The 57,671-nt window shown below is 40.4% G+C and carries 57 protein-coding genes, 3 tRNA genes and 1 pseudogene (1 of these 61 only partly in view); 31 read left to right on the top strand and 30 right to left on the bottom strand.

Going from position 1 to position 57,671, the window contains the following annotated elements:
* The 4 genes from C0033_RS07410 to C0033_RS07395 form a co-directional block, all read right to left on the bottom strand.
* On the bottom strand, positions 1–1,862 hold the start of the coding sequence (locus tag C0033_RS07410; protein WP_103227231.1) for a DUF6273 domain-containing protein. It extends 5,119 nt beyond the left edge of the window; only the first 1,862 of its 6,981 coding nucleotides appear in the window; its start codon is at positions 1,860–1,862; its stop codon lies off the left edge, out of view.
* Between the two features lie 13 nt (positions 1,863–1,875).
* Positions 1,876–2,571, bottom strand: coding sequence for a hypothetical protein (locus C0033_RS07405; protein ID WP_103227230.1), 696 nt, complete (start codon positions 2,569–2,571; stop codon positions 1,876–1,878).
* A gap of 233 nt (positions 2,572–2,804) precedes the next feature.
* Complete coding sequence (locus C0033_RS07400) at positions 2,805–3,002, bottom strand: hypothetical protein (protein WP_103227229.1); 198 nt, start codon at positions 3,000–3,002, stop codon at positions 2,805–2,807.
* Positions 3,003–3,064: 62 nt separating this feature from the next.
* Positions 3,065–3,838 (bottom strand): hypothetical protein, encoded by a 774-nt coding sequence (locus C0033_RS07395; protein ID WP_103227228.1) that lies wholly within the window; start codon positions 3,836–3,838, stop codon positions 3,065–3,067.
* A 391-nt stretch (positions 3,839–4,229) separates the two neighbouring features.
* On the opposite strand from C0033_RS07395, the gene C0033_RS07390 reads away from it, so the two are divergent.
* Positions 4,230–4,694: a TspO/MBR family protein gene (locus C0033_RS07390; protein ID WP_103227227.1), complete on the top strand. Its 465-nt coding sequence runs from the start codon at positions 4,230–4,232 to the stop codon at positions 4,692–4,694.
* Between the two features lie 615 nt (positions 4,695–5,309).
* On the opposite strand, the gene C0033_RS07385 is transcribed toward C0033_RS07390, so the two are convergent.
* From C0033_RS07385 to C0033_RS07375, 3 genes are all read right to left on the bottom strand, one after another.
* Entirely contained in the window at positions 5,310–5,804 is a 495-nt protein-coding gene (locus C0033_RS07385; protein WP_103227226.1) for a hypothetical protein, read from the bottom strand.
* Between the two features lie 14 nt (positions 5,805–5,818).
* Positions 5,819–6,868, bottom strand: coding sequence for a hypothetical protein (locus tag C0033_RS07380; protein WP_103227225.1), 1,050 nt, complete (start codon positions 6,866–6,868; stop codon positions 5,819–5,821).
* 74 nt (positions 6,869–6,942) lie between these two features.
* Positions 6,943–12,312, bottom strand: coding sequence for a hypothetical protein (locus C0033_RS07375; protein ID WP_103227224.1), 5,370 nt, complete (start codon positions 12,310–12,312; stop codon positions 6,943–6,945).
* Positions 12,313–12,383: 71 nt separating this feature from the next.
* On the opposite strand from C0033_RS07375, the gene C0033_RS07370 reads away from it, so the two are divergent.
* Positions 12,384–12,818 (top strand): hypothetical protein, encoded by a 435-nt coding sequence (locus C0033_RS07370; protein WP_103227223.1) that lies wholly within the window; start codon positions 12,384–12,386, stop codon positions 12,816–12,818.
* A 1,503-nt stretch (positions 12,819–14,321) separates the two neighbouring features.
* Here C0033_RS07370 and C0033_RS07365 read toward each other — a convergent pair.
* The 3 genes from C0033_RS07365 to C0033_RS07360 form a co-directional block, all read right to left on the bottom strand.
* Entirely contained in the window at positions 14,322–16,532 is a 2,211-nt protein-coding gene (locus C0033_RS07365; RefSeq protein WP_103227222.1) for a phage tail tape measure protein, read from the bottom strand.
* 180 nt (positions 16,533–16,712) lie between these two features.
* Positions 16,713–16,859, bottom strand: coding sequence for a hypothetical protein (locus C0033_RS26905; RefSeq protein WP_180994610.1), 147 nt, complete (start codon positions 16,857–16,859; stop codon positions 16,713–16,715).
* Between the two features lie 11 nt (positions 16,860–16,870).
* On the bottom strand, positions 16,871–17,578 hold the full coding sequence (locus C0033_RS07360) for a hypothetical protein (RefSeq protein ID WP_103227221.1): 708 nt from the start codon (positions 17,576–17,578) through the stop codon (positions 16,871–16,873).
* Between the two features lie 253 nt (positions 17,579–17,831).
* Here C0033_RS07360 and C0033_RS07355 point away from each other — a divergent pair, with 253 nt between their 5' ends.
* A complete protein-coding gene (locus tag C0033_RS07355) occupies positions 17,832–18,428 on the top strand; it encodes a helix-turn-helix transcriptional regulator (RefSeq protein ID WP_180994609.1) in 597 nt (198 codons plus the stop codon).
* Positions 18,429–18,518: 90 nt separating this feature from the next.
* Here the strand turns inward: C0033_RS07355 and C0033_RS07350 are convergent, their stop codons facing one another.
* The 13 genes from C0033_RS07350 to C0033_RS07290 form a co-directional block, all read right to left on the bottom strand.
* Positions 18,519–18,827: a hypothetical protein gene (locus C0033_RS07350; RefSeq protein WP_103227219.1), complete on the bottom strand. Its 309-nt coding sequence runs from the start codon at positions 18,825–18,827 to the stop codon at positions 18,519–18,521.
* Positions 18,828–18,841: 14 nt separating this feature from the next.
* Positions 18,842–19,075 (bottom strand): hypothetical protein, encoded by a 234-nt coding sequence (locus C0033_RS07345; RefSeq protein WP_103227218.1) that lies wholly within the window; start codon positions 19,073–19,075, stop codon positions 18,842–18,844.
* Between the two features lie 72 nt (positions 19,076–19,147).
* Complete coding sequence (locus C0033_RS07340) at positions 19,148–19,648, bottom strand: hypothetical protein (protein ID WP_180994608.1); 501 nt, start codon at positions 19,646–19,648, stop codon at positions 19,148–19,150.
* A gap of 58 nt (positions 19,649–19,706) precedes the next feature.
* Entirely contained in the window at positions 19,707–19,943 is a 237-nt protein-coding gene (locus C0033_RS07335; RefSeq protein ID WP_103227216.1) for a hypothetical protein, read from the bottom strand.
* A gap of 136 nt (positions 19,944–20,079) precedes the next feature.
* On the bottom strand, positions 20,080–20,817 hold the full coding sequence (locus C0033_RS07330) for a hypothetical protein (protein WP_103227215.1): 738 nt from the start codon (positions 20,815–20,817) through the stop codon (positions 20,080–20,082).
* Positions 20,818–20,858: 41 nt separating this feature from the next.
* The gene (locus C0033_RS07325) at positions 20,859–21,581 is read right to left on the bottom strand and encodes a hypothetical protein (protein WP_180994607.1); all 723 of its coding nucleotides are present in this window, start codon (positions 21,579–21,581) and stop codon (positions 20,859–20,861) included.
* Between the two features lie 114 nt (positions 21,582–21,695).
* Entirely contained in the window at positions 21,696–22,175 is a 480-nt protein-coding gene (locus C0033_RS07320; RefSeq protein WP_103227213.1) for a hypothetical protein, read from the bottom strand.
* Between the two features lie 9 nt (positions 22,176–22,184).
* Complete coding sequence (locus tag C0033_RS07315) at positions 22,185–23,177, bottom strand: hypothetical protein (RefSeq protein ID WP_103227212.1); 993 nt, start codon at positions 23,175–23,177, stop codon at positions 22,185–22,187.
* A gap of 9 nt (positions 23,178–23,186) precedes the next feature.
* On the bottom strand, positions 23,187–23,579 hold the full coding sequence (locus tag C0033_RS07310; RefSeq protein ID WP_103227211.1) for a hypothetical protein: 393 nt from the start codon (positions 23,577–23,579) through the stop codon (positions 23,187–23,189).
* A gap of 46 nt (positions 23,580–23,625) precedes the next feature.
* Positions 23,626–23,889, bottom strand: coding sequence for a phage holin family protein (locus C0033_RS07305; RefSeq protein WP_103227210.1), 264 nt, complete (start codon positions 23,887–23,889; stop codon positions 23,626–23,628).
* A 121-nt stretch (positions 23,890–24,010) separates the two neighbouring features.
* Entirely contained in the window at positions 24,011–24,880 is an 870-nt protein-coding gene (locus C0033_RS07300) for a hypothetical protein (protein WP_103227209.1), read from the bottom strand.
* Positions 24,867–27,506 carry a hypothetical protein gene (locus tag C0033_RS07295; protein WP_103227208.1) on the bottom strand — a complete coding sequence of 880 codons (2,640 nt, stop codon included), beginning with the start codon at positions 27,504–27,506 and terminating at the stop codon, positions 24,867–24,869. The genes C0033_RS07300 and C0033_RS07295 overlap by 14 nt, the downstream gene beginning before the upstream one ends.
* A 74-nt stretch (positions 27,507–27,580) precedes the next feature.
* Positions 27,581–27,838 carry a hypothetical protein gene (locus C0033_RS07290; RefSeq protein WP_103227207.1) on the bottom strand — a complete coding sequence of 86 codons (258 nt, stop codon included), beginning with the start codon at positions 27,836–27,838 and terminating at the stop codon, positions 27,581–27,583.
* 788 nt (positions 27,839–28,626) lie between these two features.
* On the opposite strand from C0033_RS07290, the gene C0033_RS07285 reads away from it, so the two are divergent.
* The 4 genes from C0033_RS07285 (at position 28,627) to C0033_RS07270 (ending at position 31,548) form a co-directional block, all read left to right on the top strand.
* Positions 28,627–28,698: transfer RNA gene (locus C0033_RS07285), tRNA-Gln, on the top strand.
* A 50-nt stretch (positions 28,699–28,748) separates the two neighbouring features.
* Complete coding sequence (locus C0033_RS07280; RefSeq protein WP_103227206.1) at positions 28,749–29,306, top strand: sigma factor; 558 nt, start codon at positions 28,749–28,751, stop codon at positions 29,304–29,306.
* 15 nt (positions 29,307–29,321) lie between these two features.
* Positions 29,322–30,770, top strand: a complete 1,449-nt coding sequence (locus C0033_RS07275) for a hypothetical protein (protein ID WP_103227205.1) — start codon at positions 29,322–29,324, stop codon at positions 30,768–30,770.
* A gap of 106 nt (positions 30,771–30,876) precedes the next feature.
* The gene (locus C0033_RS07270; protein ID WP_103227204.1) at positions 30,877–31,548 is read left to right on the top strand and encodes a cell wall hydrolase; all 672 of its coding nucleotides are present in this window, start codon (positions 30,877–30,879) and stop codon (positions 31,546–31,548) included.
* A 259-nt stretch (positions 31,549–31,807) separates the two neighbouring features.
* On the opposite strand, the gene C0033_RS07265 is transcribed toward C0033_RS07270, so the two are convergent.
* A tRNA-Ala gene (locus C0033_RS07265) sits at positions 31,808–31,880 on the bottom strand.
* A gap of 57 nt (positions 31,881–31,937) precedes the next feature.
* On the opposite strand from C0033_RS07265, the gene C0033_RS07260 reads away from it, so the two are divergent.
* Positions 31,938–32,417, top strand: coding sequence for a hypothetical protein (locus C0033_RS07260; RefSeq protein ID WP_103227203.1), 480 nt, complete (start codon positions 31,938–31,940; stop codon positions 32,415–32,417).
* 124 nt (positions 32,418–32,541) lie between these two features.
* Here C0033_RS07260 and C0033_RS07255 read toward each other — a convergent pair whose 3' ends face one another.
* On the bottom strand, positions 32,542–33,324 hold the full coding sequence (locus C0033_RS07255; protein ID WP_180994606.1) for an HAD family hydrolase: 783 nt from the start codon (positions 33,322–33,324) through the stop codon (positions 32,542–32,544).
* A 493-nt stretch (positions 33,325–33,817) separates the two neighbouring features.
* Between C0033_RS07255 and C0033_RS27615 the strand changes: the two genes are divergently transcribed.
* The gene (locus tag C0033_RS27615; protein WP_278320743.1) at positions 33,818–33,940 is read left to right on the top strand and encodes a hypothetical protein; all 123 of its coding nucleotides are present in this window, start codon (positions 33,818–33,820) and stop codon (positions 33,938–33,940) included.
* A 67-nt stretch (positions 33,941–34,007) separates the two neighbouring features.
* Here the strand turns inward: C0033_RS27615 and C0033_RS07250 are convergent, their stop codons facing one another.
* From C0033_RS07250 to C0033_RS07235, 4 genes are all read right to left on the bottom strand, one after another.
* Positions 34,008–34,271 (bottom strand): DUF4241 domain-containing protein, encoded by a 264-nt coding sequence (locus tag C0033_RS07250; protein ID WP_103227202.1) that lies wholly within the window; start codon positions 34,269–34,271, stop codon positions 34,008–34,010.
* A 119-nt stretch (positions 34,272–34,390) separates the two neighbouring features.
* Entirely contained in the window at positions 34,391–34,903 is a 513-nt protein-coding gene (locus tag C0033_RS07245; RefSeq protein ID WP_103227201.1) for a hypothetical protein, read from the bottom strand.
* A gap of 25 nt (positions 34,904–34,928) precedes the next feature.
* Complete coding sequence (locus C0033_RS07240) at positions 34,929–35,315, bottom strand: SMI1/KNR4 family protein (protein WP_103227200.1); 387 nt, start codon at positions 35,313–35,315, stop codon at positions 34,929–34,931.
* Between the two features lie 208 nt (positions 35,316–35,523).
* Positions 35,524–35,597 (bottom strand) — tRNA-Pro (locus C0033_RS07235).
* A 304-nt stretch (positions 35,598–35,901) separates the two neighbouring features.
* Here C0033_RS07235 and C0033_RS07230 point away from each other — a divergent pair.
* The 22 genes and pseudogenes from C0033_RS07230 to C0033_RS07125 all read left to right on the top strand — a co-directional run bounded on the left by C0033_RS07230 (position 35,902) and on the right by C0033_RS07125 (position 56,726).
* Positions 35,902–37,203 (top strand): DUF1576 domain-containing protein, encoded by a 1,302-nt coding sequence (locus C0033_RS07230; protein ID WP_103227199.1) that lies wholly within the window; start codon positions 35,902–35,904, stop codon positions 37,201–37,203.
* A gap of 147 nt (positions 37,204–37,350) precedes the next feature.
* Positions 37,351–38,775, top strand: a complete 1,425-nt coding sequence (gene lpdA, locus C0033_RS07225) for a dihydrolipoyl dehydrogenase (RefSeq protein ID WP_103227198.1) — start codon at positions 37,351–37,353, stop codon at positions 38,773–38,775.
* Positions 38,772–39,752: a D-isomer specific 2-hydroxyacid dehydrogenase family protein gene (locus C0033_RS07220; RefSeq protein WP_103227197.1), complete on the top strand. Its 981-nt coding sequence runs from the start codon at positions 38,772–38,774 to the stop codon at positions 39,750–39,752. The genes lpdA and C0033_RS07220 overlap by 4 nt, the downstream gene beginning before the upstream one ends.
* Positions 39,753–41,540 carry an aminopeptidase P family protein gene (locus C0033_RS07215; protein WP_103227196.1) on the top strand — a complete coding sequence of 596 codons (1,788 nt, stop codon included), beginning with the start codon at positions 39,753–39,755 and terminating at the stop codon, positions 41,538–41,540.
* Positions 41,510–41,653, top strand: coding sequence for a hypothetical protein (locus C0033_RS26900; protein ID WP_180994605.1), 144 nt, complete (start codon positions 41,510–41,512; stop codon positions 41,651–41,653). The genes C0033_RS07215 and C0033_RS26900 overlap by 31 nt, the downstream gene beginning before the upstream one ends.
* Before the next feature lie 318 nt (positions 41,654–41,971).
* A complete protein-coding gene (rlmD, locus tag C0033_RS07210) occupies positions 41,972–43,132 on the top strand; it encodes a 23S rRNA (uracil(1939)-C(5))-methyltransferase RlmD (protein ID WP_347501055.1) in 1,161 nt (386 codons plus the stop codon).
* A gap of 65 nt (positions 43,133–43,197) precedes the next feature.
* Positions 43,198–44,022, top strand: coding sequence for a serine protease (locus tag C0033_RS07205; protein WP_103227195.1), 825 nt, complete (start codon positions 43,198–43,200; stop codon positions 44,020–44,022).
* Positions 44,023–44,397: 375 nt separating this feature from the next.
* The gene (locus C0033_RS07200; RefSeq protein WP_347501054.1) at positions 44,398–44,646 is read left to right on the top strand and encodes a GNAT family N-acetyltransferase; all 249 of its coding nucleotides are present in this window, start codon (positions 44,398–44,400) and stop codon (positions 44,644–44,646) included.
* Positions 44,647–44,754: 108 nt separating this feature from the next.
* A complete protein-coding gene (locus C0033_RS07195; RefSeq protein WP_347501053.1) occupies positions 44,755–45,291 on the top strand; it encodes a DUF5131 family protein in 537 nt (178 codons plus the stop codon).
* A gap of 248 nt (positions 45,292–45,539) precedes the next feature.
* The gene (locus tag C0033_RS07190; RefSeq protein ID WP_103227194.1) at positions 45,540–46,043 is read left to right on the top strand and encodes a zeta toxin family protein; all 504 of its coding nucleotides are present in this window, start codon (positions 45,540–45,542) and stop codon (positions 46,041–46,043) included.
* Between the two features lie 59 nt (positions 46,044–46,102).
* Entirely contained in the window at positions 46,103–46,363 is a 261-nt protein-coding gene (locus tag C0033_RS07185) for a CPCC family cysteine-rich protein (protein WP_103227193.1), read from the top strand.
* A 293-nt stretch (positions 46,364–46,656) separates the two neighbouring features.
* Positions 46,657–46,965 (top strand): annotated as a pseudogene (locus C0033_RS27765) (CPBP family intramembrane glutamate endopeptidase); the annotation flags it as partial.
* 40 nt (positions 46,966–47,005) lie between these two features.
* On the top strand, positions 47,006–47,407 hold the full coding sequence (locus C0033_RS07175; RefSeq protein ID WP_103227192.1) for a hypothetical protein: 402 nt from the start codon (positions 47,006–47,008) through the stop codon (positions 47,405–47,407).
* Positions 47,408–47,543: 136 nt separating this feature from the next.
* Positions 47,544–47,732 (top strand): hypothetical protein, encoded by a 189-nt coding sequence (locus C0033_RS07170; protein ID WP_146043746.1) that lies wholly within the window; start codon positions 47,544–47,546, stop codon positions 47,730–47,732.
* A 175-nt stretch (positions 47,733–47,907) separates the two neighbouring features.
* Entirely contained in the window at positions 47,908–48,189 is a 282-nt protein-coding gene (locus tag C0033_RS07165) for a hypothetical protein (RefSeq protein ID WP_103227190.1), read from the top strand.
* A 73-nt stretch (positions 48,190–48,262) separates the two neighbouring features.
* The gene (locus tag C0033_RS07160; protein ID WP_103227189.1) at positions 48,263–48,781 is read left to right on the top strand and encodes a DUF2716 domain-containing protein; all 519 of its coding nucleotides are present in this window, start codon (positions 48,263–48,265) and stop codon (positions 48,779–48,781) included.
* Between the two features lie 188 nt (positions 48,782–48,969).
* Complete coding sequence (locus C0033_RS07155) at positions 48,970–49,266, top strand: hypothetical protein (RefSeq protein WP_103227188.1); 297 nt, start codon at positions 48,970–48,972, stop codon at positions 49,264–49,266.
* A 1,164-nt stretch (positions 49,267–50,430) separates the two neighbouring features.
* A complete protein-coding gene (locus C0033_RS07140; protein WP_103227186.1) occupies positions 50,431–51,345 on the top strand; it encodes a DNA-binding protein in 915 nt (304 codons plus the stop codon).
* Between the two features lie 150 nt (positions 51,346–51,495).
* On the top strand, positions 51,496–51,717 hold the full coding sequence (locus tag C0033_RS26720) for a hypothetical protein (RefSeq protein WP_146043745.1): 222 nt from the start codon (positions 51,496–51,498) through the stop codon (positions 51,715–51,717).
* On the top strand, positions 51,666–52,241 hold the full coding sequence (locus C0033_RS07135; protein WP_103227185.1) for a hypothetical protein: 576 nt from the start codon (positions 51,666–51,668) through the stop codon (positions 52,239–52,241). Before C0033_RS26720 ends, C0033_RS07135 begins: the two co-directional genes overlap by 52 nt.
* A 635-nt stretch (positions 52,242–52,876) precedes the next feature.
* The gene (locus C0033_RS07130) at positions 52,877–55,615 is read left to right on the top strand and encodes an EAL domain-containing protein (protein ID WP_103227184.1); all 2,739 of its coding nucleotides are present in this window, start codon (positions 52,877–52,879) and stop codon (positions 55,613–55,615) included.
* 436 nt (positions 55,616–56,051) lie between these two features.
* Positions 56,052–56,726: a cyclophilin-like fold protein gene (locus C0033_RS07125; protein WP_180994604.1), complete on the top strand. Its 675-nt coding sequence runs from the start codon at positions 56,052–56,054 to the stop codon at positions 56,724–56,726.
* 49 nt (positions 56,727–56,775) lie between these two features.
* Here the strand turns inward: C0033_RS07125 and C0033_RS07120 are convergent, their stop codons facing one another.
* Complete coding sequence (locus C0033_RS07120; protein WP_103227183.1) at positions 56,776–57,663, bottom strand: LysR family transcriptional regulator; 888 nt, start codon at positions 57,661–57,663, stop codon at positions 56,776–56,778.
* Positions 57,664–57,671: the final 8 nt, after the last annotated feature.

Raw genomic sequence — 57,671 nt, 5'->3', positions numbered from 1 at the left:
GAATAGAAGAGTGAGTCATCGAAAATGCTGTCGATTTTGAATTCCACAACAGTTACAGTCCATGTTTTTGTCGCGATCGTTCCAAAACTGTCGGTAATTGTTAAACGGATATTATTGGAACCTGTTTTTAAGTACTGGGTAATATCAAACGAGTTTTTGCCCTGAAGAGCAGTGGAAGAGGCGACTGCCGTATTGCCCACTTTCCAGCTTGCGGTACCATTTCCTGTGCTGTCTCCCACATTATCGATGGATGAGAAGCTGTATTCAATAAGAGCTGTTTTATCGGATAAGATTACCAGGCTTGCCGGGGTAATGCGTTCGATTGACGCCGTTGAGCTGTCTGAGCCGCCGCCGCTGCCTCCTGTGATGGTGAACTTCTGCTTTACCTCTTCATTTTCATATAAGGTAAAAGTATTGTCAGAATAGCTGACATCATAAACATTTGGTTTTACAGAGGTTATATTGTTCACTTTTTCTTCCAGTGAAGTTAAATTTTCATTGACGCTGATAACGTCTTGATTAAACCCGCCAACTTCGTTTTTGAGTGTGGAAACCGTGTTGGCTAGAGACGTGTTAGCCGTTGTATTGGCGGTAACCTCTTTTTGAAGCTCACTTTGGAGTGTCTTAACTGTTTCAAGCTCTTTTTGTGCCGATTCAGAAGCGGAAGTGAGTGAAATGGTTTTTTCCTCTAAAGAGGTGAGCTCCGCTGCTGTCTGTTCCACGGTGCCTGTGAGTTCGGTGACTGCGGCGCTTATTTCTCCTATGGAGCTGCTTATTGTATTGTTAACTTCATTTATAATACCGGTCTTAAAAGTACCGGCCCATTCGGCGGATGGATCGATGGAACCGATTTCTGCGGAAGAGATTTCCGTTTCTCCGTTATAAAAATGTAGTATCCCTTTACCTTCCGTAATCGTGTAGGTGACTTTTAAATTGGACAGGCTGTTGATTTTTATGGAAGTGATTTCTTTTTCTCCATCCCTAAAAGTCAAGTCTCCCGTTTCCTGGACATATCCGACCTTTAAATTGGATAGGCTGTCAATTTTACTGATGGATTCTTCCAATTCTACAATGATTTGGTCAATTTCGGATTTTACATAATGATTCTTTAATTTTTCATCCGTAGCGGCATTTACGTCATCAATGATAGAACCTTTAATTTCTTCCTTGATGGCGTCTTTGTTGATGTTTTCAGCGGATGCGGCCGCTTCGTTGGCTGCGCTTTCAGCCCGGTCGGCCGCTGTTCTTGCGGATGCCAATGTTTGGCTTGCTGAGAAGAGAAAGGTCTCATACCAGGATAAATCAGGCTCTATAACGCCGCTTCCCGAGTGGGCTAAGGCTTCTAAGACGTTGAGTCTGCCGTTGGGCTGGGTTTTCCATACGTAGGATTCTCCGCGTTCGTTTACTCCGGAAGCGGTGATTTCAAATTTTACCTCCCCTTTTCCGGAAGTGACGCTGCTGTCGATCAGCCATCCAAAGATAATGAAATTCCGGCTGCTGGATACATTAACCACGGCCGCAATGCCATCGTGATTAGAGGCATTTTGATAATGGATCTGAATTATCATATCCATTAAATCCATACCGTCATAATATCTCGGTATTTTAAACGGTATAAACTGGCTGCGGGTTTCCTGAGTGATATTGACCTGACTGGCATCCATGGAAATGCCTTTTTGTGCGTCAATTGTAGAATAGTTAGTATCGTGATACTTGGTATACCATTTATATCTGCCGTCGCTGCAGGGGGTATATTCCTCTGTATCAGTAATTTCTTCGGAATTCATTGGATTGATTTCAGATGCCGCGGCGGAAGCGTCCTGATTCCGGTTTTGCAGTGATGTGCGGTAAGAAACTGCCATTCATAATACCTCCTTATTCTTCGACTAATGGGTCTAAATGGGTTACGCCGTCAATTGTACCGTCCAAATCGGCTCCAACCACATCATTTCCGATTATGGGGGTGAGATCATGAACGTCCAGCCCTTCGCCGAGGTGTTCTTTTTTATCGTTGATCAATTTAATCCGGTCATTATTCAAGATGACGTCGGCCGGCTGTTTTGTCTCCAATTTACCAGCCAGTCCAACCAACAGAGCCTGTTGTGCTTCCAGTTTCAGAATTCTCTGATCCAGCGGAAGAAGCAGATCGTCTGGAATATAGGTCTGCCATTTGCTGCCCTCTGTGACGGGGATGATGCCTTCTAAATGTTTATTGACGTATTCCTTTAACTGGGGCTCGCCATCCGTTTCCATTAATTTCATAAAAGTTACCACGAACCGGATATCTCCGGCTTCTTTGGTCATAGAGATGTCCATGGGAAGCAGATACTGCAGTTCATAGTTTGTTTTGTAATTGACAGAAGATGGCATTAAATATTTAACACCGTATTCTTTGCTGACCGGATAGATGTACTCTAACTGCATCACGGCGTCGGTGAGGTCATTTCCTTCATCATCTACAGCAGGTGACAGAAACTGAACCGTATTGGAGGCAGAATTTTGAATTATTTTTACGCCGGTTACATTTGTTGCTGTTACCGTATTGTTGGCATGTAATAATAGTGTATACATAACATCATACCTAACCTTTCTTTTTATTCTTTTAAAAGCAGCAAATTGGGGAGCATGGCTGTATGTGCGTTTGGATGCTGCATGGAGGGATAAAATATACCCTATTTGTTTTATTTTCAAACTACCGTATTTTTGTCCAGCCTTTTATCATAGCCACATAGCTTTTGTCAACTTTCACATATAAATATCCATCATCTCCCCAAATTAAAACAATGCCGTGATCGGAAGAAGACTTATCCGGTTTTTATCAGGGCTGTCAATGATGAGAGAATACGTTTGCTTGATATCTGATTGGCTATGGAGCTGAAGGACTCAACTTCATCTGCATTCCCTGAATCGTCAAAAATTATGGGATGATTGCCTAAATTGCCTCCAATATTTTCATATGTGATATTTCCGGCGGCTTTTTTTGTACCTTTATATAAAGACATGAGTGTTTCTCCTATCTTATTTGATGTATTATCTGATCAGTTGAAAAAGATGGAAAATGGGATCAGGCGGTTCTTTTCCACATGTAACAGGTGATATATGGCTGAACGATTTGCTGGGATGTGGAAAGCTGTAAGTTTGTACCGGGAGCTGAGCCACCGGTGCTTCCATGATTATGTGCCTGATTGCTGCCGGCATATTGGGTATCCCAGATAGTGCCCTTTTTCCATTCCATAAACCACCCGGAGTTTGGTATGGAGCTAAAGCCTGAGACACCTGCATCGAACTGAGCAGTTGCGCTGTTTCCATTATTAACAACGATGGCTGCATTCGCAAGCCAATGGTTGTGAGAAGGGATTTGATTGATATTCAATGCGCAGTCACCAGTGGAATGTATATGATTATTAACCGCATGGCTGTGGCTTAAATTGATTGTTTTTGCTCCGCCTTGCTTCTCTGGAATGGAAAAATCCGTATCTGCTTCATAAACGCCGATGGGTGTCCGGCCATTTCCCCACCGTTCCCAAGTGCCGCCAAAAAGTATATTGGGATTTGTATTATTAACACTGAGATAGATGGAACCTATGGGATAAAATTTTAAAATGTCGGTTTTTAAGGTGATTTTTCTATCGAGGTAGATTAAGCCGGTTTTGATGGAAGTTAGCAGGGAAGATAGAAGAGAAGTTGATTTTATTTGCATTATTATGGAATCGAAGGAAACGGAGTCTTCTATATCTTCGGAGTCGTTAAAAGAAACGGTGTTGTCTTTTAGATCTGTATGTAAAATTTCTGCTGTGCTATTTCCGGCGATTTTTTTGTAACCTTTGTGAAGAGACATTTATTCGCCTCCTTTCTGTTGGGATGGTGTGAGGGATTAAGCGTACAATCTTATGACGGCGGGCAGTTTGCCATATTGTTTTGCTATTGAAAAGAGGGACAGCAGGATTATATATTGATACTTAGGACACTTTAGAAGCGGCAGGGACTGCAGAAAAATACTTAGTGATGTTATTAGAAAAAGGGTCTGCAAATTCGTTACATTCGTTACATAATAGTCCACTTCCGAATATTACGAGTAACCTGTACCATTAGTCAAATTTTATTATTTAATAAAATTTAATAGAATGGAGAATCCGTTTTTATTGAAGGAATTACTATCTTCTGGAGGTCATAATTTGTAATTTTATTGCATATAATTAACTAAAAACTATAGATAGGAATACCAGGATATGAAAATACGAAATAAAAGTGCTCTTATTATATCAATACTCATTCCTTTAGCAATTGGTTCAATATCTGCATTATTAAGTGGAAATATGTCGTCATACTCTATGCTTGTTAAACCAACTTTAAGCCCGCCAGGATTCGTCTTTCCAATTGTATGGACAATACTTTATATATTGATGGGAATATCCTCATATATAGTTTACTCATCAAACAGCCCTAATAAATCAAAAGCCTTGCTGCTATATAGTGTTCAGCTATTCTTTAACTTTTGTTGGAGTATCATTTTTTTTAGAATAGAGCTTTACTTTTTTGCTTTAATCTGGATTATCGCATTAGTCCTTATAATAATTATCATGATAAAGCAGTTTCGCATTGTCAGCCCCCGGGCTGCTTATTTACAGATCCCCTATTTGATATGGTGTATCTTTGCTGTATATCTAAATTTTGCTATATTCATATTGAATTAGAATGTGTGAAGAACCGATTAAGTTTTATTCGGTTCTTTATATTTTTTGAATGTATAAACCTGTTTCATTATTTCTCTTCTAACATGCTTTTAAGAAATACTTCATATGTTGAAAAAATGATGTTTGAAACATATATTGCATATTTGTTGTGCTGCCTATAACATGGTTTTAAGCTTCGGTTGGCTTGTAAAATCTGTCTTTTATATTTCTCACAAATTCTAATGCTGTTTTAAATTTTCTCTATTGGTCATTTGTCTATTTTCTTAATTTCATATAAATGGTGATTTAACGGCTACTAAAACGGATTTAATGGCTACGGAAACTGTTATTAATAATCCATATATGAATATTAATTATCATCGAACTGGAAAGATCTATTCATTTTCATTTCAGGGGCCTACCAAAGCATCGATAACAGCTGGAACACGAGTAACTATTATTACGAACTTACCGGATGATTTTGGTTATCGGGCTTTCACCTTTTTCATGTCTGGTATACAAACATTAGTCGTAATAGATGGATCAACTTTACAATTCGAGCCAAGAGCAAATGTTGACATAAATACATATCCGTATGGATTATTTACAATAGTTTGCAAATAATCAGTAATATGATTATTTTGTCCAGACTATTTTATCACTTGTTATAGTACCTGTTGCTGGGTCTTTTTTACGGATAACTAGACTTATGTCTTGTTGAGTTAAATTAATTATCCAAGACCAAGTAGTATCAAAAATCAACTCTATACTCGAAGCTTGTAAGTCATTTGATGCCCAAAAGTTTACCCTAGCTACGTTGGCAAACGTTATCTTATTTTTTAAGTTATTCATATCATTCTTAGCGCCCATTAAATCACTATTCATTTTACTAACGTCCCCATTCAACCCCATTAACGCCGAAACAATATTCCCCAGAATAGATTTAAACTTCATCCCTTTTACAATATTTTGTATATTCGCAGCAGTATTGACGTCCACCGTATCATAATTTGTATTTACAACAGGCTCACCGCCAGTCCCTATTGTAATATCCTCCCCGCCTTTAATGATTCCCGCAGTTGCGTTAGTGGCTAATGGGGGACGTAATGTTCCTAATATAATTTTTGACATTTGCATAATCTCCTTTATTCATCCGGTATTTCATAATAAATGTTCCAACCTGCATCAGCTTCTTCGATTTTGATTGGCGGAGGTTCAGAACCATCTTCATAATAGGCAACCAGATCCCATCCGTCCATTGATAAAGTAAAGAGTCCGTTCATGTTTGCGATTGCACAGCCGGATTCGTCGTCTGTAGTAAGATAATAGGTATCTTCATCTAAAGTTCCGGATTCCAGCATATTTTGATACTCTGCCTTGGTTAGCTGAACGATTGGATCGGAAACCTTAATATCCGTTGTTCCGTCGAAGTCGATGCCGTTTATTTTACGGGGAATGGTTAATTTTGCAGCGCTTAATACTTGTTTATCTATATCGGCTGTATTATCTGCATTGCTGAGGCCGATGTCCGCTTTTGTATGGGTATGATCCGCTGATGCTTTACTGCTCACTGTGTTCCAAAGTGTACGTTCGTCGGATGTTATGTGTTTTACCGCATCGGAGATATGTGATACAGCGCTGTTCCAACTCCCGATTAAAGTTTGTGTAATCGAGTCGAGAAGTGATTTATTCTCATGAAAATGCTTTGAGGCGACGAGATTGCTGAATTCTTCGCCCGAGGCATTTAGCGGAGTATATCCAAGGGTATCTGTGATATTTTCAAAAGTTAATTCACTTCTGATGGCAGAAGAGGACTTATTTTCTACATTACCAAGCCCCAGGCTGCTGGGGGTGATATTGACTTCTCCGGTTCTATAACTTGTTTCCGCACTCCCTTTAATACCTGAGACGCCGGCAACAGAGCTGCCGTTTGATGCGGCGCCGGGGATCTGGATGAATAAATCGTCCCAATTATTTTGTGGGGCGCATACCTGAACGATCTGGTCGGTTGAGAGTGAGGCGCTGCATGATGCTGAAAAAGTTTTTCCTCTATAGAAAATTTCGTATTTTCCGTCTGAAATTTTGCCGATTACTCTAGCTTTAAATGACCGGTCAAATTTGGCTTTTTCTAATTTTTTATCAATTTCTGAGCGAAGTGAATTTGCAAATGCGTTCCATATATCCAAATAATTCATTTCTATCTCCTTATGTATAGCAAAGGAGTTTATGACTGAATCTCATCATAAACTCCCAAATGCTAAATGTTATGTTATAAACTTCTTGTTTTGCCAAACTGTTCTCTTAAAGCCTGCCCTGACAGAGTGGCCATGGAATTAATAAATTCTTCTACATTTTTTACACCATGGACATCCACATCGCCTATAGTCACTTCAATGTTCTGTGGTCCGTTTGCGTGTGAATTTTCGGTCAAAATGCTTCTGTAATTCGGCATAATGAAATTATCCAACGGCGTATAATATGCTGCTGCTGCAAAATTCCTCATAAGCATTTCTTGCTGTTCTGCGTTGAGTACGGCTTCTCCGGAATGTAAGATTGCGGGGATTTCATTTGAATCAAGTTTTGCTTCAGCAAGTAATTTCATGGCAGTTTCCCGGCTTTTAGATGGATTTTTACCTACTAAACCGCCTTTAATACCGTCTTTACGATATTCGAATTCCGAATCTTCATCGTTATTGTACCGGGAAATGTGTCTTTCTGAATCGTCATCGTCAAAATCATCATCATCTCGATCAGACGCATTTTCAAGAGCATCGCGTACTTCCTCCAAAATATCCTTCATACTGGCTACATTATCGGTTAACTGCTGCCAACTGGTCGTATATTCGGAGATCATTCCGGAGTTTTTATTGTATTGCTCCATAGATTTCAACAGTTCATCTGCCGTTCCGGTGAGGGCATTCTGGATACCGCTCAATATTGCATCTGCATTGGCTGCTGTTCCATTGGCTGTACCGAGATAGTCAAATATGTTTTGCAGGTTGTCTGTGGCGGACATTTTCTGATTCATTTGGGACAGAAGATCATTGATTCCGCTCATGGCCTGATCGTAGGAGAGAGTGCCATCCTTATAAGAGGCAATGTAATTCTCTAACAGAGCATAAATATTTTCAGTTGATTCAATCTGCTCTTCATACTGCGCTTTTTGCAAGGCCAGAGACTCATAAACGCTTTTGAATGTGTTGTAGAGATCGGCATCATTGCCGGAAAGTATTTTATCCTGCCATCCGGCACCCAAATATTCATTCGCAAGAGCAGCATTGCCGGCTTTTTCGATGTTATCTTTGATTTCAGACCATTTTTTACTTATGTTTTCAAGTTTTTCTGTCTGGTCGTCATAGGTTTTGTTGATTCCGTCTAATTCTTCCTGCAGGCCGTCCATCTGAGTCTGAAGATTGTATTTTTCCAGCTCATACTTGGCATCTGCCAGATTGTTTTCCGCATTCCTAATAGCATCGGAGTCAGATTCATATGTGATTTCACCGTTGCGGATGACTTTTGTTGATTTTTGGTTTCTGGCTTTATCCAGTTCGTATAGGGCTTGTTCTACTGAAAGTTGATGTTGTCTGGCTTCGTTGGCCTTATCTAAAAGATCCAGCTGCTCCTGAAGGGCGTTGATCTGATTCTGATATGTTTCATTGGTCAGGTCGTTTTCCTTTTGAAGGGCATCGATTTGATCCTGAATTGCGGTGGTGACAGCAGAGATGACAGACTCGTAATCGCTTTGAAGATCGGTCATGCCGTCTAAGGCCTGTTGGAGAGAAGAGGAGTAGTCTTTGATTGAGTCCAAAGGCATTTGGAGCAAGGCTTCGTTCCAGGCGTAGAGGTTTTGAACCATGGAGGATATTTCGCCGTTGATGGATTGTAATTTACTATATAATTCATTCCAATTATCGGAACCTTCATCATACTTGCGCATGATATCCTGAACAGTTTTAGCCTGTTCTTTGTATTGTTCTATGATGGTTGCGCCATTATCAATTAAGCTCTGATAGTAATCAGCACCTAATTTCTTCCCTGAAGCTTCTAATTCAGCACCCCAATTTTCAATAGTATTGGTGATATCACTGTACATACCAATAACTTTATCGAGATTATCGATTGGAATCTGTGCAACTTCGAATTCTTTCTTCTCAATGGCTTCAAGCGCCTGCAAACGTGCAGATTCATAATCGTTGACTTCTTCAAGCAACTTGCTGTATTCTTCGCTGTTTTCAACAGGATCTAATTCAGAGAGCTTATTTTTTGCGAGTTTAATCTCACGATTATAATTTTTTAACTGGCGTTCCATGTTGTTAATTTGTTGTTGATAGATATCCGTGTCAACAACACTGCCAGAAGCTTTTATGTAATTGATCTGATCATCTAGCAAGCTATTAGTCTTTTCTAACTTGTCATTTTCAGCATCCAAGCTATTAAGTTCTGTGGAAAGATACTCTTCCTGGTGGTCTCTTTTCTCCTTTTTTGCATCCTCAACAGCTTGCTCCGCGTCAGACAATTTACTATATGCATCCATTGTATTGGAGATCTGCGTTTTCAAATTGCTGGGAACCAGTTCAATATCGATATTGCCATGTTCTATTTTGTCTCTATATTCTGGGACAAGAGCGACTAAACTTTCATATGAATTCCTATAAGTATCAATAGAACTTTGTGCATTTTTAATGATCTCATCATCCACTTGCATAAGACGCTCGAGGATACTTTGCTTATTCTCAAGTCCAGATCCATTTTTAACTCGTTCCGTTAACTCGGTAACAGACATATCAGCCTTGTCAGCCAGTGCGATTAATTCATTCCATGCCTTATCAGTTAGGACTGTATCTGTGCTCATTAGCTCATTAACACGGTCGATTTCAGCTTTTGACAGTCCGGTATAGGCAGTGTAGGTGTCAGAAAGTTGGTTTTCTAATTTTGTTTGTTCTTTTTTTAGGAGTTCGGTACGTTGGGCAAACCAGTCAATGTCGGAGTTTTCTTCTTGGGATTTGGAACCGCTGCCATTATCTTTTGACTTTTGGTTTCCACCAGTTCCAGCCTTAAATTGATTGGCGTCAAGATTTTCCCATCCATAATCAAATGTTCCGTTTTTGACTTCAGATATGGTCAATTCAGCATATTCATTCCTCTTTAAATCGCCAATAGACCAGTTACTTTTATTTTTAGTGGATTCGAGGTCGTCTTTAGCACCTTTGAGCTTTAATATTGCCGATCTACTTGCTCCTGCCGTATTTGCTAAAGCGATGATGTTATCAATATCACCCGATGTATTAATTTCTGCATCATTACATGCTATTTTTGCAAGTTCAAGCCTTGCTAATGCTTGTTTGCATGTATTACTTGCGTTGGATGATGATAAAAATGCATTAACTTCTTCATAAGAAGCATTTGATAAATCATAGCCTTCATTTGCTGCTTTACTAAATGCTTTCGCTATATCTTCTGTAATTATTGCGGATGCATTCATAACTCCATTAGCCTCTAACTGTGATACGATCATATCACGGTTTTCAGTATTCAATCCGTTTAATACACCAGACCCCCATATCCATTCATTGACAAGGGTGTTAAAAGCCTTTTCGACATCCTGGGCAGTGGATGATGAAGATGTTAATGTCCTTTCGAATTCATCAAAAGATTTTGTTGATGAACCAAATTTTTCACGCAGAGCTTCTACATCTACAATATCAAAGGTAATATCTGCTTCTTCTTTGAGATTTTCCTTGAAATTATTATACAAGGATTGGAATTTAGATAAATCTTCAATTTTGGATGAAAATTCGGTTGATGAAAATAATTCTAGAGAATCTTTTGCAACAGATAAATATTTTTTCTCAGCCTCTGTTGCGCTATTAGCGGCATTGGCGCATTCTATCCAGTTATCTATTTTTTCCTGTGTATTTATATTGTTTGCGTTAAAAAAATTAGTTTCATCTACTCCAAACTTTTTCTTTGCCTCATCAAGAGTGTTGCGATACTTAGTAGAGAGATCATCAATATTCTCAAATTCGAACTGTATTTTTACATCAGCAGGATTCATGTTGAGGATAGCAGCGATTTTATCTATATATTTGTTGATTGTCCTTGCCGATACATCAGGTGTAACTGTATTAGTGTCAAAAGAAATTAATTCTTTATATGCGTTGGATAATTCGTCTGCATCCGCTTGTGGCAGGTGTTTTAGTGGAGAGATAATACTATCTCTGATATAGCTGTAAGGATCTTCGTTATTCATTTCCTTTGCTATGTTCATTTGTAATCCACTTACCATACGGACAGCGATGTCCTGCATAGATTTATCAAGTGATTTGAAACTTGACTGCGTTTTCATGCCTAAAGTCATATTTCCTAAGAAATCTGTCCAAGCTAATTGAGCAGAGTTATATGCATTGGACTGTTTCTGGGCTTCATCTCCAATGGAATCAAACAAAGCTTCTGCTATAGTTGTTGATTGCCCCACAATAATATTTTTTAATGAATCCTTTTCATCTTCTGTTAAAGCAAATGTACTTAAACAAAGGTCAAATGCAGAGCCTTCAGTCATATGAATTAGACTAGAAGTATCTAATACAGAAGATAATTCTAAACTTCTTTCATTACTTAATGATTTAGAAAACTCTCTAACTGCTGCATCAATTACGTTATAATAATCGACATCCGCTTCATTCTGTAAGTTACCAGAAAACTCAATAGAATCACCAATTACTATTTTTCCTTCTGTCATATCTCGAAGTATATTCATGGAGTTTTCGGCTTGCTTTATTTTTTCATCAAATTCTGTTTGTCCCTCAAGTGCCTCATTTATCTGTACTTGTACTCCACCGAATATATTAGCTAAATCTTGTGAAATTTTAAAATTCTGTAGATACTCTTCGACTTCTAATAGATCGTTTAAATTATCAGAGGCCGTTTTCCCATTATTTCCTAAGTTTAAAATTGCAATACCATTTTCATCAATAGTGGTAACTAGCTGGGGAAATGCCTCGGCAAGTTGAGTATTAATGTCTAGAAATTTATTATAATCATCTGTGCTTAAATTGATATTTTTATTTGTAGCTTTGTCTACACCTTCTGAAAGCTTATCATATAAAGCAGCAGTATCTTCAACTATTTTTTTATGGGAATTAAATGTGCCTTTTAAGTCATTTATGCGTGAGTTTGCTTTTTCAGTGGCCTCTATTGCCTTTTCGGCACGATGAACATAATTATCGATGGCTTTTGCAACAAGTTCAATGCCTTTTGATACTGCATACATAATGAACATATTACCAGCCATAGCAGCGAATGATTTCATAATCATTCCGGCCTTCTGCGTTGCTTGTGCGAAGAAGGTTGTAGCAGTTGCATTATCTTTGAGATAGGTTTGGTAAGAGTGTAAATCTTTTGAACCATAATTAGTATCTTTTAAGAAATTGATAAGTGACTTATCTGCAATTTCCATTTTTTTAATAAAGGATTCAAACTTTTTTTCATCAATAATATTTAAAGAAGAATTATTCCAATTTTTTACTTTATCAAAAAATGAAGTCGCTTCTTTACTTACTTCGGCAGTCCCCTTTCTAGCCTTATAAATACTTACTAACCAACTATTAAATCCATTATCAGAATCCCATTGTATTGCCAAACAAATTCTGATATACTTATCTCATATTATTACTACTTGCCATAACAAAGAATATGAGGGGGATAGTAGTTATGTTAAAACTATGTGAGAATTGCAAAAAAAATAATGAACCAACTTTCCATGGTTATATTGACTGGATAAAAGCGGATTGCTATAAATGTCCGATATGCGGAAACGAACTGATCGATACAATTATTACATCCGAAGAATATGAGATAATAGATAGTGTATCAGATGATAATTTTTTCCTTGATGCGATGGTGGCTCTTAAAGAAAAGGATCCAATTGAATTTCAATTAAAGATGAGCCAGTTTAAGAGCAATATTCACCAAACTCAATCTACCGAACAACAGGAGAGTCATCTCCCTAAATGTCCCACTTGTGGCTCAACAAATATTAAACCGATCTCTGGAACAGAACGAGCAACTTCAATTATTGGGCTAGGAATTTTCTCAAAGAAGATTAATAAATCCTATAAATGTTTAAATTGTAAGCATACGTGGTGATGTTTTGATAATAAGCCCAAGTAAAAGGAGATTGAAACCAATTAGTCTTTTTTATTGAAATATAAAAAGCATAGTTGGGACTATGCTTTTTATATTTCAAACACGGTATAAGCAAATATAAAGACTTTTGCAAATAACTTTAAAGCGATAACCCATAGGTAAAATTATTAGGATCGGCTATCTATAAAAGATTATTTTTTGCAATATATATGCTCCGTATTCTAAGAACAACATTTCTAGCAAAAATACGTGAACTACAGCGGAACTAAGGCTTGCGCTGCTTTCTAGTCTATATTTGCAATGTAATAATTAATAATGTTCTTCTATAAAATCTACTCAGCGGTAAAGTTAACGAACAGTAAATTAAGAGAAAATAGTCCAGCTTGAGAAGTAAGTATTGATACTATCGGTCTTGTATATGAAAACAATTATAAAGGAGCATTAGTATTCAAAAGCTTTGAAAAATCTTCGTTTGTTAGTTTCTTGGAAGAGTGAAAACAAGCGGAAACTTCAATAAACAAATAGAATGGTTTATTATCCGTTGCTTAATCTATCTTAGTTGTTAATGAAATATATGCATGTATATCATCAAGATTTAAATCTCTAATATTTATTGAAAATTCATTATTTATCAGGACTCTTTTTTCTTCAGGATGAAAAGTATTCGTTATAAGAACCCCCAAAAGGTCTATTATCATCAATTCCCCATTTTGCTACTTTATATACTATTTTTTCATAATTCCCCTTATCCTAATTTAATATTTCTCTATTTTCCGAATCAGGTATTTGAAAAGATAATTGTTTCTCCATATAGTATATCCTTTGTATAATTTACTTATGATAACGACATATAAAATCATTGTACTCTACATATATAATAAAACTCACAAATAAATATACATTAATTGGAATTATATTCTATTGCGTGAAGAAATATAATGGCAATCTATGTAAAATATTCAGATAGTTTTTGATTACTTATTCCAAGCCTTTCTATCATCCATCCGGCTTGTAGGATAGCTTCGTTTTCATTAACATTATTCCGTTTTAGCAAGTCGTCTATAATATTAATATGTAATGAACTTGGTTTCCCAAGGGTCAGACTGTATATCACAGCATACATATAATTTCGCCTATATGTAGCCAAACCTTGTCAGTCGTTGGGGGTTAAGGCTTCACGAGATTACATTCTCGCTTTCTATTCGTATTGAACTTAGCCTTTCCCTGCGTTCAGATCCCCAATTTAAGATCCTACCTATTGATTACCCATTCCCTTTTATGAACGTTAATAACGAATCACTAAGGCATAAATTGTTACTTAGCATATTTCAGCTTATAACATACTATTCTGTTTTTTTCTGCCTTTCGGCACCATTCTACTTCGTTTCCAAAATAGTGTGGAATTGAATAGCCTTTAGGGTTCCCCGCATATTCGGTTTTTTTGTTAAAAACAATGGTATCCATTCTATAAGAATGCTCTCCCTAGTTGATTACATGGCATTATTATGTAACTTTTAGAGAGTGGGCGCAGTACAATATTTTGAGATTGAATCCACCAATACCTAATTTACTGGTAATTAATCCGCCAATGGCTCCAAGTGATCCTACAGACCCAAGTGATGATGTAAGTTTATTTATGACTTCCAGCAGTGAATTTAAAGTATTAATACATGTAACTATTCCATCAGAAGCACCAAGGCTAGCAACAATACTAGTCCATGTATTGTTAAGACGATTTAGTGAAAGTTCCCAGGAATTAGCTACCTCCATTGCATCCTTTAAAGCGGAACCTTCGGCACTTCCTGTATCAGAAAGCATTTTTTCATAACTGTCCCAATTGCCCAGAATCGAGCTTAACACATCACCGCCGGGCCCTCCAATATCCTGGATAATACCAGCCCGTTCACCGCCTCCTTCCGGCAGAGAGTTATAAACATCTGCAAGCTCTTTAAGCACTTCTATGGGATCGCGCAGTTGGGTGATGCCATTTTTCATGTACTCCAGCTCTATGCCAACGCTGTGGCACCTTTCCTCGGCTTTTTTCAACGCTTCCTCATTGATAATTTCGCCGGAACCGGTTTGCCCTGAAACCTGCTGGAGATTCATCATAATGCCTGTGACTGCATTTCCTACGTCTTCCCCAGATTTATGAGAAGCGGATATACCAGTACCAAGCAATGCGGTTAATTCATTTTCGTCAATACCCATATTGGCTAATTGGCTGGCAGCTGCTTTTGTGGCGTTGGCTAATTCTGTAAAGCTGATGGCGTTTCGGTTGGTGACCTGATTTTGAGAATCTAATAGGGCATTTAGTTTTTGGGCATTGCCATGATATTTATAGGCAGCATCGGATGCAATTAAATAGCTGTTGGCCAGATCCGTGGTCATGTTACCAGCAGATTGAGCCAAAATTGATAATTCGGCAAGTTTTTCTGACTGGATATTATTAAATCCTGCTTGGGCCATTTCAAGTACAGTATTTAAATAGCTGGTAGATGATACCCCATATTTGCCTGCGATATTGATGGCAGATATACCAAGGGCTTCCAAGGAATTTTTCGTCCGGTTAGTTGAAATAGAGATTCTGGTTAAAGCTGCGTCGACTTCCTTTAATTCTAAAATTGACTTTTTGATTTGTTGGACAGCAAAACTTACAATGGAATTTATTCCCATCACATTGCTGATTTTAGAAACAGTATTTTTTAGGGCGCCGCCCCAATCTTTAGTTGCCAGGTTGGCTGCCTTAACTTTATCTTTAAAGGCATCGACTTGCTTATTAAAGCTGCTTAGATCTTCGGCTGTTGACAGTGAGCGGGACGCAGTGACCAGCTGTTCAAATTCTGCGGCTAGTTCCGGATTTTTTTTTAGTGAACTCCATTTTAGACCTAAATTTGTAATACCGGATTGTGCTGATTTAATCGCTGCATTTAAGTTATCCAGTTGTGACTGGGAATTAACCAAATCCTTTGTTGGTGAAGAATTTCTGTAGGTTGAATTATATTTTTTTTGTTCAGCTTCCAATTGATGATTGAGTGAAGAGACTACACTTGTATTTCCGGCAGCAGCGTTTTGAGCTAACTGCTTTCTTAATAATAAAATTCTGCTTAATAAATCGGCTTCTTTGTCGATCGCGTCTATTTCCGCTTGATTAGAGGCAGTATTTGATGGCGAGGCTTTTTTCGGGTTAGTAATTTCTTGTCTCTTTTTAATGAGAACATCTAATCGGCCGATTTCCCAGTCCAGTGTTTCGTCCTTTAGTCCTTTTTTACTTAATTGTTTGGAACTATAAGTATTCCGATCCTTCAGAAGATTAATTTGTCTTTCAATCTCTGATGTTTCAGTTTTACTGGCGGCAGGAAGCCTTTTTGATAATTCATAAATATTTTTTAAGTTCTCTTGAATACGGCTGTAATATTTTACCTGTTCACTTATCGCTGGAGTTCCCGGGTTTTTATTAAGCTTTTCCTGTTCCTTACAGATGTTTTTTACGGCGGTTAAAACTTCTTGAGAGTCAATATTCAGCTTTATTTTTTTACTAAAGCTTTTCGCCAGGCTGCCGGATATTTTTGTTATATCTTTCCGCAAATTTGCCTGGTCTATATTGACTTTCAAAGCGACCTTTTTAGAATTCACCAGCTTTTGTACATTCTGAATGTCCTTAGACAATTTTGCTTTATCCAGGACCGCCTCTATTAATACTTTAAAATCATTCACGATATTGAATCACGTTCCTTTCTTAGTTGTGGTAACGTAACTGTTCAGTAGGTCTGCGCATTTACTGCGCTGACCGTAATAAAACTTTAATTGTGAGGGTACTGAACAATTACGTGGCAACAAAAAAGAGACGCTGTGATACGTCTCTTAATTTAGATACCTGATAGAAGAGCCTATGTTTTAGATGGTGATAAACCGGAATCTCTTCATATCCGTATAGTTTAATATGTAATCGGCGGCATCTTCCACGGGTATGATCACCTCATCATATACTTCCGATCCAAGCACTTTAGTAATATCGATCACCACAATTCGAATCAGTCCCATAAAAGCCTCCTTTAAAGTATGATTGCTTTTTTGATATAAGTATTTGTATACATGCAGGTGCTTCCCACACAATAGGCGGGTTCCTCCTGATCGGATATTTCCACAACGTTTGTTAAGCCATTTGGCAAGATAGAAAAATTGTGATCGGATAAATATCTGTTAAACATGCGGTAAATAGCTTTTGAATCCGTATAGGGGTAAAAAGTCCAATCCGTTATTTGGATTTTATCAATACAGGAAGCAACTTTTAAAAATACATTCGAAAATGCCTGGTTTGGCTCATCTTTTTCCAATATTTTAATCATGCAATTTGACGAGCCCATGCTAAATGTCTCAATATATAAAGCTTTGGCAACCGGAAAATCGTAAGAGTACAGAAGTTCCAGGGCTTTTTTATAATGATGCTGTTTCAAATCAGGAAGGATAGAAGAAGCTACAATTGCCTTCTCATCCGAATTAAAAGGTAAAATGCTTATCTCATAAAGCAATTGAGAGGCGAAATTTGGGAATCGCCAAAAGGTTTGAAACAGAAATTTGTATCTAAGGTATTCCGTCATGAAACTGACCATGTCATTGGATTTATAAAAAGAGAGCATGGTGTGTTTCATTGTGGCAGCTTCAGCCGGCAGACCAATGTTATTGAAAAGGGATACGACTGTGGCAATTGCGTTTGTAATGGCGTTTGCTGAAGGCTCAGCATTTGTAATGTTTCCTTTCATCTTTTACCTCCTGATTGAACAATACTTTAAAATGTGATACAATATTACAAAGGAGAAAAGACCAAATATGATATGAAAAATCAATGATTCCATATATGGAATGAAAAAATATGATAAAAAATATCATATTTGGTATTTCCTTGTGATCAATATACTGTAGAACGCCAAAAATGTCAATAGGAGAGGTGGCATAAAATTGAAAGAAAAAGAAACTATCCCTTTTTTACTGGATAATATCCGATATTTATGTAAAATGCGTAGCTTGACGCTGCTAAAATTATCCGAAGATTTAGAAATTCCGGTATCAACCGTATCCAAATGGAACACAACGATTCCGTCCGTGCTGTATGCATTGAAAGTTGCCAGGTATCTTGGGGTGCAGTTGGAAACGCTTTGTAATGCACCTTTAGATATAACGGAATATGATCTGTTTATAGAAACTTTAATTGTTAAGACTCAAAAAAATGAGGTATCCTGGAAGTTAAATGAGGATGAAGAAATCTGTAATCAGATCAAATGGCATGAAAAAGTGGCTGCGCATGTTCAAAATTTTTATAATATACCTGCCGAGGAGTTTGCGGATGAAGAGTATGGAAGCTTTGGCGGAATCTATTTTCTGAAAAAAGAGGACGGTAATTCTGTTATTTTTGCACATCAGCAGGAACCCTATACTCCTGAGGATGGATACCGTTTTTATGATTTTTATCATATGTTTTTGTATTATAATAAAGAGCTGCATTATATTGAAGGCAAGAATATGAAAAACTTGTTAAATGCTATCCAGAAGCAGGTTTATACGGATGTGGAAGAGATGAATAATAAACAGTTCATCGACAGTTTCTTCGATTGAAAATAATAGGTGTGGCTGTAGGCGCACCTATAGGCGCCAATCCCAGGGCATGTGCAGATCGTCTGCGGTATGCTCTGGTGTTTTGGCCGTTTATTTTACAGTCAATCCGGCCTCACGTAATTTACTTTTTAAAAGTTCCATAATCCCGTCTTCTCCGCCCAATTCCATGAGCACGAAGTCAGCCAATTCTTTATCGAAACTCTCTTTTTTGATAACCGAAGCCGACACAATGGACGCCAAGTGCTCCGTCAGCACTTTCCGGTTTCCCATCACATTTTCATGATAATATTCATTAGCAGCGTCCTGAACGCATTGGTCAATCACTTCCTGTGTATATTTTAAAGCCGTCTGTACTTTATCATCTAATTGTTTATTGAGTTCCGAACTGTTTTTAATCATAACGGCCGCCATGCTCAGTCCGTTTCGTTGGAAGTATCATTATGGATCATTTCACTCAGGGTTTTAACGAAAGCATCCTGATCCAATCCCTTCATCTTTTCAGCCATTTCCATAAGGGCGGAAGTGTCGATAGAGCCGTCCAGCAGCTGAATCACTTCGTAGATCTTGCTTAAAATAATCACTTCATATCTTAATTTTGCTGCTTTTAATTCTTTCATTTCTTTTCTGTTTTTTAACCACTCTGTCATAATAAAATCTCCTTCACTAATTGTACTATGTTTTTATATTGATACAGTTTGTTTTGCTGCCGATCTGAAATCCTATTTATAGAAGCCAAGCTTCATTTTTTCTTTATAGCATTGATTTATAATATCCATGGAATTGGTCACCTGTCCGTTTGAGCGTTTATTTTCCAAAATGTATTCTTCGTATTTATTGTGTGTGCCAATCACATGGTCGAATTGTTCTTTGCTGAAGTTTCTGCCGGCGGTAAGTGCCGAAGCAAAATCCAGGATTTCCCACCGCATGTCTTCCACATTTTTATCAATTACCATTTCCGTCAGTTTCTCCAGCCCGTCTTTTAATTCCTTGTCGTGCCGGATCGAATGTTGTACGTCCATTTCCCGCTGATTTTCAAGATATTCCAATCGTTTGGCTATGCTGATTATCAGTTCGTGTTCTTCCCTCTTTTTTCTTGTGGACTTGAATTCCAGTCCTATTTTTGTGGTAAACCACTCTAATACTGCCCAGGCGTATTTTAATCCGATTAATACAATGAAGATGTCTACAATAAAAGAAGAAAAATTAACTTGAGTCAGCATGTTAATTTCATTCACTCATCTGCACCCGCCCTTTCTGCCGGCCCGGTGGAAAACGAAGCTACAGGCCGGATTCCGTGCCGGGCCTTCGTTTCTGCCATTCGAGATATAATTTTTTCGTTTCGCCTTTGTGGAAATAGCAGCAGATATGACCTTCATTATTTGCGCTTTCGCAGATCCATTTGGGCTGTATTTTGTGGCTGGTATAGAAAATAATCTGCTTTAATGACGTGATCGGAACGATCGTATTTTCGCCATAGCATTCATATACCTCTTCTAAAGTTTTGAATATGTTCAATTTAAGGTCTCCTTTGGTTGTAAAAAAAGAGGTAAGCGGTCTTTGACAAATGTATTGTAAAAGCGCTTACCTCAAGCTCACATAAAAATACAATACAATTAGAAGGGAGCAGCCTTGCGGCTGCCCGTTATGTTATTTATTCAGCTTCGTCTTCCAGCTCAACCATATCGATTACATTGCCGTCTTTGTCTTCCAATACGGAGAATGTGATGGTAACGGATGCAGGATCTCCTTCAGATGAAAATGACAGATCTAAGGATTTCTGTGGTTTTGCTTTGTAAGCTGTGATGATATATGGAGTTAAGACGCCGGATTCGTCCTTCTCAACCGTATTCATTGTAATGTAGTAGTCTAATGGATTGCGTTTGTTGTTGAATGCGATTTTCTGAACTCCTTCGGATTTGGAAACCAGATAGCCCACTTCATAGCTTGAACCAACTGCAATTTCGTCAGCCGTTGTGGCTGTGAATTTGTCGCCGCTGTATGTACCTTTGATTTCGGTTCCGGCGAAGTCGCCTGCCGCATAAACGAAGACGGTTCCTGCCTTTGCTCCGGCCGGAAGTGTGAGAGAACCGGCTGTTTCGCATTTAACCGTTTCCTTTTTAGCGATTACAGCAGATGTTTCGATGGTTCCGTCTGATAAAAGAGCGTATAATTTGAACGGCGCCACCTGGGCCTCGATGGTCATAGTGCCTTCCATAGGATTGGTAAATGCGATCTTATTAGCGCCCTTTGCTTTTGCATAAGTATCTTCGGCTGAAAAGCCTGCGGTTGTTGTATTGGCTGTATCGAAGAATAAGAAAGGTTCCATTGTCTTTAATACTCTGATATCAACGTCGCATACCTGTCTGTTCGCTTTATTAATGTTTGCCATAAAAAAATCCTCCTTGATATAAAATGATTGTTATTCAGTTGTTAGTTGTCAATTGGCTCAAACCATAGTGTTTCTTTAAATTTACCGTCAGAATCGCCCCATGCTGCCACGTTCATGGCCTGGATTTCGTAGGAATCCAGATAGCGCTGTCTTTTAAACTGGTCGTACAGCTGATATACGGTCAGATCCCAAATGTTGGTCATGTTAATGCTGGAATGGCGGGAAGCGAGAGCGGAGATCAGATTCGGAAGCTCCATCTTGCTTCTCTCCTTGAAACTTTTTGACTTTTTAGCCTGTTCCATCCGGATCAGCAGTTTCTCAGCCGTCTTATTTTTGATTTTGACCGGCTGGGATTCCGAATCGCTTTTAGAGATTCCGTTAAGCTGCAAAATAACATTGATGACATCATTATAATTTTCTCTGTGGATACAGCCTGTGACAAGCTTTTCATTTTCCTCGTTCACAGAGCCGTTATACAGGAGAAATGCATTTTCCTGGGGGTCATATGTTATTTCATCAGCGAAGAAGAACCGTAAAGCGCCCAGTATGGTGCTCAGCGTCATTTTATCAAACTGTGCTAAATCCCAAAAGGACAAGTCTTTTTGGTCCTCAGGCGGCAGTTTCCAGTATTCCTCTTTCAGCCTTCTGAGCAGAGACAGTTCGTCCTCGGCATACAATTTAAACTGCCCGTCGTTAATTCCATCGAGTGATTTAAAATAAGAATCGATATCTAACGACAGAAAATTTAAGTAGGTGTTGTACATCGAAAACGTGATTTTGGCGATCTCTTTCAGAAGCGGAGATTTGACGCTTCCAACATTGGGAATGGTCACCGGTTCATAGCTCAGCAGGGAAAAATAATCTAATTTCGTAATAAATCACCTGCTTTTCACTTTGAATTCCGGCATCGTATAGATGAGCTGGCGGCCGTAATACTTATCGTTTGGGAAAAAATAAGTGACGGATTCCAGAGACGGGCGTCCGATTCCAAAACTGTCGGAACCCGTAAGGCATTGGTCTGCCATATCAGCCAGAATGTCGGCTCTGGTTCCGAGATAGTCTTTTTTGGAATATTTCATGATTCCTTTGTGGCAGTACGCCCATACAATGATTTTCATATCCTTTATCATTTTCGTGGGCACCCTCGGCACTTCCACTTCAATGCAAAGATAGGAAAGTTGGTCGGTTTGAGTTTCATTGACATATAGATAGGGGAAAATCTGGCTGTATACCAGATTTTCCACGTTATCATCGGTTAAATTATCATTGAGCAGCAGGGAAATAATCTCCGGGGAATTGATAAAAAGAGAGAGTATCCTGTTTTTATATGCTCCTACATCTTTTAAGACTGAATCCATTGGTCCTCCTTAATAAAGACTTTCTATGGTGATTTCCATTTCATAATTGTAATTGGAAAGTTGTAAGATCAGAGTGGAACCGACGGCATTTTCATCGTTGATTTCCAGTATAATGGTGTTGTCCTCGACATGCCGGTTCACTTCGTAATCGCAGATAACGTTCCAATCCGCGCTCAGATTGGTAAGTGGATTGCCCGATTCATCTGTGAAGCACGCTGCATAGGAAGCGGCGCGCCCGACTTTTATGGAGAGATCGCCGTCAATGGATGCGGTAATATTGGTGTCGGGACGTGCGCCGGGATCAGGCTTGGGATCGGGAGCGCGGTAGCCGCAGATTCCCAGTTCCTGATTATCGGTAATTGGATTAAATTCTCTTTTCTCAGCGGTGGCTTTGAAAATGCCCCCGTGCTCAGTTCCGTAATCGCACAAAATGTCGTCGATCCGGGTGATTTTATATACTTTTTGGGGTGCGTTTTCTCTTTTATCGATAAACACCCGTTTGCCTTCCAGCTTCAGACATTCGCTGTCATTTGGCAGAAGCAGGGAGTAGGTATTGGAGGAAAGGATCATGGAATCGGTTATAATTTCGCCGGATTCTTCGTTGCCTTCAAAAGTCCCGCTGCACCAGCGTTCCACGATGGCTCCCGAGCTGTTTTGCCATTTGAGCTTGTATTGGCATAGGAAAAGGACGGCTTTTTCATAGATTCCGTTTGTTCCGGGATAGCCGGTGATAAGCCAGTACCTGTTGTCATAGAACAGATACATGCCCGCTTTTACGGTTCCCGGATAAAACAGGCCGGTCCGTTCTATAGATTTTAAGCGGCTGTCGGCGGTGTTTCCCTGTATCATACATCTGATTTTCCGGCCGACGGACAGATCGCAGTTATACAGCACCCCGTCGGAAGCGATGCCGGTTTCCAATATTTCAGAAAATAAATCATTTTCATATCCCCCTAAAGGGTTTTGATCCGCATTAGAGGTCATTAAATACCATTCTTTCATAAAGACCTCCTAGACCTGCGACAGCGCTTTTTGCTTGTTAATCATGTCATTCGTCTTATTCGTTATATAATCCAGTTCTGCCTTTACGGCTTTCTTTCCGCCGTTGTATTTATCAATGCTTATATCCTTCGTCTCGACGCTCATGTGCTTATTAATGAAAGAAACCTGGCGTTCCTGATAGAGCTGCTTCATAAATTCAGCCAGAATGTCGATTTCATATGGACTCAGTTCGGTATCAAATTCCAGAATCTCTTCATCGAAAACCAATGGCTTTAATTCAACCGAAAAGCGGCTGACGGCTTTCTTTAACCAGATCAGTTCCAGCGTTTCCGGAATTGGGCGCTTATCTGCAAATGTGGATTCAAAATTATCAATAATTTCAGCAGCCTGCGTATGTTTCATCCTGTCATTCCTCCATGATTTTATTGTCTGTAAATGTTCCGAACCGTTACTTTTTTTCTATTAAGTTTCGAAACGCCTCATATAATCCTGTGCTAGCCAGCCCGGTAACGGCTCCGGCCACGATATAATGTAAAGAAACATTTCCTGCGTCGATACAGGTTAATACAGCTCCGGCCACGGCCAACAGGGTGGGGATGTATTGATTGCTGACCTTGTCCAGCCAGGAAATGTGTTTGATGCAGTATCCGATAACCAGGCAGGCCGCCATCACGATCGGAACATACATCTGTCCAATATAACTCAAATCCATAATTGTACCTCCATAATTTTTATAGGGAAACCGGCAGGCACCCGAAGCTTAGATGCCGCCGGTTACTTGTATTTCCATACTTGATATATACACGCAGAAAAATGGGGGAAACGCAGGGATTTCAAGGCCCGGCGGGGATTTTCAGCTTTTCCACACGGTATAATTTCTGCTTAGCCGTCTTGTTTTTTCTGTTATATCTGTGTTGGCATTCTCCGCATCTTTTTTGATTTCTGGCCTTTTGAATGTACAGGCAGCCGCAGTCCATACACCGGCCGTATTGTTTTCTCGTGTTTTGGGGGAGGCCGTAATATTTCTTCTGCCATTTGCGGATTTCGCCGTCCAGGCAGCAGTTGATGTATTTGACGTAAAAATGATCCTCTGTCAGGAAATCCAGCCGGGTCGGCACGGATGTTTTCGTTTCGTAATCCCCGATCAATTTACAGTTATCCAGTATTTTGAGCAAAAATGTTTCCATAAGACTTTTGTATTCGTTCCAGGGCAGGGACATCTTTTGCCTCTGCAGTTTTTCCTTCATTTTTTGTGCTTTGTCCATCGCTTCATTAATTAAGGCGTTTGCCCCGTCCCTGCTCAGACCGGTTCCTGAGATCCATTCGTAGTATAAGTTTTTGGGCGTTTTAAGCAGGTCCATATATTCTTTTCCAAGGATCACGTCGCTGTCAAAATATCTGGTGTAGATGTTATTGATCTTCTGACGTATCAGGTCATACCAGTTTTCCGTTTCAGTCACGGATTTATAATAATTGTATTCAATGGAAGACCAGGAGCTGAAAAGCCGCCCCAGGTCTGTTTCCAGTAAATCGTTTCGTATAGTAAAATGAATGGTTTTCGTGTAGATACGCCTTTTATTATCACAGGACCAGATGGAAGAGCAGAACAACTTAAAAATTTCCGCCTTTTCTTCCAATGTTCCGGCTTCTTTATAATCTTCTATCAGTTCATACAGATAAATTCCGGTATTATTGCAGATCATTGCCACCTTCTTCAAATTCGTAATATTTGCCTAAGTATTCGTAGGAACCGTTGGTTTTTGAGGGAACTTCTTTTATGCGGACCATTTTTTCAGAATCCGTATTATTTCTTAGATTTTTAAGGATGTAATTACCGAACGCGGACCAGGCCAGGGACTTGCTGATGGACATACTGGTATAGGAGCAGCTTATCACGTAATTGGCGATGGTTTCCTCGGGAAGGGCCAGCTCGCAGAGAAGTTTACTCTTAAATTCCTCTGAAATGGTTTCCAAACGGAAGCTGTAATCCTTATCGTCAGGATTTTCACTTTTTAAATTCATGTGCCGTTTGAGTTCCTGGGCGAAATCGTTGATATACCGCCTGCATACTCTGATTACCGCCCTGTTGGTCAGGTTCAGCGTATTGTTAACCACGAGACGGCGGGAATCCATAAGGCCCTCAATCTGGTTTGCCCATAGAATGTGCTTCTTTTCCCATGTGCAGATATAGTCGCACAGTTCATTTAAAGGGGAGGGGGAGTGGTAGGCGTTTAATTTCACTTTATTCTTCTTATCCGGTATGGCTTTGTTTTTTTCGGCCAATGTCTGATAAGTTTTCATCTTCTGTGGATAATTGTAAAGCAGAAAATAGGGCAGCTGTTTGGACTGACGTTTGATCTTTTGCGGAATATTCCACCGTAACCCTGTTTTTAAATAGTCGATTTCCTTACCCTGAAGAATGCGCAGCAAACTGGAATAATCGGAAAACAGGGTTTTGACCTCTTCCTCAGTCACGTAACGGTTTTCGATGCTGGTTGCCGCATTGGTGATTTCTCCGATCCGGCTGTCCCGGGTCATCAGCTCGTATTCAATGATATTTTCTTTGGTGTATTTTTGAGGTACCGCCATGGCTTTATCGTTGATATCAATGATAACCGGCTTATTAATTCTGGATTTCACGATTGTCGGTTCATTGCAGAGGAACACGATATCCCCGTCGCAGTCGGCCCCTCCCTGTTGGGGAAGGGAGAGGTCGTACATATTTAACATCACAACATCCTGGTCTTTAAAATAGGAAAACCATCTGTCGGTGATCTCATTGCTCACGATTTTAACCTGATTGACTTCGGACTGGTCCACCAGCGGAGAACGGAAGGACAGACAATCCCCTTTTTCCATCGTTTCACAAAAAAATTCATGGGCTTTCAGGCAACCCACCGGATCTTCGCCGGCGGCATATTGAAGATACCCGATCATATCGCCGACAATGGTGTGATAAAATCCGTCGGCATAGATTTTTCCCACTTTCGCCTCATCGATGGCTTTTTTCAATTTGCGGTAAATGAACTGTTTGACTGCCGGGTCTTTCAGCATTGCGTCATTGATGAGGGCGGCCTGCAGGTAGGTGCTTTCCGGTTCGTAGTTCTCGGTATCGTTGATTCCCATAAATTTATAGGTGTAAAATTTCTCGCCGGAGATTATTTTTTCAAACAGGTTTGTGGTATATTCCGCGATTGAGATCACTTTCCCCTTATTTTCCTGGGACAGGATATCGTAGGCCCCAATCTCTCCGTTTTCATAGTAATCAATGTAGTTTGGATTCCATAAATCCAGGCATTGAAGATACTGAAAATTGGTGCGTATTTTTTTCGTGAGATTTTTCACATGATGGCTGTATTTACTGATTCCCAGTGTAAAATGATACTTATGTACGGTTTTAATATAGTTGTCCCACGCGTCATTTCCGTATGTTTCTTTGAATATCTTATGACCTTTAAACATGGACGTGTTCCAGATACAATCGATTTCGTCGATCCTGTGCTGTTTTCCGTAAATATCGGTAATAAATTCATATCCCCATTCATGCAGAATCTCTTTGAAGGGCACATAGACGGAATAGCCCTTTATAAACGGCATCCGGATCTGGGTTCCAATGGGAGAATAGTCCAAATCTAGAGCCGTTTGAACTTTTATCATGAAATCTTTTTCATGGCACCCGCACCCGTCAAAGGGGGAAAGGTTTAAATCCTTATATCCCTCTTCAATTTCCCGGCTGTTATAGACGCCGCTTTCGCCTGTTTCACTGTTTTTAAATTCCCGCTCTTTTTCCACCACATATTTGATGAACTGATGGTTCAGAGTTTTTTCATATTCTCCGATAATCACAATATTCGGAACGTAATCCGGAACGATGGTGCAGGAACTGAACGGAAGGCATCTCTGAGCTTCATATTTGGAAATCACGCATTCTTCTATGGGAATGTCCATCTGGGTAATCCTATATAATTCATCAAAAATATCGTCGCACACAAAGGCGGTAATCCCCTGTTTTCCCTGGGAAGCGGATTTGCCGAACCTGGAATAATGAACGCCGTTATAAGTAAATCCTTCGCGTAACAGCCGCTTTAGCTGGCTGACTTTTTCCTCTTTCTGCTCTTTTTTAGCTACCACTAAGATGACTTCCCCGATATGGGGATTGATTTTTGCAGTTTTGCGCAGTCTCAATATCTGGTCGAACAGGAGAGAAGAGCTTTGGGCTATCAGATATTCATTCTGTATTTCATAATCACGGGTGAGCGTTACTTGATAGTTTTGGCTCAGTATTTCCTTAACCGGCAGTTTGATCAGCGTGTACTGTGTTTTATCCATTTTGATTTCCTCCACTTCAACTTCAGGCAATTATTCGTGTTATTTCTAAAAAGATCCTCATGGTGTAAATCGGATTACCACTGAGTCTGCCAAATGACCTGTCTGTTGGCGTATGTCTCGTCAAAACGCATGCTGGATGCTATGCGGTTGGCGATTGTGGAGCCGTCCTGCGACGCATTTCCTTTATATTCCGTGTTAAAATCCGCTTCATATAGAAATCCGCCAAATGTTTTATGGCGTTCTTCCCGTGTTAGAGGGCGGGCCGGATTGGCGATGCTGCGAGCCGGTGTGTCAGGTGTGGAGAGAGCTGTTCTTTTTGTGTTCTTTTTCATTTTTATTTCCTCCTATTATGTTTTGAAAAATGCTGTCCGGGCATTTTCGACATTTATGACATTTATGAAAAGAAGTTCCGATGTGGTTGGAACGTGTATAGGTCACACTGATTACTTCTCGGTTTGGAGGTTTAGTTTTTGTAAAAGTGAATTTGCTGTGAGGAAAAATGAATGATATGACAGAGACAGATTGGAAAATGCAGGATTAACGGTTTCGATTAAATAAATGATGAAAGAGATTTAAAAAAACAGGATTGGCGGATCGTGTTCGGAAGAAAAAAGTGTTTTGAAAGTAAGAAGAAGGAAAGAAAATCATGGAAAAATCATTGGATTTCAGGATAAAACAGTAGAAAAAGCCGGGTTTAAAGGAAGACAGTACTGGATTTTACTGGATTTTCGGAGAGGGCAGATAATTAAAATTTGCAAAAACAGAACATACGTTCGAACAAGGGATTGACAAGAACATGTGTTCTCTGTATAATTAAGGTGTAAAAGAAAAACGACCCATCCCTCAAACGTGTTCCAGCACATCGGGATGAGTCGCACCTAGCATAGCGGAAAACTATACTCCACTTATTATCACAAATAGTTTATAACTAGTCAAGTGAATTCCGGTTTTCTGCCAATATATTCCATTATATTACTATTCACAGTCCCGGTGGTTTCTGCCGTCCGTTCCGGTTTTGGCAGTATGCAGGAACTTTCCTGTGACTTTGCAGGGCATTAGCAATTTACCAGGTCTCTGAATAATAACACCATTATAAGTTGTTGATTTAAGTGAGTTTTCCAGCCCATTGGCCAAGCAGTAAGGCATACGACTTTGACTCGTACATCTGCAGGTGCAAATCCCGCATGGGCTGTTTTATTTTTGTACAAAAAATCAGTAAATCAGGAAAGGTGGATCACTACAATGCAGGATAAATTAGAGTTCTACTATGTGGACAATGCAGTTCGTCTGCATAAAACGGTAGATAAGATTTTATATAGATACGGAGGGATAACGACCAAGGATTATGATGATTTTTACAGCCTGGCCAATGAAGTATTTGTCGATGTATTGAGGAAATATGACAGCAAACAGAGCTTTGAAGGCTTTTTATATTCCTGTCTGTCCAATAAGATTAAGACGGAGATAACGAAACGGAACAGGGAGAAGAGGAGGGCGGACAGAAACACAATTTCTATGGACGAACCGGTTGGGGAAGAGGAGGGGGGAACAATTGGCGAGCTGATCGCATCTGATTTTGATCTGGAAAACGAGTTATTGGAAGAAGCAGGAATACCAAATGATGAAAAAACAGAAAAGTATCTTGAAAACCTGTCTAAAAAGCAGAGAAGAATTGTGGAATTATTGATGGAAGGATATGCTCCGCCTGAGATTCGGGAGCAATTACATATGAAAGAAAAAGAATATGCGGATCACATGGCCGCGATCCGTTCTTATGAGAATATATCTATATTATTTTAATGGGGGTATGTGATAATGGAATTAGTGAGAGACAAAACAAAGCATGATACATATATGAATTCTACTCTTCAGAACATGTTTAAGCGGGGAGAACTCAGGAGAGATCATCCACAGCAAAGGAAAGCGGACCAGTGGGATATACAGACCAGAGACGGTTTTGTAGCCACTGTTATTAAGCATGAGGATATTGATTCGATTAAAATTTGCGAACAGCTGGGAAAAAATGGCGTCACGCTCTGGTTGATTGACGGATTACAGAGACTGACCACTCTGGAAAAATACAGGAACGGAGTGTTTAAGCTGGGAAAATCTGTGGAGATGCCCCTCGTCTATTATCAGGCGGCCAAGAAAAGCGAAAACGACGAACTGCTTACGGATGAAGAGGGCAATATCTTATATGAAAGCGTTCAATACGACCTGCGCGGGGCCGGATATGAGGATCTTCCTGAAAAATTGAAAGAAGAATTTGATAATTATCCGGTGGATGTGGTCAAGCATTTAGACTGCACAGACGAGGAGATCGGATACCACATTCGCAGATATAACCATCAAAAGTCCATGAATGCCACTCAGAGCAGCATCACCTATATGGATTCAGTCGCAAGATATGTAAAGAATATATCGGGTTCCCACCGCTTTTTCAAAGATTGCGGGAACTATACGGAGAATGAAAAGAAGAAAGGCGTGATCGACAGAGTTGTTTCCGAATCGGTGATGGCCATGTTTCATCTGGATAACTGGCAAAAGCAGAGCAAAAAGATGGGAGAATATCTGAATGAACACGCCTGTAAAGAAGAATTTACGGTATTAGAGGAGAATCTGGACCGTTTAATGAAAATCGTGGACGAAGAAGCAGGACAGGTATTCAACAGCAAGAATTCATTTATCTGGTTTACTCTGTTTCGTAAATTCACAAAGCTTGGGCTTGAGGATCACAGGTTTTCCGGGTTCTTACGCGAATTTGTCAATTCGCTCCACTGTGCGGAACTTCCGGAATGTGAAAATGAATCCTTTGACCATCTGGATGCCAATAAGTCCACAAAGGACAAAAGTACTGTGATTAAAAAGTTAAGGCTTCTGGAACGCCTTATGATGAATTATTTCTGTATAGAAGGAGGAGAAACACAGGCAGACCCTGATTTGAGCCTGATCCGTTTCGTCAAAGAGAATGTATGCAAGAATGTGACGGACGAAGATATGGAACAGTATCTGGAAGTGCTTGAGGATTTGACGTTAAATGTGGATAATAATTCAACGCTTTTGGATGAGGGAAATAAAGCCTCGTTAACCGCTCTTGTGGCTTATTCATTTCAAGCGGATATCGATCTGGATGATTGGATCGTAGATTTTTTTAAGAGAAAAGGCGACTATATTGTGAACCAAAAAGATAATTATAAGGACATGAAAAAAGACTTATTGAAATATATGAAGAACATCAATCGGAAACAGGAAGCCAAAAGCTGAATCGCCGGTTAAGGAATTATAATACCTGCGGTTGCAAACGCAAGGTTTTATATAGATAAAAATGGATTACCGGTAATCCTCTGAAAGGACTGCTTAGGAGGATTTGATGAAACAAATTTTATTAATAATATTAACTGTTTTAGATTTAAGCGTCACGCCTGCCAAGGCGCAGGCGGAAGAATCGGTTGAAAAAACTGCGGTGACAGCAGCACAGTTTGAGATGAAATTACCATATGTCACAGATACTGCGTGCAGATATGCGGCAGCAGAAGGCGTCAACATCCGGGAAGAACCCAACACACATTCCAGAATCGTGGGTCAGACGCTTCAAAATACAGAATTCGAATTGGTTTTAGATCTCGATGGCTGGAGCATGGTAACCACATGCAGAGGATATGCTTATATAAAATCGGAGTATTTATCAGAAACACCGGTCTCTTACAGCCGGGAAGATTTGTACATCATGGCTCATTTACTGGCGGGAGAGGCCCAATGCTATCCCGATGAAGAACAGATTTATGTAGGATCCGTGGTACTGAACCGGGTTGCTCATAAAGAATTTCCTAATACAATAAAAGACGTCGTCTTCCAAAAAGGACAGTATGCCTGCACTTGGGACGGCAACTATGACCGGGAACCAACGGAACAGAACTGGAAAAATGCCAGGATTCTCTTAGAACATGGAAGCGTACTGCCTTCCTGCGTCATTTATCAATCCGGCGGAAAACAGGGAAAAGGCGTATATTTAAAAACATCTTATCATTATTACTGCTATTGATTAAGAGGAGAAGGCCGGTTAAACTGGCCGGATCTCATTATAAAAGAAAGAAGAGGGGAAGATAAGGGAATAAAAAGCATAGGAAAATAATAAATATGAAAATACCAGTGGCCTGAATTCCTCCGTAATGATATAATCGATATAAACATGGGGCGGCAATCGGCTGTCATGGCGTAAGATTCAATGATCCAGAACGGAGAACCAGAGCAAAAAAATATACCGGAAACCTTATAATCTCAGGAGTCCGGCATATAAATAGTGGAGATAACGGGATTCGAACCCGCGGTCTCTGCGTTGCGAACGCAGCGCTTTCCCAGCTAAGCTATATCCCCATAGGCTTTATTGTACCACAATATAGTAAAAAAGCAAGATGCAGGAGGAAAAAGAAAATGAAAAAGAATATGAAACGGCTGGCAACAGGAATGATCAGCTGTCTGCTTCTTACAGCTGCTGTTACCGTGACTCTGCCGTCATCAGTATTGATTGAGGCCAACGCCCATTCGGGAAGAACAGGTTACGGCCATGGACATCACAACAATCAGAATCGGAGCGGCCATGATTCCGAACATTATTACTGCGATGGCAATCCGGCCCATCTTCATTCAGATGGCGTATGTCCTTACAGAACCACTACATCCACAGAAGCTGAAACTAGGGCAGCTGAAAGGAAAGAAGTGACCGGCTGCTGGCAGAAGAGTGATAAGGGCTGCCGGTATCAGATGTCAGACGATACCTGTTATACCAATGGCTTTGCAAGAATCGACGGAAAAGACTATTATTTCAATGCCGATGGCTATATGGTGACCGGCGAGAAAACCATTGACGGCGTAACCTATCAGTTCGGAGATGACGGAGCACTGATCCAATAAACTTGTGATATGCCGGAGTGGCGGAATACATACACAGACGAGGGAACCGGGGATAGAAAGCGTACAGCCGGTTTTCCCGGCGGCTTTCATTCCCCATTCCAGCGGCTCACCGTCTTAATCTATCTTATTCTATCAATCCAAAATGCCTGCAGGCATTCCAAACTCCATCCTGATCGATGGCAGTGGTTATATAGTCGGCGGCTTTCTTTAATTCAGGCAATGCATTTCCCATAGCGATTCCGGTTCCCGCCTGTTCAACAATTTCATAGTCATTCATGCTGTCTCCGAATGCAAAGGTATGCTCCAATGGGATGTTAAAGTGTTCACAGAGACGGATCAGCCCCTGGGCTTTCGATGCCTTTTTTTCCACAACATCAGCTCCGCAGCGTCCGGCGAACATCAACAGTTTCAATTCCGGGAACTGTGATTCGATTTCTCTGGCTCCGGCCTCGTCTCCGATGTAAGCTAATGTGCGCACGCCCAGCATCATCAGGCTGCTGGGATCTTTGAAGTTTCTGCCGGATTCATTCCATCGTCTCATATCGTGTTCCACCACTTTTTCCGGATGTATGTAGTAATCGTCATCACCGATGGTGACGCCTATGCTGTGGCCTTTTAGCTCTGCGTATTCCATCACATCTTTTAAAAGCTGTGAATCCATATAATGTTCATAGATTAACCGGTCTCCTACAGTGATCTTAGTCCCGTTCATATGTATAATCGCGTCCGGTTTTACCATATCGGCATATAGACGGCTGTAATAGTTATCCATGTCCCGTCCTGTGGCCAGGGCGATAATATGGTTTTTACGCAGCTGTTCCAATGCGGCCAACGCGCTGTCGGGAATGGTCCACGTTCCGTGATCCAATAATGTCATATCTAAATCAAAGCTTATAATTGTTTTCATGTAACTCCTCCAGGTATATAATTTTAGGGCATGTTTCAAAAGTATTGTATGTTAGTAAATACAATATCACAAATAAGGTAAACCTGCAATCTCAGGAAATGTGAAAGACTGGAATGATTTATATGTTCTAATACATTGGCTTTAAGATGATTTAACCTGGAAAATCCCGGATTAAACAAGGAGGAGGGCAGTCCCAATACGGAACTGCCCAGAGTATGAAAAAGAGTCTATATAAAAGGTTTATTAACCTGTTGATGAATATAATATACTGCTATATTGTGATAAAAGTTTGTAAAATTTGTGAAACAATTGTGAAGTCCCATAAGCCGGTGTTGAAATGAAAGGGCTGGAATGGAATCCTATTATTAGGGAGTGGGAATTGCAGAATAAAAATTGAGGAGCCGGATTACATGTGCGTTTATAGACATTCTGCATTGTATTTTATATTTATATATAATATAATTTACTTAAATCAGAATTTTGGAGGCGGAACATGGGACAAATTGCAAATCAGATGGCAATAGAACTATTTTTTAAAATAAAACAGAGGATTAAAGAGAAAAGGGAAGAAAAAAAGCAAAATCAAGAGAAAAAAGAGGCTGAAAAAGATAAATAGCTTCTGGTTCTTTCTTGTGGTTTTTAGGTTCCTCTTTTTGTGTGTATTATTTATTATCTCTATCATATCATTTTACATTATATCTCTGTCCAAGGGAAGCGGTATACCGGGCACAGCCGCCATCGCCGTCCGGCTTAACTACAGCCACCTCTGTCCGATAGATTCCAGCAGGAACAGTTTGGAAATAGGGCTGGCTGTCCCGTACCCCCAGATAAACCAACGGTTCACGCACAAGTACCCGCCCGCTGGGGAGGGAGCATAGCCCAATGTCCATCACCGCCAACTGCTTACTGGCGATCACCTCCAATTCAAAATAGGTATTCAAATCCACAGGTCAAACCGTTTTTTCTTTCACCTGCTCGTATAGTTCCAGCCATTCTTTCTAGGTCCCATTATGCCGCCTCCTTATTAAAATTGAATTAGAGTATTCCCCGTCTTTGAAAAAACGCATTACACAGAAGCAGAAGAATCCAACGCAAGATATTTTGGGCTTACACCATGAACCAAAAGTATGTTTGATATTTCATCAAATAAATTCAGCACCGCTTTTCCTTTGTATGGAGGATTGCCAAAGATTGCCACATTCGCACCGTCTCTGAATGCTGAGATATTGAAAACAGTAATTATATTGGAAAAAGATTTATCAGGCGCAAATTCAAACGTATTGATAAACCCATCCAGAACAGCTGGAAATTCAATTTTATCATATCTGCAAATGTCCAAGTGGTTGAGCATGACATTCCTAATCTGGTCGATACATTCTTGACTAACAGTAAGAAAGCAGGAATCGACGATTGTGTCGGCATGCATGCCAGGTGTATTAAAATACAGGCACCTCACATTTCCTTTCTCTACACCTTCCATCACATCGACCTGTGATATCGTATATTCCCATGCGTCAGCCCGGGTATATCTGAAAATGCGTCTTTCTTCTATATGCATCCTTGATTTCTCTGTTGACATACCGTTTTCCCCCTGTAAATGAAAGTTAATTACTATGCTGCCTCCAAAGTTCATTTATCTTATCCGGCAGTTTTTCAATATCATTTCCCAGAAGTGAAATATACTCTTTTTCAATAATTTCCGGCACATTAAAATAATCGCCATTTTTATCAATTCCGTATAATTCACCATTTCCATTCGTCCCTATGACGATATGGTCCGGCAAAAATTCATCCATACAATAATCATCATTTATTTCTTGTAAAGTCTCCAACGGAAAGAGTATCAACCATGTTTCTCCGATATCTCCTTCTCCCCCATTATGCTTTTTCATAAAATTTATATATTGCATAGGTAGAATAACATCATTTATCTTATCGATTTTTTCACCCATATATGGTTCATTAAAATTAAATCCGTCCCAATCCATCATAATACAAACGCCTCCGTTCATTTCCCTAAAAGGAAACTGCCAGTTCCGATTTACCATGAAATATGTAATACACCGCTCCCACCCGATTGCTTTATTTTTTCGACCGCTCGTTCAAATGTCCGTATTGACATTTAAGTTTCCCCCTCTATAAAATATAAAAATCCCTTGATTTTCTAAGAAATCAAGGGATGTCAAGGAATCATATAAGTCGGAGTAACAGGATTTGAACCTGCGACCTCTCGGCCCCCAGCCGAGCGCGCTACCAAGCTACGCCATACTCCGCTTATATCATTATAGCAAATGAATTGCAGATTGAAAAGAGAAAATTTAAAAAATTTTACATTTATTTTATTTGCCTGAAACCATTTCTTTTAAAATCCTGCAAAAAAGGCCAGTAAATTTCTGGCTCCGTAAAAAATAAATGGTCAGAAAGATTTGCCTATGATATAATCGATTCATGCGTAACACCTGAAGCTGTGATATAAAAATGGCAGGTGAATGCCGACAAACCTTTGATCGATAAGGTCTGCCGGTATTTTTATATAATAGAAAATTATACCGATACATTTGAATTAAGGAGAGCTATATGTTAAAGATTGTTGAACGCATCAGACAGACAGGCCAACCATTTACAAATAAGCAGAAATTTATGGTGCTTGCCTTGCTCCCCACATTTTTTATGGTTGCAGGGTTATTTTTACAGTCTCCTTCCGGCATTGTGGAAGGCATTATTACGATTATCAAGGAACCGGATTTTCTGATTACGGATTATATTGCCATCGGGGGCGTGGGGGCAGCTCTTATTAATGCCAGCCTGCTGACCTATATGTGCATTGGGATCGTGTATTTTTTAGGAATGGAGATGGACGGACATACCATTACCTCCAGTTTTCTGATGTTCGGTTTCTCTTTGTTTGGAAAGAATATTTTGAATATCTGGACTATTTTATTGGGAATTTGGATTTATTCCAAATATCATAAAACCTCTGTTACGCGATATATCTATATCGGGTTTTACGGTACCAGTTTGTCGCCTATCATCACCCAGGTGATGCAGATCGGGAATCTGCCTATGCTCGTAAGGCTTGTGCTCAGTTTATTTGTGGGAGTTACCATCGGCTTTTTGCTTCCGCCGTTGTCCACTCATGTGTATTACACCCACAAGGGATATTCCCTTTATAACGTAGGGTTTTCTTCCGGCATTATTGCTACCGTAATCATTTCCCTGTTTAAATCGTTTGGTATTCAGACTGAGAGCAGGCTGATTTGGGCTACCGGTTATAATGAGCTGTTTATCTGGCTGCTGACCATCTTTTTTATGGGGCTGATTATAGCGGCAGTGGCAAGTTCACGCCATGTATTTGAACGCTACCGCCATATTTTGTCAACTTATGGGCTGGGCGGTACCGATTATGTGAAAAGCGAGGGGCTGGCCCCGGTACTGATGAACATGGGGATTAATGGATTATTTGCGACCGCATTTGTGGCTTTGATCGGAGGCGATTTAAACGGGCCAACTTTGGGCGGGATTTTTACAATCGTTGGATTCAGCGCTACGGGGAAACATCTCAGGAATATCGCGCCGATCATGGTGGGGGTATTGCTGGCCAGCTTTTTAAAGATTTGGAATATTACGGATCCGGGGCCTATGCTGGCGCTGCTGTTTTCCACTACTCTGGCGCCCATCGCGGGAGAATTTGGGGTATTCGCCGGGCTGTTGGCCGGTTTCCTTCATTCTTCTATGGCTCTTAATGTGGGAAGTGTTTATGCGGGCATGAATCTGTATAACAATGGCTTTGCAGGCGGAATTCTGGCAGCGTTTATGGTTCCTGTAATTTTGTCCATTCGGGACAGAAAGGCGCGGGCCAAGGGGAATATCTCGCTATAGACGGGATGATTTAATATTAAGTCCTCCGGACCGGTGTGTTAGCCGTTCCGGAGGATTTTTACGTGAAAAATTAATCAATTGGGATAACTGTTGCACCTTTTCTGTTTCTTTATTATAATCCTAATATGTGAAAAGGAGGACTTGTATATGGCGATTAAATATGACTTGATTATTATTGGGGCAGGGCCGGGCGGATATACGGCTGCTCTTAAAGCGGCGGGCTTCGGCATGAAGGTTGCTGTAATAGAGAAGGAAAAGCTGGGCGGGGTGTGTTTGAACCGCGGCTGCATTCCTACAAAAGCTTTGCTCCATGCCTCCAGCATTTTTTCCATGCTTCAGACATGTGATGATTTTGGTGTATCAACGGACTTCATCTCATTTGACTTTGGAAAGATACAGGATTATAAAAAACGTGCGGTGAAGAAGTACAGGGATGAGATTCATCATCTGTTTGAGAAGAATCACATCGATTTAATAACCGGAACTGCGACGATTCGAAGGAATAAAACGGTTGAAGTCAGAAGTGTGGATGGAAAAGACTATTATGAAGCAGATTATATAATAATCGCTACCGGCGCAAAGCCATCCAGCATTCCGGTTCCGGGAGCGGACCTTCCGGGAGTGTTAAACAGCGACCGGCTGCTGGCCGCTACCAATTGGAATTTTGACCGCTTAACGATAATCGGCGGCGGGGTGATCGGCGTGGAATTCGCCACCATTTTTAATTCGCTCTGCTCGAAAGTGACCATTATAGAAAAGGGAAGTCATTTGCTGGGGCCTATGGATGAAGTCGTGGCAAAGGAACTGGAAAAGGAACTGAGGGAAAAAGGGATCACGATTTACTGTGGTGCAAAAGTGAAAGAGATCACGGAAGAAGAGGGACTGGCTTGTCATATTCAGTATGAAGGCCAGGAACTCAGCATAAAATCGGGGCAGATTCTTATGTCGGTAGGCAGAACTCCCTGCATGGATGAGCTGTTCGGAGCGGATGTCCGGTTTGAGATGAAGGATAACCGGCTGGCAGTGGATTCTGAATTTATGACAAGTGAATCAGGTATCTATGCAATTGGAGATGTGATCGCACCCATTCAGCTGGCCCACGTGGCAGCAGCGCAGGGAACCTATGTGGTGGAGAAGATCGCAGGAAAGTCCCACAGCATCCGTCTGTCGGTAGTTCCAAACGGAATGTTTGCCAGACTGCCCATCGTGCCAAACTGCATTTACACGGACCCTGAGATCGCTACGGTCGGAATCACGGAAGAGACTGCAAAGGCGCTGGGGATGAAGGTGCGCTGCGGAAAGTATTCTATGGACGGAAATGGTAAATCCATCATTTCCAGAGAGGAAAATGGTTTCATCCGCCTGGTTTTTGAAGCGTATTCCAACAACATCGTGGGAGCTCAGATCGTGTGTCCGAGGGCGACGGATATGATCGGAGAGATGGCAACTGCCATCGCAAACGGCCTGACGGCACAGCAGCTTTCCATGGCTATGCGCGCTCATCCGACTTACAGCGAGGGAATAGCGGCGGCGATCGAGGATGCCATGAGAGAAGGAGAGGATCAGGATTGAAGATAGCGGCATTTAACTGCAGAAAAGATGAGCTTGAATTTTTTGAATCATTTGGAAAAAAATATGGGGTGGAGATTATTACCTGCCCATACAGCCCGTCCGGGAGGAATTTGGAATTTGCCAAAGGATGCCAGGCGGTGAGCACAATTACAACGCCTATCGATGGGGCGACGGTTGAAACGTTTCATGAGCTTGGTGTGAAGGTCATTTCTACCAGAACGGTTGGTTTTGAACATATTGACTGCAAGCGGGCTTCGGAACTGGGGATTGTGGTGTCCAATGTGGGATATTCCGCACATACGGTTGCAGAATATGCGGTGATGAGCATTTTAATGGCTATCCGGAAAATGAAAGCGATCATGACACGGTATATCGGCCAGGATTACGGACTGGAAGAAATCCGCGGCCGGGAGCTTTGTTCCATGACGGTTGGGGTTATCGGAACCGGCCGGATCGGCGAGACGGTAATCCGCAATCTGAGCGGTTTCGGGTGCAGGATTCTGGCCTATGACCTGTATCAGAAAGATAGTGTAAAACAGTATGCTGAATATGTTTCGCTGGAAGAATTATGGAAACAGTGTGACGTGCTCACTCTCCATACTCCGGCTACGGAGGAAACCTATCATCTGATCCGAAAAGAGACCATCAGCCAGATGAAGGACAAGGTTGTGATTGTCAATACGGCGAGAGGCGTTCTCATTCACACTAAAGACCTGATCGAGGCTTTGGAGTCCGGAAAGGTGGGGGCAGCAGCCCTGGATGTAATAGAAAATGAAGGAAAGATCTATTATAAAGATTTTAAATATAAACCGGTAGGGCATCACGAAATGGCTGTCTTAAATGCGATGCCAAATGTTTTAATGACGCCTCACACCGCATTTTTTACGGATAAGGCGGTGGGAGATATGGTGGAGCTGTCCATCAAGAGCTGTGTGGATACTATAAATGGCGGGGAGAATCCCTGGAGGGTAAATTAAATGGAAGTAACAAAACGGATTGAACGCTTGAAATCACTGATGGAAAAACGCGGCATAGATGCCTATCTGATTCCCACGTCTGATTTTCATGAGTCCGAGTATGTGGGAGATTATTTTAAATGCCGTGAGTATATGACTGGATTTACCGGGTCTGCAGGAACAGCGGTTGTGACGAAAACGGAAGTCCGCTTATGGACCGACGGCAGGTATTTTGTGCAGGCGGCCAAAGAACTGGAAGGCAGCGGCATCATATTGGAAAAAATGGGGCAGCCTGAAGTTCCCACCGTGGAAGAGTATTTGGAACAGGTCATGCCGGAACAGGGAGTGCTGGGATTTGACGGAAGAGTGGTCAACTGTGGTATGGGAGAAACTCTTGCGGAGGCGCTGGAAGAGAAAAAGGTAACATTTTCTTTTGAAGAAGACCTGGTGGGCATGATCTGGGAAGACCGTCCTGAGCTCAGCTCGCAGCCGGTATGGATTTTGGAAGAAGCTTATGCGGGAAAACCGGCGGCAGAAAAGATTGCGGAGCTTAGAGATGAGATGAAAAAGGCCAAGGCCACACTGCATATTCTTACAACTCTGGATGATATCGTGTGGCTTCTTAATATCAGGGGAAATGACGTTCCATGTAATCCGGTTGTGTTATCATATGCCGCAGTTACTCAAAGCGAGGTGATTCTGTTCATCCAGGAACAGGTATTAAATCACGAAGTCCGCAGTTATCTGTCCAACCTGGGTGTTGTGGTAAGGCCATATGAGGAAGTCTATGAGTTTGTAAAATCGTGCCGCAATCAATCGGTTCTTCTGGAAAAGGGGAAAACCAATTTTGCGGTCTGTAACCTGCTGGATTCCTCTAACCGTGTAATTGACAGCATGAATCCAACGGTCATGGCAAAAGCGGTCAAGAATCCTGTGGAAATTGCCAATATGAAAAAAGCTCATATAAAAGACGGCGTTGCCATGACAAAATTCATCTGCTGGCTGAAAAAGAACATCGGCGTGATTCCAATGGACGAAGTGAGCGTATCCGATTATCTGGAAATGCTGAGAAAGGACCAGGGATGTCTGGATCTGAGCTTTTCCACCATTTCTGCATACGGAGCCAATGCGGCCATGTGCCATTATCATGCAGAAAAGGAAAGCTGCGCGGAGCTGAAGCCAAAGGGGCTTTATCTGGTGGATTCCGGCGGCCAGTATTATGAGGGAACTACAGATATTACCAGAACGGTCGCTTTGGGGCCGGTGAGCGATGAGGAACGGAAGCATTTTACTCTGGTCGCTATGAGCATGTTGCGTTTGGGCGGAGTGAAATTTATGCATGGATGCAGGGGACTGAACCTGGATTATGTGGCCCGGGAGCCGCTTTGGAGAGAAGGGCTGAATTTCGACCACGGCACCGGTCATGGCATCGGCTATCTGCTCAATGTCCACGAGCGCCCCAACGGAATCCGCTGGAAGATGGTGCCTGAACGCCAGGACAGCTGCGTGATCGAACCGGGGATGATCTGCTCCGATGAACCGGGCATTTATATAGAAGGAAGTCACGGAATCCGCACGGAGAATCTGATCCTCTGCGTGGAGGATGAGGAAAATGCATTTGGAAAGTTCTTGAAATTCGAATATCTGACCTATGTGCCGATTGATTTGGATGTGATCGATAAGAATCTGATGGATAAACGGGATATTGAACTGCTGAATTCGTATCATAAGGCGGTTTATGAAAAGATTGCGCCTTATCTGACGGAAGAAGAGGCCCAATGGCTGAAAGTGAATACCAGGGAGATATAAAAAATGGGGCTGCGGTGCAGCCCTGTTTTTGTAACAGCCTTCCGATAATTGCGCCTGCTCCGGCAGTTTCCATGGGCGTGCCTATGACTTTGCAGGGTATTAGCGATTCTTAATGCGCAGAATTTTTCGTTCAAGGAACATGTCCACCTGTTTGAGTGAAACGAGTTTGGACGTGTTCCTTGGTTTTTAGAAAAATCCTGCACATTTAGAATCACTTATGCGCAAAAACGGAATAGAAACGCCCATGGAAACTGCCGGAGCAGGCGCAATTATCGGAATGCTGTTACCTGTTTTTTAATATCACGAGGAAAGGAATTGCACTTACCGTCGGAATCGCTTATAATTATCAGACTGAAGGGCAGCAGGATGCTGCTTTTTGTGAGCTCAGAAGGGTTAATAACGTAAAAATAGAGATAATGGGAGAATCGAATATGGATGAGAAGAAGAAAAAAAGCAAATGCCCTGTATCAAAACAGTGCGGAGGTTGTCAGTATCTGGACATGCCTTATGAAAAACAGTTGGCGTTAAAGCAGGAAATGTTGGAAAAGCTTTTGAAAAAGCATTGTAAAGTAAATAAGATTATCGGGATGAAGAACCCATATTTTTATAGAAACAAGGTACATGCCGTATTCGGTCATGCGAAAGGAAACGTGATTTCCGGCGTTTATAAGGAAGGAACCCATATCCTCGTTCCCGTGGAAAAATGCTGGATTGAAGATGAAAAAGCAGATGAAATCATCGGTACAATACGCGGAATGCTGAAATCATTTAAAATCAGAACTTATGATGAGGACAGCGGCTACGGTCTCCTCCGCCATGTCCTTGTAAAGCGAGGATTTGCAACGGGCGAGATCATGGTAGTCCTCGTTACCGCATCCCCTATATTTCCATCTAAAAATAATTTTGTGAAGGCGCTCAGGGAAAAACATCCTGAAATAACCACAATCATACAGAATGTAAACGACAGAAATACCAGCATGGTGCTGGGAGATAAAGAAAAGACGCTTTTTGGAAAAGGATATATTGAGGACGTGCTGTGCGGCTGCCGTTTCCGGATCTCCTCCAAGTCCTTTTACCAGATCAACCCGGTTCAGACGGAAGTACTTTATGAAAAAGCCATCCAGCTGGCCGGACTGACCGGGAAGGAGCGGGTGATCGATGCATACTGCGGAATTGGCACAATTGGAATCGTGGCAAGCAAAAAGGCCGGACAGGTGATCGGAGTGGAGCTAAACCGGGATGCGGTTAAGGATGCGGTCGAGAATGCCAAATGCAATGGGATCAAGAATATCCAGTTTTATTGTAACGATGCAGGTAAATTCATGACAAATATGGCGGAACGCGGGGAAAAGGCGGACGTCGTATTTCTTGACCCGCCAAGAAGCGGAAGTACGGAAGAATTTATTGATTCTGTAGCGAAGATGGGGCCTGAAAAAGTGGTGTATATATCCTGTGGGCCGGAGACATTGGAGAGGGATTTGAGGTATTTTGAGAAGAAAGGATTTGTGGCGAAGGAGGCTTGGGGGGTGGATTTGTTCCCGATGACGCCTCATTGCGAGGTTTGTGTCGAATTGTGTCGAATGACAAAATAATGCATTGTACGATTGTTGAAAAATGCAAACAAATAATTACCTATATTTGTGGGAGGAGAAAGAAAATGAAACCAATTAGTATTTCGGAACAATTGCTTTATAATACAGTGCGATTAGAATGTACTGACGGATCATCAGGAACAGGATTTTTCTTCAATTTTAAATTTGGAGAGTATATAGTACCTGCAATTGTTACAAATAAGCATGTTGTGAACAATAATCCAGATGAACCGATGAAATTTTTATTGCATTTAAGGGAGGGGAATGAAGCTTCACAAGACAATTTTGATGTGACGTTTCATAGTAAATGGATATTTCACCCTACTCATGATATATGCTGCACACTTGTTAATCCGTTGTTCCAAGAGGTAAAAGAAAGAACTGGAAAAGAGGTGTTCTATATCGCAAATGAAGAAACATTGATTTATGATATTTCTAAGCTAAATGAACTTGCAGCATTAGAAGAGGTGGTTATGGTCGGTTATCCCAATGGATTATGGGATGCAACACATAATTATCCTATCTTTAGAAAAGGATTTACAGCTGCCCATCCGGGATATGATTTTAATGAAAAAAGTATAGGTCTGGTCGATATGGCTTGTTTTCCAGGCTCGTCGGGTTCACCAATTTATATATTAGATGAAAATGGGTATTCAGATAAACAGGGGAATACATATTTAGGAGCGAAAAGAATTATCTTTTTAGGAATTCTATTTGCAGGGCCAACAATGAGTATCGAGGGAGATATTAATGTTATAGATATACCAATGAAACAAAAAATATATACAAGCGCACAAACAATGATTAATTTAGGGTACTATGTAAAGGCTCATGAAATAAAGGAGTTAAAAAAGATAATTGAACCACTAATTAGGTGTCAAATTAGATAATTAAATGTGATGGCGTGATGATAAAAAGGTTACGTCAAGGATTAACTGTGTTTTCCAGTAATCTTTTTCGCACACTCCACACATGTGGAGTCGGTGATAATGATGCAGAATTGTGGTTTGAAGAAAAAATAGAGTGTTAAACAACAATATATATTAGCTTTTGGGCGACAATCGAGCAAAATACAGGGCAAAAAATGGCCGTTTTTAGCTCTGATTTTTAGCCCCCTTCCATAGATGCAGGAAGGTATTTCAGTGATATATGGGAAAATTCAAGGTCAGCTGACGAAAAAATGGCTGGCCTTTTTTACGTAATATAAATGAAATTGGGTGATGGGATTTTGGCAGTGAAAAATGGATAAAAACAACACCATAAAAATGAAAAAGCATATGGAGGTAAAGAATGGGCTTCGGTGGTACATAGTTACCAACAGTTTTGCGAGCGAACAAACGTTCTTTTGGGACTTGCGTGATAGAGGCTGGTCCGATATAGCAGAGAGAAGAGGTAAGGATGTATATGTGTACGAGGAGGATGGAGAAATTCTGGGATTCATCGGAATGAATGCGGAATACATTGCCGGGATTTTTGTAGCGGCAGGACATAAGGGACAGGGAATCGGCCATTAGCTGATTTAAACGGTAAAAAAGAAGAGGCTGTCCATGCATGTGTTTGAAAATATGCCAATAAAACGTAACCGCAAGGGGGAATACAAGTTGTAGCCGGATGGTGAGAGTGTGTATACCTGTATGACCGCTGATTTCTTTCTGGATGAGGCAGATGAATGGCGTGAGGAAGCATGGGATATCATTCGCAGGCGCAGCGATTTGCATTTGGTTATTATTACCAAACGCACACACCGATTTGAGCTGGAATTACCGGGGGACTGGGGAAGCGGATATGAGAATGTGACAATCTGTTGTACCTGTGAGAACCAGAACCGGGCTGACTACCGTCTTCCTCTGTTTCTGAATTTGCCGATCAAACATCGGACTGTAATTCATGAGCCGATGCTGGAACAGATTGATATTCGGAAGTATTTGGCCACGGGGAAGATACAAGGGGTTACTTGCGGAGGAGAGTCCGGGCCGGACGCAAGAATCTGCGACTTCGCCTGGATACTTGATTCCATGGAACAGTGTGTGGAATATGATGTACCTTTCTGGTTTAAGCAGACTGGGGCAAGGTTCAAGAAGGGGAGTAAGGTGTATTTGATAGATCGGAAGGATCAGATGAGTCAGGCGCAGAAGGCCGGAGTAAATTATAGATACTGAATATTATATTCAAGTGTTATTGTGGATGAAAAATTTAAGATATAAATATATCAAAAATGTGTGCATTTATTGAATAATTGATGTTAAGATATATATGGGCATATCTTGAGGAAAAGACAGCCACAGGAGCGTGTTTGCATGGATGATTGGCTGTCTGAATGAAAACTGAATGCCAATGTAATTTGAAGGCATATTGCTTAGCAGATTCAATATATTCCTTAAATCAGAAGTTTGATGGGAGATACACTATGAAAAAGCATCTATTTTTAATTGGTGGTGCAAGCGGATGTGGCAAATCTGCAATCTGCCAAATGTTAGCGGGAACAATGGACAAGGTTATTTGTTTGGATGGCGATTCTTTATGGCATCCCCAAATATTCAATATGGAAAATACGGGGCAATTCTATGACCTGTGGTTCAAATTGGCAAACGACATTACAAACAACGGTGTGTCTGTGGCTATCTTTCATGCAGGTCTCGGTTTGCCGGAAAACTTGACTTCATTTGCAATAGATACCTTTGATGTTCATTTCTTAACTCTCTATTGTTCCAATGAAGAACTGGAATCCAGATTACTTTCAAGACCCGAATGGAAGAATGCAGGTGAAAGGGCGTATGGTTTTATAAATGCGATGAAAGGAATGAATATGAAGTATCAACATTTATTAATTGAGAATAAAATTGATACTTCTGATATTTCACTTTCCGAGAGTTCTTCTAAAGTTAAAGAGTGGATTTTGTCTTGTATGTAAAATCCTATTTATTGGGGTGATGAATCGGGATTATATTAAGTTATGTGGGGGTGCGGTTAATGGAACAACGACATAAATGTAAATGTTGTGGTTACTATACTCTTGTTGGGACAGTGGAAGAAATTGGATGGGATATATGTCCTGTTTGTTTTTGGGAAAATGATGTGTTTGAAGAAAATTCAGAAGCGTATAGTGGAGCAAATCATATGACACTGGCTCAAGGACGTGAAAATTACAAAAAATATTCTGCATGTGACCTTAAAAGTTTACCTCATGTTCGGCTGCCATTGCCCCAAGAATTTCCAGAGAATAATAAATAATTTTAATAAGATAGATCGTTGTTTATAGGGGATCTGAATAGCGCGGTAAATCGGAATTGTTTGCGATAAAGGTGGTGTTATGCATGGACACAAATCAAGTGGAGGAAATTTTCAGAAGAAATCATGTCGATTTTCAGCAAATAGATATAGCTAAAATCCCATGTTTAATGTCGCTCCCAGACAATGTAAAAGAATACTTGAAATGTATGGGAAAGACAATCAAATGGCATGTAACACAATTCTGTGGCAGATAAAAAGTGTGGATAATGACATGGACGGCTTTTCCGTATTATTTTACCGGGGGCATTTGGATTTTTTGGCATATCCCTCTTTTCTTTATTCCTGGGACAAATCATAAATATGGGCTAATTAACTTTGGGATGTTTGCTGTTCAGTGTATAGCTTTGCGATTTTTCTTTGGAGCAGTCTACAAAGGATCAGGGAAAAGCTACATATTTATGTGTGTGCTGTTTCACACAATGTTTATTGCAGCGTCCACTGTCTTTGGAACGATAACGATGAACTGGACGGGTACGATTGTTGCAAATGCCGCGACTATTTTTGTTTCTATAACAACCATTAAGATATTACCAGACGGTTAAATAGAACATAAAATCGGAATTTTTTAAGGAGGCAATAAGTATGGATAATCTTGCCATTCATTTTCTTAATGGTGATGAGCAACTGGTCACGCAAGAAGCAGTAAATAAATTGATTTTCAATATTCGTAACAATCAGATTTCAAATGCGTGGCTGGCTTTGGATGAATATGGTGAGGAGGACTTTCTCTCTGTAGATATTGCGAATAGATGGGTGGCACTTGCCTTTAATACATGGGACGAGAATGGGATTGCTCATATGTATCAGCCAATTAATCCGAAGTATGAGGACTCCCAAGAGGATGCGCCTGTAAATATTGGAAGTCAAACGCCAGTTTTAAAGCGAAATGCGATAGATAATTTAGATTTGGCAGCAGAATGTGTCCTGCATTTTGCCAAAACCGGAGAGTTGTATCCAAATTTAAAGTGGGAAGAAGCAGAATAAAACATTCCCCAACTTCCAGTTTATAGGGAAGCTGAACAGTGCAGCAAAATCGGAATTTGGAGGACAAAAGTGCAATTTATCATAGATAAATTAGAGTATCAGGAAATACTTCTGATTGTTACGGGAAATACTGACATTGGAACAATTAAAGGTATTTGTAGGCATATGTGAAGAAAGGGATAATCAGGTCTACTATGTACGCTTTGATACTGACTGGCTAGATATGCTTGATATTGACGTAATAGCTTCGGAAAAGAAAAAAGGGGATTATATTTCATTTTCTGCTAACTGGCATGATATAGGAATATATTCTTATGATTTATAAAGGCAGACATATTTCCTGTAACTTTGTAGTTGACGTATATGCTGACCCATATGAAACAGCCGATTTCACCGTAGACGTTTGGCTGTGCTACGAGTGATAGGACCAGCGAAAAATCAACTTTGGGTTTACCGGGAAGTTGAACAGGGCGTAAAATCGGAATTGTGAGGGAAACTATATGATTATGACTTATGATTTTATATTGAAAGCAAAATACAATAAAGATTTTCGTTTACAACTAGATAAAGCTATTTTAAGTGATTTGAATAGTGAAATTTGTACAGATATACATAGATTAACCTTTTTGCCGAAATCACAGATTGTAATCGTTACAGCTAAATCAGAGACAAGCGCCTTTAGAAATAAAATCATTCCTAAAAAAATCACTTATCGAGCACTAACGAAAATGCTTGAGGGTAATTGGAATGATATTGCCCCTGGTGATATTACAGATACATGACAGTTCTTAGTTTACTGAAAAGTTGAATAAAGCGAGAAAATCGGAATTTGTACAAAGAAGGTGGTGAAAGAAAGTGCTAATTAGCGATAATGCCGAATATAACGCTATTTGGAATAAAGTCTATGATAAGTTGAATTTTAAGCCGTCTTGTGAATATAGAGGTCATTCTTTAGAAGGCACATTGCCATTTGAAATAGCTTCTCCATACTCAATTTATGCAATAGAAAATATGAATGAGAGCCAAATTGACCAAATGGACGATTTAATCAGAAAATGTCTGATTTGTTGCACATCAGATGATAGAAAATGGTATGCGTTAGACTGGCACCACAGTGCGTTTGTATTCAGTCCATATAATATTCAAGAACAACAAGATACATGGGTTAATGATGAGAGATATTCAGGAGGCGGATATAATGCCTTTTTCCCATCATTTTATCCGGATGGGGATTACTATTTTTTTATCGATGAAAAATTCGAAAACGGGTATTTAGGTCATCCGTGGAGACAAGAAGTTTGGCTGTTCGGTTCAGTATTGCAGAATGAAGTTAAAAAAATATATACAGAATTAGGTTGGAAACCCATAAAATAAATTCAAATTTGTTGAGCTATGTATAAATACATAGGAAGCTGACATAATGCTGGATTCTGAATATTTCGAAATGGGTTATCATCAAAGGAGAAAGGTGGTAGAATGACTTTTTTTGAAGATGAGCTGCTATAATGATAAGGTGACTTTTTTCCTCGATGTGTTATGTAAAGGTCGGGAGCTATATTCGGATGCGCATGCAGTTAGAAGGGGATGGAAGATATCGTTATAATGGTATAAAAATGACGATGATCAATTATCGTGAAGCAGAGGTTGATAATTATACTTTGAGGTTTAAAGATGTATTAGGAGTTGAAAAAAATGATAATCCTTTGTTTAGAGATGGATTGGTACCACACATATGGAATGAAAGAAGTAAATGGGAATGGTACATTTACAAGCCGGAGCCAGAAGATTATCAGAAATTAGCTAAGGGGATAGACAATTATGCAACATTATTTCAAGAGCCGACCGTGGAACAGGGATAGCAACTTCATCAATAGTGTGAGTGAATGAAAATACTTAGTTAAAGTATTTTTAATGGATCACGATATATTTGTTTTGATGCTGAATTGCCACTGAAGTGTGGTATCAAGAATTTTATTGTTGGCAGTAAGGGGCCAGCAAAGGACATATCTAAAAAAGCGCTTCTGGAAAAAACGGGAGTCGTCAGTTCTATAAAATCATGTTATAATTTTGTGGAGGATCATCACATCAACCGGTCTACAAATAGAAAGGTTGATTCGTTATTTAGAGTGGATTATGGCGTTTACGCAAAGGCCCTTTTGAGCTTTTTGGAAATCAGAATCACACACTCCAGACACTGCGAGTCCATAGTCCTGTTGCAGCGTGTTGGAATGGAAAAAGGGAAAAAATTACGGGGAAAAAATGAGGATATAAAAGAATTGTATTTAGTGTAAACGGTGTTAGGATATGATTGATTCGAAGCCAACACATGATTTTTTACCTGTTCCTGTGGAGCCGTTGATAGAGGAATAGGCAGGATAGAAAAAATGAAAATCTTAATTTAAACGTGAGGACGATGAGGTCTTTGCGTCTTTTTTGTTGATTGGAGGTTTTGTGACCTTGCAAGAAGAATTAGAATGATACCTGAGCACACAAAGAAATATCAAATTATAATGATTGGCAATTTGTTGGTGTTTATTATGATTATGGAAAGAGCGGGCTACGAAAAAGAGATGTACCAGGTTGGAGCGGATGATCAGGCAGGCGGATAAGGGAGAAATGGATTAAATACTTACTAAATCGGTAAGCAGAGTGTTGAGAGATACGCTGGAATTATTAAACATAATCAGATATTTAAAAGAAAGAGGTATCAGTATGTATTTTGAAGATGAAATATTGTCTGGAGATGTGGAACAAGAATGAAAAGGGAAGGAGGCTTGCAGATATTTTCCTACTTTGAGGATGAATAGAGCAAATACGAATGCTGTGATATTCGTGAACAGTACCGCATCATAGCGTATGAATTTTGAAGACCGAAAAGCGGTGGTGGGTTTAAACTTAATGGAATTCGTACAATGAAAATCGGAATATTAAAAGCAAAAATATAAAAATATCCTTGCGTATTATTCCGAAAATTGTGTATAATAAAGGATATCATAATAGTAGTATAAGAGGAGGTGGATCTTTTGGAATATATGAGCGTACAGGAAGCAGCAAACAGATGGGGGATTTCGGACCGCCGAGTTCGAGTATTATGCAATGAAAATATAATTCCGGGAATTATTCGTAAAGGACGATCATATAGGATTCCGGTAGATGCTATTAAGCCTGTAGATGGTCGGAAAAATAGGAATAAACAAATACCGAAACAATTCATACCACTTTTTTCAAGAATTGATGCTCTTAAGGATGAATTAAATAATCATCGTCCTCTGACACAAGGAGAGATTCAACGTTTGCGTGAGGAATTTCTTATTGAGTATACCTATAACTCGAATGCTATTGAGGGTAATACGCTTACTCTGCAGGAAACAGCAATGGTATTAGAAGGTATCACTATAGATAAAAAGCCGTTGAAGGATCATCTTGAAGCTGTTGGACATCGTGACGCATTTTTGTATGTACAGGACATAGTAAAGGATAACACACCATTTACTGAGTATATTATAAAACAAATTCACACGTTGGTTCTAATGGATCGTCCAGAAGATAGAGGCATCTATCGCCGGATACCAGTTCGAATTATGGGGGCTTTTCATGTGCCGCCAGAGCCGGTATTAGTGCCTGAATTAATTGAAAAGTTAGTGAGAGACTTTGACCACACTAAGATGCATCCGATTGAGAGGGCAGCTATGTTTCATTTGGAATTTGAAGGTATTCACCCATTTGTGGATGGGAATGGACGCACGGGCCGGTTAATACTTAATCTCTTTTTAATGCAGAATGGATATCCCCCAATCAATGTGAAATTTGCTGATCGAAAGCGATATTATGAGGCCTTTGATAGCTATTACCGTGACAAATCATCTACAGAAATGACGGCGTTGATAGCTGAATATTTGGAAGAACGTTTACAAAACATCCTGACATATTTCGAATAGCAATTAAATAATGATGTACTTAGGTAAAGCATGAGTTCGATATTTGGAAATAATAAATACACCTTCCAGACATTATGAGGTCCGTGTAGAATCTTATCAGAAACAAAATGGAATATTAAGATATTTTAGAATATAGAAAGAAGGGCGGAAATGGGAGATATAAATAAAGAAAGCTGTCAAGAAATAACTTCAGATGAACAAGAACTTACTAATGATGACAAAAAAGAATTTGGAAGCATTACAAAAACTTTGAAAGAAAAGCAAAAAAATATTTTATCAACCTTAAAAGATAGTCGCAGCAAAAATACAATTGATACACTATGGTTTATTTGGTGGAGTATAGTTTTTGGTGGGGGATTATATGTAAGTTAAAAGATCTATATAAAAATCATAAGATAAAAGTTGATTCAAAATTTGAATTAAGTATAATTGAAGATGATATTTTTTTGGAAGAAATTAAAGGGTTAAGTAACGAAGAAAAAGCTTTGAAACAGCTATCCAAAAAACAAGCAGATATAGAAAAATATCTCACTCTTAATCTGGCTCATACAAAAATAATATTTGCGATAGGGGTATTTATTATATTTATTGGAATAGGCATAATAGCTAGTACTATTATCTCTATATTTTTAAATGAAAATTCAGTACAATTAATCGTAATAGTCTCAGGTTTTCTTGGCGGATTATTAGTAGATGCAGTTGGCGCAGTATTTATTTTAATGTACACTAAAACAGTTGAGTCTGCAAATAAATTTCAATCCAATATGGTAGAGACGGCAAATACATATCTGGGAAATGTTTTAGTATCCCAAATAGCAAATAATGAGTTAAGAGAACAAACGTTATCAATAATGGCTAGGGAACTAGTGCAGGCTGATCGAGTTCTTGATAATTAAATCAGTGTAGAGAAGGAGTATCAGGATTCAATAAATTTGCTGGAACAAAAGTCGGATAGGAGTTGAAAAGATGCTTTAATTGGCGGTGTAAATAAATTTAGATAAGAAAAACTTCGTTAAGGTTCAACCACGTCTTACAGGAATCTGTAACATCAACTTCATTTATTGTGAGAGTTATATATGGGGAAAATTCTAGGTTAGCCGACTAAAAATTGGCTGACCTTTTTACATATAATATCGAACTGCACTATCCATCAGCCCGCATTTTCAAAATGACTCTTATAAAGTGTAGCATAGAAGTCATTTTGTGCGATTAACTGTATATGGCTGCCCCGCTTCCTACCTGCGATTGTCGCCTCTCAAGGTCATACCGCCCCGAAATACGGCAGTGGCAATAAATTCAAGCTGCCTTAAAAACGGAGGGCGGATAAATAGCATAGTCAGCAAAAGGAAGAATTCCATGTATAATGTTTTTGCGTCCCATGATAGTAGAAAGAGCAGCAAAAGTTAGTTGCTTTGTTTAAAAAATTAGGTTACAATTAAAGCATTAAATTGGTGGAAAATTTGTATTTTGCTATTGTAATGTCAGATAGTTACCAACGATTAAACTGAATGGAAGATAGGGGACTAATACGATGAAGACAAAGCGGGGATTTCAACTGTATACAGGGATGTGGCTGCTTGCAGTTCTGCTCTTGGTAGTGATGCTCTTATGGAATGTAGGGGATGCCCGCATTATCAATTATACCGGATTAGTCCGCGGTGCCACGCAGCGTCTTGTGAAGGAAGAGATGAATGGTAAGCCAGACGACGGGCTGATTGCATATCTGGATGGAATCATTTATGATCTTCAGACCGGTAAGGGAGATTATGGCCTTACAAAAAACAACAATAAGCAATTTCAGAATCAGCTATATGAATTGAATGAGGTTTGGAAGAATATTAAGGAAGAGATAAACTTTGTACGTTCCGGAAGTACCTCCGATGCGAGGCTGTATGATTTAAGCCAGCAGCATTTTGAGATGGCAGACCGTTTGGTACTGCAGGCCGAACAGGACTCAAACCATAAACTAATCGGTTTTATATTGGTGTACTTTTTCATTTTATTTGTGTCTATCGTTGTTTTTTTAATTGTAAATAAGCGTAATCAGAGAAAATTGGAAACGGCCGTATCTACAGATAAACTGACTGGTCTTTTGAACCGGGCCGGTTTTGAGCCGGCTGCCGCAAGCTTACTGCGCCAACAGGCCAAAAGCAGATTTATTATTGTGGCATTCGATATTGATAATTTTAAGATGATCAATGATTCTGTCGGATACGTCCAGGGAGACCAGCTTTTGTGTGCCCTGGCTTCGGCGCTGAAAAATTGGAAAGATGGGAACTACCTATGCGCCCGCCTTGATGCAGACGATTTTATTCTTCTGGCCGATGCAGATGAAACATTTATTTCTGAGCTGCAGGAGATCCTGGAACATACTACAAAGGCTCAGGCATTTCTGGAACCTTTTGGAGGTGTTGGTTTTACTTATGGAGCATATCAAATTCAAAATAACGGAGAATTGATTAAGACCATTATGGATAAGGCCAAGATGGCTCACAAAGCAGCAAAGACAGCCGCTGATAAATCGTTGGTTTGGTATGATGAGCAGCTGCTGGAAAAGCTGAAGCAGGAGCGTAAATTGAAAGAGCAGCTGCAGCATGCCCTTGATAATGAGGAGTTTGAGCTGTACCTTCAGTCCAGAGTGGAACTGTCCAATATGAGAACCGTTGGAGCGGAAGCACTGGTTCGGTGGGAACTGCCTGGAAAAGGCACCTTGTATCCGGACTCATTTATCCCGTTGTTTGAGGAGAATGGTTCAATCGCAGACTTAGATTTCTATATGCTCAAAAAAGTTTGTAGATATCTGCATAATCGTCAAGAGCAAGGACAAGAGCTGTTTCCTATTTCGGTCAATTTTTCCCGTGTCACCCTCTATTACCAGGCATTTTACGAGACTTTTCACAGCATCGTGGATCAATATGAAATTCCCCATGACTGTATTGAAATTGAAGTGACGGAGAGTGCCTTTAATGATATTGCGGATATCGTTCTCCAGATGCTGAGCAAATTGGATGAAGAGGGATTCCCCATTGCCATGGATGATTTCGGATCAGGTTATTCCAATATGAATTTGCTGGGCAGCCTTCCTCTTAGAATTATCAAATTAGATAAGGTATTTTTGCAGGAAGCGGATATACATGACCGGGTAAAGGGAATTATCATCTGCGCTGTGGAATTGGCTCATACCATGGGAGTCCAGATTGTGTGCGAAGGAGCCGAGACCAAGCAGCATGTTGATTTCCTGCATAATATCGGGTGTGACTTTGCACAGGGGTATTACTTTACGAGGCCTATCCCGCAGAAAGTATTCGACCAGAAGTATCCGGTGTTTGAGCCGCGTATCGTGTTACCGACGCGCCTCATGGATAAGAGCATGAATTCTATGGTTCCGAACTGGGAAAAGAGAAGCAAGCGGATGTTCGAAGAGGTTTTGGCAGAGACATATCCGGGATTCCTGAGCCTTAGGAATGAAAAACATCAAATCGTATATTTGAACCAAAATTTCCGGGATTGGATTGCAAAGTACACAGATGTGGATCCGTTAGGAAAAACCAATATAGACCTGGCGGCAATTGTTCCGGATAATGTGGCCGATACCTTTATGCAGTGCCATGACGGGAGTCTTGACCTGCAAAAGGACCAGGACAACCGAACCGGTGTAAAGAAGCTGCTGGAATTTAAGGGTGCAGTGGGTACCGATGAACCATCCCAGTATTTTGATGCGCTGAAGTATTGGGTTACTCTTGACGGAGCGAAGTACATATTTACCGTTGCCTATGATGTGACGGAACTCTATCAGGAGGATATGTTTAATCTGCAAAATGCACTGACGGACAGTCTGACCGGCGCACAGAACCGGCGTTACTTGGAGCTGCATTCACATCAGTTTTATGGCCATTATGCAGCGGTCTTTGATTTGGATCATTTTAAGGCTGTCAATGACCTTGAAGGACATCTCTTTGGAGACAAGGTTCTGCGTGATTTCGTCAATTTTATCCGGGAACAGGTGCCCGGCGTTATGGCTATGATTCGTCTGGGTGGTGATGAATTCCTTGCCATTTTCCAAAGCGGAGAGACTGCTGAGGGGATTTTGGAATCCCTGAAGCAGGCGAGGAGCCGGTATGATGCTGTTTACCGCCAACGTGGGAACCTTTCCTTCAGCATGGGAATCGGTCTGCTTGGGGAGCCAATTGACGCTGCGTTAGGTGAGATGGATCAGCTCATGTATGAGGACAAGCAGCGCTGTAAAGTAAATCGGGATTTAAAGGAGTAAATGTACTCTGAGGAAACAGCAGTTAAGGTATTGGGATATAAGCCAATCGCACTATCACTTTAAAATTATTGAACTGAGTATAAATGTAGGAAGCTGTCAATTATGGCGGCTTCTATTTTTGTGTCCAATCGGAATGGTTCAAAGTGGATTTAGATAATAGAAGGAAGACGCTGGACAGTACAGGAGAAGCGTGCGGATAGGATACTGAGATACATCCGGTACATCTGTTTGATAAGATACCTTATAAGCATGCGTATGTATTTAATATAAGCATTTGATATTGTAGAATGGCTGAATTATAATCATATCGAACACAGCGGTTGTCTCAATGCTTTATATTATAAGTTGGTATAATCTACTCTCCTGGGAAGAGATAACCCGGATTTTGAAAAATCTATTACTACATAAAAATATATATTAGGAGGAGATGCAGTCAATGAGCTTATTTAAGAAACGGCTGTTTATGGGATTGATGTTTACCGTTATTTTTTTACTGTCTGCGTGCAGAATCCCAAATACACAGTCTGCAGCAGCAACCGGGAATGCGGTCATAACAGAAAGTCCGGTAACAGCCGGAATAACAGCGGAAGTGTCAGTAATAACAGAAGATGTCCAGTCAGAAGCGGAAAACGGCTCAGAACTTGAAAGTGAGACAATTGCAGGGGAGGGCGGGGCAATGACAATGAACGTACAGATAGGCAGCAGTACATTCACAGCAACCTTGGAAGATAATCCGGCAGTGGATTCCTTCGTCAGGATGATGGAAAATGCTCCTGTAGTAATTAAGATGAGCGATTACTCCGGATTTGAAAAGGTAGGGGCTATTGGAACCAGTCTGCCGGCCAGCAACAGTCAAACCACGGCTCAGTCAGGGGATATTGTTTTATATAATGGAAATCAGATCGTAATATTTTATGGATCTAATTCCTGGAGCTATACGAGGCTGGGTAAAATAGATGATCTATCCGGATGGGAGGAAGCGCTTGGAAGCGGTGACGTGACTGTGACATTTTCTATGAAACAGACGGAGTGGGAAACGAAACAAACAGGTAGAAAACGAAGCAGGCAGACCTTGCATAACGTATTGCAAGGGCTGTCTGTTTTTTCTTGATTGACAGTAAATATATTTTATAAGGCATTTTTTTACTCTATATGAAAGGTTAGGTACTGCCATGGATAGCGTCCTGTACATTTTTAAGAAAACGGTCAGCGGCTCCTGAAAATACCTGATATTTTTTCCAGACGATATCAAGATGGGCCTCCATCTTTGGTTTGAGCGGCCGGAAGCACAGGCGGCTGCTTTCTGATGTGTTTACCAGTTTATCAAGGCACAGGGCGTATCCCAGCCCTTCCTCCACCATGAGTGAGGCATTGTATACCAGATTATAGGTGGCTGCGATATTCAGCTTATCATAATCTCTTTTCAGCCAGCCGGAAAATTCATTGCTGACCGTGGTCTGGCGGGAGGTGATAAGAGGCAGTTCCCAGATGTCCTCCGGCCGGATAAAATCGTGGGAGGCCAGCGGACAGTCCTTGGGCATTAAAAGTCCCCAGGTATCGGTGGCAGGAAGTCGGATATAATCATATTTTTTCATATCTGCCGGTTCTATGAGGATTCCAAAGTCCAGAAGCCCCTTGTCCAGCCGTTCCATCACATCATCTGCGTTTCCGCTATATAGATGGTAACGGATATCTGGACAGCTCTTTTGCAAATCAGTGGCGATTCTGGCAATCAGGCGCATGGCGTCTGTCTCTCCGCCTCCGATATAGATATCCCCGCCTATGGACTCATCCGGCGCCGTAAGCTCCGCTTCTGTCTTATCAACCAGATCCAGGATTTCCGCTGCACGTTTGCGTAAAAGCATTCCTTCCTCTGTAAGTGTGATTCTGCGGTTTCCGCGGATCAATAGTTTTTTTCCAATCTCTTCCTCTAAATCCATGAGCTGCCGTGACAGCGTCGGCTGTGTCATATGAAGGGACTCCGCCGCTCCCGATATGCTTTCTTCTCTGGTGACAGCCATAAAGTATCTTAAAACACGAATATCCAATCCGATTC

Source organism: Clostridium sp. chh4-2 (assembly GCF_002899675.1).
In the GTDB taxonomy this organism is placed as follows: Bacteria; Bacillota; Clostridia; order Lachnospirales; family Lachnospiraceae; genus CHH4-2.
Note: the sequence above shows the minus strand (reverse complement) of the source record. Positions and strands in the feature narration are given on the sequence as shown.

Excerpts from the sequence above, each read along its gene's own strand:
- C0033_RS07275 (WP_103227205.1), top strand. The coding sequence starts at position 29,322 with ATGGAATTAGTGAGAGACAAAACAAAGCATGATACATATATGAATTCT.
- C0033_RS07355 (WP_180994609.1), top strand. The coding sequence starts at position 17,832 with ATGCGTAGCTTGACGCTGCTAAAATTATCCGAAGATTTAGAAATTCCG.
- C0033_RS07320 (WP_103227213.1), bottom strand. The coding sequence starts at position 22,175 with ATGGATTCAGTCTTAAAAGATGTAGGAGCATATAAAAACAGGATACTC.
- C0033_RS07295 (WP_103227208.1), bottom strand. The coding sequence starts at position 27,506 with ATGGATAAAACACAGTACACGCTGATCAAACTGCCGGTTAAGGAAATA.
- C0033_RS07350 (WP_103227219.1), bottom strand. The coding sequence starts at position 18,827 with ATGATTAAAAACAGTTCGGAACTCAATAAACAATTAGATGATAAAGTA.
- C0033_RS07270 (WP_103227204.1), top strand. The coding sequence starts at position 30,877 with ATGAAACAAATTTTATTAATAATATTAACTGTTTTAGATTTAAGCGTC.
- C0033_RS07385 (WP_103227226.1), bottom strand. The coding sequence starts at position 5,804 with ATGTCAAAAATTATATTAGGAACATTACGTCCCCCATTAGCCACTAAC.
- C0033_RS07290 (WP_103227207.1), bottom strand. The coding sequence starts at position 27,838 with ATGAAAAAGAACACAAAAAGAACAGCTCTCTCCACACCTGACACACCG.
- C0033_RS07395 (WP_103227228.1), bottom strand. The coding sequence starts at position 3,838 with ATGTCTCTTCACAAAGGTTACAAAAAAATCGCCGGAAATAGCACAGCA.
- C0033_RS07340 (WP_180994608.1), bottom strand. The coding sequence starts at position 19,648 with ATGCTGACTCAAGTTAATTTTTCTTCTTTTATTGTAGACATCTTCATT.
- C0033_RS07190 (WP_103227194.1), top strand. The coding sequence starts at position 45,540 with ATGAAAAAGCATCTATTTTTAATTGGTGGTGCAAGCGGATGTGGCAAA.
- C0033_RS07155 (WP_103227188.1), top strand. The coding sequence starts at position 48,970 with ATGCGCATGCAGTTAGAAGGGGATGGAAGATATCGTTATAATGGTATA.
- C0033_RS07240 (WP_103227200.1), bottom strand. The coding sequence starts at position 35,315 with ATGATGGATTGGGACGGATTTAATTTTAATGAACCATATATGGGTGAA.
- C0033_RS07175 (WP_103227192.1), top strand. The coding sequence starts at position 47,006 with ATGGATAATCTTGCCATTCATTTTCTTAATGGTGATGAGCAACTGGTC.
- C0033_RS07215 (WP_103227196.1), top strand. The coding sequence starts at position 39,753 with ATGGAAGTAACAAAACGGATTGAACGCTTGAAATCACTGATGGAAAAA.
- C0033_RS07370 (WP_103227223.1), top strand. The coding sequence starts at position 12,384 with ATGTTAAAACTATGTGAGAATTGCAAAAAAAATAATGAACCAACTTTC.
- C0033_RS07325 (WP_180994607.1), bottom strand. The coding sequence starts at position 21,581 with ATGTACAACACCTACTTAAATTTTCTGTCGTTAGATATCGATTCTTAT.
- C0033_RS07165 (WP_103227190.1), top strand. The coding sequence starts at position 47,908 with ATGATTATGACTTATGATTTTATATTGAAAGCAAAATACAATAAAGAT.
- C0033_RS07390 (WP_103227227.1), top strand. The coding sequence starts at position 4,230 with ATGAAAATACGAAATAAAAGTGCTCTTATTATATCAATACTCATTCCT.
- C0033_RS07130 (WP_103227184.1), top strand. The coding sequence starts at position 52,877 with ATGAAGACAAAGCGGGGATTTCAACTGTATACAGGGATGTGGCTGCTT.
- C0033_RS07245 (WP_103227201.1), bottom strand. The coding sequence starts at position 34,903 with ATGTCAACAGAGAAATCAAGGATGCATATAGAAGAAAGACGCATTTTC.
- C0033_RS07135 (WP_103227185.1), top strand. The coding sequence starts at position 51,666 with ATGGTTTATTTGGTGGAGTATAGTTTTTGGTGGGGGATTATATGTAAG.
- C0033_RS07330 (WP_103227215.1), bottom strand. The coding sequence starts at position 20,817 with ATGGCAAACATTAATAAAGCGAACAGACAGGTATGCGACGTTGATATC.
- C0033_RS26900 (WP_180994605.1), top strand. The coding sequence starts at position 41,510 with ATGGCTGAAAGTGAATACCAGGGAGATATAAAAAATGGGGCTGCGGTG.
- C0033_RS07300 (WP_103227209.1), bottom strand. The coding sequence starts at position 24,880 with ATGATCTGCAATAATACCGGAATTTATCTGTATGAACTGATAGAAGAT.
- C0033_RS07305 (WP_103227210.1), bottom strand. The coding sequence starts at position 23,889 with ATGGATTTGAGTTATATTGGACAGATGTATGTTCCGATCGTGATGGCG.
- C0033_RS07400 (WP_103227229.1), bottom strand. The coding sequence starts at position 3,002 with ATGTCTTTATATAAAGGTACAAAAAAAGCCGCCGGAAATATCACATAT.
- C0033_RS07205 (WP_103227195.1), top strand. The coding sequence starts at position 43,198 with ATGAAACCAATTAGTATTTCGGAACAATTGCTTTATAATACAGTGCGA.
- C0033_RS27615 (WP_278320743.1), top strand. The coding sequence starts at position 33,818 with ATGGGACAAATTGCAAATCAGATGGCAATAGAACTATTTTTTAAAATA.
- C0033_RS07185 (WP_103227193.1), top strand. The coding sequence starts at position 46,103 with ATGGAACAACGACATAAATGTAAATGTTGTGGTTACTATACTCTTGTT.
- C0033_RS07280 (WP_103227206.1), top strand. The coding sequence starts at position 28,749 with ATGCAGGATAAATTAGAGTTCTACTATGTGGACAATGCAGTTCGTCTG.
- rlmD (WP_347501055.1), top strand. The coding sequence starts at position 41,972 with ATGGATGAGAAGAAGAAAAAAAGCAAATGCCCTGTATCAAAACAGTGC.
- C0033_RS07380 (WP_103227225.1), bottom strand. The coding sequence starts at position 6,868 with ATGAATTATTTGGATATATGGAACGCATTTGCAAATTCACTTCGCTCA.
- C0033_RS07405 (WP_103227230.1), bottom strand. The coding sequence starts at position 2,571 with ATGTATACACTATTATTACATGCCAACAATACGGTAACAGCAACAAAT.
- C0033_RS07255 (WP_180994606.1), bottom strand. The coding sequence starts at position 33,324 with ATGAAAACAATTATAAGCTTTGATTTAGATATGACATTATTGGATCAC.
- C0033_RS07230 (WP_103227199.1), top strand. The coding sequence starts at position 35,902 with ATGTTAAAGATTGTTGAACGCATCAGACAGACAGGCCAACCATTTACA.
- C0033_RS07125 (WP_180994604.1), top strand. The coding sequence starts at position 56,052 with ATGAGCTTATTTAAGAAACGGCTGTTTATGGGATTGATGTTTACCGTT.
- C0033_RS07260 (WP_103227203.1), top strand. The coding sequence starts at position 31,938 with ATGAAAAAGAATATGAAACGGCTGGCAACAGGAATGATCAGCTGTCTG.
- lpdA (WP_103227198.1), top strand. The coding sequence starts at position 37,351 with ATGGCGATTAAATATGACTTGATTATTATTGGGGCAGGGCCGGGCGGA.
- C0033_RS26720 (WP_146043745.1), top strand. The coding sequence starts at position 51,496 with ATGGGAGATATAAATAAAGAAAGCTGTCAAGAAATAACTTCAGATGAA.
- C0033_RS07315 (WP_103227212.1), bottom strand. The coding sequence starts at position 23,177 with ATGAAAGAATGGTATTTAATGACCTCTAATGCGGATCAAAACCCTTTA.
- C0033_RS26905 (WP_180994610.1), bottom strand. The coding sequence starts at position 16,859 with ATGGGACTGATTCGAATTGTGGTGATCGATATTACTAAAGTGCTTGGA.
- C0033_RS07345 (WP_103227218.1), bottom strand. The coding sequence starts at position 19,075 with ATGACAGAGTGGTTAAAAAACAGAAAAGAAATGAAAGAATTAAAAGCA.
- C0033_RS07310 (WP_103227211.1), bottom strand. The coding sequence starts at position 23,579 with ATGAAACATACGCAGGCTGCTGAAATTATTGATAATTTTGAATCCACA.
- C0033_RS07360 (WP_103227221.1), bottom strand. The coding sequence starts at position 17,578 with ATGAAAGGAAACATTACAAATGCTGAGCCTTCAGCAAACGCCATTACA.
- C0033_RS07200 (WP_347501054.1), top strand. The coding sequence starts at position 44,398 with ATGAAAAAGCATATGGAGGTAAAGAATGGGCTTCGGTGGTACATAGTT.